Source organism: uncultured Sphaerochaeta sp., assembly GCF_963676625.2.
In the GTDB taxonomy this organism is placed as follows: domain Bacteria; phylum Spirochaetota; class Spirochaetia; order Sphaerochaetales; family Sphaerochaetaceae; genus Sphaerochaeta.
Window position 1 is genome coordinate 865,072 of the sequence record NZ_CAXXYB010000004.1, and the last position, 57,671, is coordinate 922,742.

General features: G+C 45.2%; 57 protein-coding genes (2 of these 57 only partly in view). 16 read left to right on the plus strand and 41 right to left on the minus strand.

Features of this window, described 5'->3' with window-relative positions:
• The 3 genes in view from ACHZBG_RS07075 to ACHZBG_RS07085 are tightly spaced (at most 9 nt apart) and all read right to left on the minus strand, a layout consistent with a single transcriptional unit that may run on beyond the window.
• A protein-coding gene (locus ACHZBG_RS07075; RefSeq protein WP_320128746.1) for a sugar transferase crosses the window boundary here: on the minus strand, window positions 1-149 show its start. It extends 469 nt beyond the left edge of the window; 149 of the gene's 618 nt are visible here — the first part of the coding sequence; the start codon lies at window positions 147-149; its stop codon lies beyond the left edge, outside the window.
• Between the two features lie 9 nt (window positions 150-158).
• A complete protein-coding gene (locus ACHZBG_RS07080; RefSeq protein ID WP_320128747.1) occupies window positions 159-1,166 on the minus strand; it encodes an NAD(P)-dependent oxidoreductase in 1,008 nt (335 codons plus the stop codon).
• Window positions 1,163-2,365, minus strand: coding sequence for a DegT/DnrJ/EryC1/StrS aminotransferase family protein (locus ACHZBG_RS07085; RefSeq protein ID WP_320128748.1), 1,203 nt, complete (start codon window positions 2,363-2,365; stop codon window positions 1,163-1,165). The genes ACHZBG_RS07080 and ACHZBG_RS07085 overlap by 4 nt, the downstream gene beginning before the upstream one ends.
• 105 nt (window positions 2,366-2,470) lie before the next feature.
• On the opposite strand from ACHZBG_RS07085, the gene ACHZBG_RS07090 reads away from it, so the two are divergent.
• The 3 genes from ACHZBG_RS07090 to ACHZBG_RS07100 are packed head-to-tail and all read left to right on the plus strand — an operon-like array spanning window position 2,471 to window position 3,315.
• On the plus strand, window positions 2,471-2,782 hold the full coding sequence (locus tag ACHZBG_RS07090; RefSeq protein ID WP_394699346.1) for a helix-turn-helix domain-containing protein: 312 nt from the start codon (window positions 2,471-2,473) through the stop codon (window positions 2,780-2,782).
• A complete protein-coding gene (locus ACHZBG_RS07095) occupies window positions 2,766-3,032 on the plus strand; it encodes a helix-turn-helix transcriptional regulator (protein WP_320128749.1) in 267 nt (88 codons plus the stop codon). The genes ACHZBG_RS07090 and ACHZBG_RS07095 overlap by 17 nt, the downstream gene beginning before the upstream one ends.
• Complete coding sequence (locus ACHZBG_RS07100) at window positions 3,016-3,315, plus strand: hypothetical protein (protein WP_320128750.1); 300 nt, start codon at window positions 3,016-3,018, stop codon at window positions 3,313-3,315. The genes ACHZBG_RS07095 and ACHZBG_RS07100 overlap by 17 nt, the downstream gene beginning before the upstream one ends.
• A 613-nt stretch (window positions 3,316-3,928) precedes the next feature.
• On the opposite strand, the gene ACHZBG_RS07105 is transcribed toward ACHZBG_RS07100, so the two are convergent.
• The 3 genes from ACHZBG_RS07105 to aroE all read right to left on the minus strand — a co-directional run bounded on the left by ACHZBG_RS07105 (window position 3,929) and on the right by aroE (window position 8,131).
• Window positions 3,929-5,743 carry a nucleoside-diphosphate sugar epimerase/dehydratase gene (locus ACHZBG_RS07105; RefSeq protein ID WP_320128751.1) on the minus strand — a complete coding sequence of 605 codons (1,815 nt, stop codon included), beginning with the start codon at window positions 5,741-5,743 and terminating at the stop codon, window positions 3,929-3,931.
• A gap of 941 nt (window positions 5,744-6,684) precedes the next feature.
• Entirely contained in the window at window positions 6,685-7,212 is a 528-nt protein-coding gene (locus ACHZBG_RS07110; RefSeq protein WP_320128752.1) for a transcription termination/antitermination NusG family protein, read from the minus strand.
• A gap of 34 nt (window positions 7,213-7,246) precedes the next feature.
• Window positions 7,247-8,131 carry a shikimate dehydrogenase gene (aroE, locus tag ACHZBG_RS07115; protein ID WP_320128753.1) on the minus strand — a complete coding sequence of 295 codons (885 nt, stop codon included), beginning with the start codon at window positions 8,129-8,131 and terminating at the stop codon, window positions 7,247-7,249.
• 246 nt (window positions 8,132-8,377) lie between these two features.
• On the opposite strand from aroE, the gene ACHZBG_RS07120 reads away from it, so the two are divergent.
• Entirely contained in the window at window positions 8,378-9,109 is a 732-nt protein-coding gene (locus ACHZBG_RS07120; RefSeq protein WP_320128754.1) for a transglutaminase-like domain-containing protein, read from the plus strand.
• 65 nt (window positions 9,110-9,174) lie between these two features.
• On the opposite strand, the gene ACHZBG_RS07125 is transcribed toward ACHZBG_RS07120, so the two are convergent.
• The 12 genes from ACHZBG_RS07125 to ACHZBG_RS07180 all read right to left on the minus strand — a co-directional run bounded on the left by ACHZBG_RS07125 (window position 9,175) and on the right by ACHZBG_RS07180 (window position 22,275).
• Window positions 9,175-10,194 carry a LacI family DNA-binding transcriptional regulator gene (locus ACHZBG_RS07125; protein ID WP_320128755.1) on the minus strand — a complete coding sequence of 340 codons (1,020 nt, stop codon included), beginning with the start codon at window positions 10,192-10,194 and terminating at the stop codon, window positions 9,175-9,177.
• Window positions 10,195-10,334: 140 nt separating this feature from the next.
• A complete protein-coding gene (locus tag ACHZBG_RS07130) occupies window positions 10,335-11,189 on the minus strand; it encodes a sugar phosphate isomerase/epimerase family protein (RefSeq protein WP_320128756.1) in 855 nt (284 codons plus the stop codon).
• Window positions 11,182-12,201, minus strand: a complete 1,020-nt coding sequence (locus ACHZBG_RS07135) for a zinc-binding alcohol dehydrogenase (RefSeq protein ID WP_320128757.1) — start codon at window positions 12,199-12,201, stop codon at window positions 11,182-11,184. The genes ACHZBG_RS07130 and ACHZBG_RS07135 overlap by 8 nt, the downstream gene beginning before the upstream one ends.
• 25 nt (window positions 12,202-12,226) lie before the next feature.
• Window positions 12,227-14,572 carry a TIM-barrel domain-containing protein gene (locus tag ACHZBG_RS07140; protein ID WP_320128758.1) on the minus strand — a complete coding sequence of 782 codons (2,346 nt, stop codon included), beginning with the start codon at window positions 14,570-14,572 and terminating at the stop codon, window positions 12,227-12,229.
• Between the two features lie 6 nt (window positions 14,573-14,578).
• The gene (locus tag ACHZBG_RS07145; protein ID WP_320128759.1) at window positions 14,579-15,400 is read right to left on the minus strand and encodes a carbohydrate ABC transporter permease; all 822 of its coding nucleotides are present in this window, start codon (window positions 15,398-15,400) and stop codon (window positions 14,579-14,581) included.
• Window positions 15,393-16,286, minus strand: a complete 894-nt coding sequence (locus ACHZBG_RS07150; protein WP_320128760.1) for a sugar ABC transporter permease — start codon at window positions 16,284-16,286, stop codon at window positions 15,393-15,395. Before ACHZBG_RS07150 ends, ACHZBG_RS07145 begins: the two co-directional genes overlap by 8 nt.
• 86 nt (window positions 16,287-16,372) lie before the next feature.
• Complete coding sequence (locus ACHZBG_RS07155) at window positions 16,373-17,629, minus strand: sugar ABC transporter substrate-binding protein (protein ID WP_320128761.1); 1,257 nt, start codon at window positions 17,627-17,629, stop codon at window positions 16,373-16,375.
• 103 nt (window positions 17,630-17,732) lie between these two features.
• Entirely contained in the window at window positions 17,733-18,818 is a 1,086-nt protein-coding gene (locus ACHZBG_RS07160) for a Gfo/Idh/MocA family oxidoreductase (protein ID WP_320128762.1), read from the minus strand.
• A 2-nt stretch (window positions 18,819-18,820) separates the two neighbouring features.
• Window positions 18,821-19,981, minus strand: a complete 1,161-nt coding sequence (locus ACHZBG_RS07165) for a Gfo/Idh/MocA family oxidoreductase (protein ID WP_320128763.1) — start codon at window positions 19,979-19,981, stop codon at window positions 18,821-18,823.
• Window positions 19,982-20,355: 374 nt separating this feature from the next.
• Window positions 20,356-21,288, minus strand: coding sequence for a dienelactone hydrolase family protein (locus ACHZBG_RS07170; protein ID WP_320128764.1), 933 nt, complete (start codon window positions 21,286-21,288; stop codon window positions 20,356-20,358).
• Entirely contained in the window at window positions 21,191-21,547 is a 357-nt protein-coding gene (locus ACHZBG_RS07175) for a hypothetical protein (protein WP_320128765.1), read from the minus strand. Before ACHZBG_RS07175 ends, ACHZBG_RS07170 begins: the two co-directional genes overlap by 98 nt.
• A 527-nt stretch (window positions 21,548-22,074) precedes the next feature.
• Window positions 22,075-22,275, minus strand: a complete 201-nt coding sequence (locus tag ACHZBG_RS07180) for a hypothetical protein (protein WP_320128766.1) — start codon at window positions 22,273-22,275, stop codon at window positions 22,075-22,077.
• Window positions 22,276-22,440: 165 nt separating this feature from the next.
• On the opposite strand from ACHZBG_RS07180, the gene ACHZBG_RS07185 reads away from it, so the two are divergent.
• Both ACHZBG_RS07185 and ACHZBG_RS07190 read left to right on the plus strand, forming a co-directional pair.
• On the plus strand, window positions 22,441-22,998 hold the full coding sequence (locus ACHZBG_RS07185; RefSeq protein ID WP_320128767.1) for an AAA family ATPase: 558 nt from the start codon (window positions 22,441-22,443) through the stop codon (window positions 22,996-22,998).
• Window positions 22,940-23,674 carry a DUF4143 domain-containing protein gene (locus tag ACHZBG_RS07190; RefSeq protein ID WP_320128768.1) on the plus strand — a complete coding sequence of 245 codons (735 nt, stop codon included), beginning with the start codon at window positions 22,940-22,942 and terminating at the stop codon, window positions 23,672-23,674. The genes ACHZBG_RS07185 and ACHZBG_RS07190 overlap by 59 nt, the downstream gene beginning before the upstream one ends.
• 64 nt (window positions 23,675-23,738) lie before the next feature.
• Here the strand turns inward: ACHZBG_RS07190 and ACHZBG_RS07195 are convergent, their stop codons facing one another.
• The 10 genes from ACHZBG_RS07195 to ulaG all read right to left on the minus strand — a co-directional run bounded on the left by ACHZBG_RS07195 (window position 23,739) and on the right by ulaG (window position 34,530).
• The gene (locus tag ACHZBG_RS07195) at window positions 23,739-24,425 is read right to left on the minus strand and encodes an L-ribulose-5-phosphate 4-epimerase (RefSeq protein WP_320128769.1); all 687 of its coding nucleotides are present in this window, start codon (window positions 24,423-24,425) and stop codon (window positions 23,739-23,741) included.
• Between the two features lies 1 nt (window position 24,426).
• Entirely contained in the window at window positions 24,427-25,272 is an 846-nt protein-coding gene (locus ACHZBG_RS07200) for an L-ribulose-5-phosphate 3-epimerase (RefSeq protein ID WP_320128770.1), read from the minus strand.
• Window positions 25,273-25,277: 5 nt separating this feature from the next.
• Window positions 25,278-26,315 carry a hypothetical protein gene (locus ACHZBG_RS07205; RefSeq protein ID WP_320128771.1) on the minus strand — a complete coding sequence of 346 codons (1,038 nt, stop codon included), beginning with the start codon at window positions 26,313-26,315 and terminating at the stop codon, window positions 25,278-25,280.
• Between the two features lie 74 nt (window positions 26,316-26,389).
• Complete coding sequence (locus ACHZBG_RS07210) at window positions 26,390-27,859, minus strand: FGGY-family carbohydrate kinase (RefSeq protein WP_320128772.1); 1,470 nt, start codon at window positions 27,857-27,859, stop codon at window positions 26,390-26,392.
• 14 nt (window positions 27,860-27,873) lie between these two features.
• Window positions 27,874-28,533, minus strand: a complete 660-nt coding sequence (pgmB, locus tag ACHZBG_RS07215; protein ID WP_320128773.1) for a beta-phosphoglucomutase — start codon at window positions 28,531-28,533, stop codon at window positions 27,874-27,876.
• 25 nt (window positions 28,534-28,558) lie between these two features.
• On the minus strand, window positions 28,559-30,259 hold the full coding sequence (locus ACHZBG_RS07220; protein WP_320128774.1) for a glycoside hydrolase family 3 N-terminal domain-containing protein: 1,701 nt from the start codon (window positions 30,257-30,259) through the stop codon (window positions 28,559-28,561).
• A gap of 16 nt (window positions 30,260-30,275) precedes the next feature.
• A complete protein-coding gene (locus ACHZBG_RS07225; protein WP_320128775.1) occupies window positions 30,276-31,118 on the minus strand; it encodes a carbohydrate ABC transporter permease in 843 nt (280 codons plus the stop codon).
• A gap of 11 nt (window positions 31,119-31,129) precedes the next feature.
• Window positions 31,130-32,023, minus strand: coding sequence for a sugar ABC transporter permease (locus ACHZBG_RS07230; RefSeq protein ID WP_320128776.1), 894 nt, complete (start codon window positions 32,021-32,023; stop codon window positions 31,130-31,132).
• 72 nt (window positions 32,024-32,095) lie between these two features.
• On the minus strand, window positions 32,096-33,355 hold the full coding sequence (locus tag ACHZBG_RS07235; protein ID WP_320128777.1) for an extracellular solute-binding protein: 1,260 nt from the start codon (window positions 33,353-33,355) through the stop codon (window positions 32,096-32,098).
• Between the two features lie 110 nt (window positions 33,356-33,465).
• A complete protein-coding gene (ulaG, locus tag ACHZBG_RS07240; RefSeq protein WP_320128778.1) occupies window positions 33,466-34,530 on the minus strand; it encodes an L-ascorbate 6-phosphate lactonase in 1,065 nt (354 codons plus the stop codon).
• A 390-nt stretch (window positions 34,531-34,920) separates the two neighbouring features.
• Here ulaG and ACHZBG_RS07245 point away from each other — a divergent pair, with 390 nt between their 5' ends.
• Window positions 34,921-35,709 (plus strand): DeoR/GlpR family DNA-binding transcription regulator, encoded by a 789-nt coding sequence (locus tag ACHZBG_RS07245; RefSeq protein ID WP_320128779.1) that lies wholly within the window; start codon window positions 34,921-34,923, stop codon window positions 35,707-35,709.
• 160 nt (window positions 35,710-35,869) lie between these two features.
• On the opposite strand, the gene ACHZBG_RS07250 is transcribed toward ACHZBG_RS07245, so the two are convergent.
• The gene (locus ACHZBG_RS07250) at window positions 35,870-36,043 is read right to left on the minus strand and encodes a hypothetical protein (RefSeq protein WP_320128780.1); all 174 of its coding nucleotides are present in this window, start codon (window positions 36,041-36,043) and stop codon (window positions 35,870-35,872) included.
• 69 nt (window positions 36,044-36,112) lie between these two features.
• Between ACHZBG_RS07250 and ACHZBG_RS07255 the strand changes: the two genes are divergently transcribed.
• The 4 genes from ACHZBG_RS07255 (at window position 36,113) to ACHZBG_RS07270 (ending at window position 39,784) form a co-directional block, all read left to right on the plus strand.
• Complete coding sequence (locus ACHZBG_RS07255; protein WP_320128781.1) at window positions 36,113-37,261, plus strand: XRE family transcriptional regulator; 1,149 nt, start codon at window positions 36,113-36,115, stop codon at window positions 37,259-37,261.
• The gene (locus tag ACHZBG_RS07260) at window positions 37,254-37,724 is read left to right on the plus strand and encodes a type II toxin-antitoxin system VapC family toxin (protein WP_320128782.1); all 471 of its coding nucleotides are present in this window, start codon (window positions 37,254-37,256) and stop codon (window positions 37,722-37,724) included. The genes ACHZBG_RS07255 and ACHZBG_RS07260 overlap by 8 nt, the downstream gene beginning before the upstream one ends.
• Before the next feature lie 440 nt (window positions 37,725-38,164).
• Window positions 38,165-39,559, plus strand: a complete 1,395-nt coding sequence (locus ACHZBG_RS07265) for an ATP-binding protein (protein WP_320128783.1) — start codon at window positions 38,165-38,167, stop codon at window positions 39,557-39,559.
• A gap of 9 nt (window positions 39,560-39,568) precedes the next feature.
• A complete protein-coding gene (locus tag ACHZBG_RS07270) occupies window positions 39,569-39,784 on the plus strand; it encodes a helix-turn-helix domain-containing protein (RefSeq protein WP_320129234.1) in 216 nt (71 codons plus the stop codon).
• Between the two features lie 36 nt (window positions 39,785-39,820).
• On the opposite strand, the gene ACHZBG_RS07275 is transcribed toward ACHZBG_RS07270, so the two are convergent.
• The gene (locus tag ACHZBG_RS07275; RefSeq protein ID WP_320128784.1) at window positions 39,821-40,030 is read right to left on the minus strand and encodes a hypothetical protein; all 210 of its coding nucleotides are present in this window, start codon (window positions 40,028-40,030) and stop codon (window positions 39,821-39,823) included.
• Window positions 40,031-40,287: 257 nt separating this feature from the next.
• Between ACHZBG_RS07275 and ACHZBG_RS07280 the strand changes: the two genes are divergently transcribed.
• Together ACHZBG_RS07280 and ACHZBG_RS07285 are read left to right on the plus strand one after the other, a co-directional pair.
• Window positions 40,288-41,598 (plus strand): ATP/GTP-binding protein, encoded by a 1,311-nt coding sequence (locus ACHZBG_RS07280; RefSeq protein ID WP_324292077.1) that lies wholly within the window; start codon window positions 40,288-40,290, stop codon window positions 41,596-41,598.
• 44 nt (window positions 41,599-41,642) lie between these two features.
• Entirely contained in the window at window positions 41,643-42,551 is a 909-nt protein-coding gene (locus tag ACHZBG_RS07285; RefSeq protein ID WP_320128785.1) for an RloB domain-containing protein, read from the plus strand.
• Window positions 42,552-42,636: 85 nt separating this feature from the next.
• Here ACHZBG_RS07285 and ACHZBG_RS07290 read toward each other — a convergent pair whose 3' ends face one another.
• The gene (locus tag ACHZBG_RS07290; RefSeq protein WP_320128786.1) at window positions 42,637-43,491 is read right to left on the minus strand and encodes a hypothetical protein; all 855 of its coding nucleotides are present in this window, start codon (window positions 43,489-43,491) and stop codon (window positions 42,637-42,639) included.
• 113 nt (window positions 43,492-43,604) lie between these two features.
• A complete protein-coding gene (locus tag ACHZBG_RS07295) occupies window positions 43,605-44,498 on the minus strand; it encodes a hypothetical protein (RefSeq protein WP_320128787.1) in 894 nt (297 codons plus the stop codon).
• A 181-nt stretch (window positions 44,499-44,679) separates the two neighbouring features.
• Between ACHZBG_RS07295 and ACHZBG_RS07300 the strand changes: the two genes are divergently transcribed.
• From ACHZBG_RS07300 to ACHZBG_RS07310, 3 genes are all read left to right on the plus strand, one after another.
• Complete coding sequence (locus ACHZBG_RS07300; protein WP_320128788.1) at window positions 44,680-45,186, plus strand: nitroreductase family protein; 507 nt, start codon at window positions 44,680-44,682, stop codon at window positions 45,184-45,186.
• Window positions 45,187-45,508: 322 nt separating this feature from the next.
• Window positions 45,509-45,754, plus strand: coding sequence for a helix-turn-helix transcriptional regulator (locus tag ACHZBG_RS07305; protein WP_320128789.1), 246 nt, complete (start codon window positions 45,509-45,511; stop codon window positions 45,752-45,754).
• Window positions 45,755-45,760: 6 nt separating this feature from the next.
• On the plus strand, window positions 45,761-47,071 hold the full coding sequence (locus ACHZBG_RS07310; protein WP_320128790.1) for a type II toxin-antitoxin system HipA family toxin: 1,311 nt from the start codon (window positions 45,761-45,763) through the stop codon (window positions 47,069-47,071).
• A 104-nt stretch (window positions 47,072-47,175) separates the two neighbouring features.
• On the opposite strand, the gene ACHZBG_RS07315 is transcribed toward ACHZBG_RS07310, so the two are convergent.
• The 9 genes from ACHZBG_RS07315 to ACHZBG_RS07355 all read right to left on the minus strand — a co-directional run.
• Window positions 47,176-49,545 (minus strand): EAL domain-containing protein, encoded by a 2,370-nt coding sequence (locus ACHZBG_RS07315; protein ID WP_320128791.1) that lies wholly within the window; start codon window positions 49,543-49,545, stop codon window positions 47,176-47,178.
• Between the two features lie 350 nt (window positions 49,546-49,895).
• On the minus strand, window positions 49,896-51,179 hold the full coding sequence (locus ACHZBG_RS07320) for an L-serine ammonia-lyase, iron-sulfur-dependent, subunit alpha (protein ID WP_320128792.1): 1,284 nt from the start codon (window positions 51,177-51,179) through the stop codon (window positions 49,896-49,898).
• A 9-nt stretch (window positions 51,180-51,188) separates the two neighbouring features.
• The gene (gene dhaK / locus ACHZBG_RS07325) at window positions 51,189-52,931 is read right to left on the minus strand and encodes a dihydroxyacetone kinase subunit DhaK (RefSeq protein WP_320128793.1); all 1,743 of its coding nucleotides are present in this window, start codon (window positions 52,929-52,931) and stop codon (window positions 51,189-51,191) included.
• A gap of 175 nt (window positions 52,932-53,106) precedes the next feature.
• Window positions 53,107-53,604, minus strand: coding sequence for an L-2-amino-thiazoline-4-carboxylic acid hydrolase (locus ACHZBG_RS07330; protein WP_320128794.1), 498 nt, complete (start codon window positions 53,602-53,604; stop codon window positions 53,107-53,109).
• 21 nt (window positions 53,605-53,625) lie between these two features.
• Window positions 53,626-54,333, minus strand: coding sequence for an ABC transporter ATP-binding protein (locus tag ACHZBG_RS07335; protein ID WP_320129236.1), 708 nt, complete (start codon window positions 54,331-54,333; stop codon window positions 53,626-53,628).
• Window positions 54,334-54,337: 4 nt separating this feature from the next.
• Window positions 54,338-55,138 (minus strand): ABC transporter ATP-binding protein, encoded by an 801-nt coding sequence (locus tag ACHZBG_RS07340; protein ID WP_320128795.1) that lies wholly within the window; start codon window positions 55,136-55,138, stop codon window positions 54,338-54,340.
• A complete protein-coding gene (locus ACHZBG_RS07345) occupies window positions 55,128-56,135 on the minus strand; it encodes a branched-chain amino acid ABC transporter permease (RefSeq protein WP_320128796.1) in 1,008 nt (335 codons plus the stop codon). The genes ACHZBG_RS07340 and ACHZBG_RS07345 overlap by 11 nt, the downstream gene beginning before the upstream one ends.
• Window positions 56,132-57,010, minus strand: a complete 879-nt coding sequence (locus tag ACHZBG_RS07350; protein WP_320128797.1) for a branched-chain amino acid ABC transporter permease — start codon at window positions 57,008-57,010, stop codon at window positions 56,132-56,134. Before ACHZBG_RS07350 ends, ACHZBG_RS07345 begins: the two co-directional genes overlap by 4 nt.
• Window positions 57,011-57,083: 73 nt before the next feature.
• Window positions 57,084-57,671, minus strand: partial view of an ABC transporter substrate-binding protein gene (locus ACHZBG_RS07355; RefSeq protein ID WP_320128798.1) — the 3' portion only. The gene runs 558 nt beyond the window's last position; the window shows 588 of its 1,146 coding nt (coding positions 559-1,146); its start codon lies beyond the right edge, outside the window; its stop codon occupies window positions 57,084-57,086.

Sequence of the window (57,671 nt, forward strand, 5' to 3'; positions counted from 1 at the left end):
TTCCGTCCAATTCTTTTAGCATAAAAAATAATAGGACCTTTATCCTCAATCTTTATTGCTATAGCAATAATTAAATACAAAACTATAAAAAAAGGGAAAAGAGCTAATGCAACAAAGAAACTAATGAATCTTTTTACAAAACTATACATATAAAATCCTCAGTATTTAAACAAAGTCTGGAATTTTTTCATTTCTAAATCTTTTTTATAGTCTTTCATCATAACTTCAAAATTTGAATATTGGGGAATAAAACCAAAATCTCTTTTTGCTTTATCCATACTAAATAAATATGATGGGGTGTTATTTTTTGCATTGAGGTCAAATCTGATCTGAGATTTTTTTCCATCCAATGGAGCGAACAATTCAGAAATAACTTCTGCTTGCCTTTTTAGTGTTACACCAACTCCTGAAGTCATATTATAAAGACCATATGTTTTATCACTTTTTATTGCCAGATAAAAAGCATGCGCTACATCTTTGACATATACTACATCACGGCTCAAACTACCATCACCATGAATTATAATATCTTCACCCGCAGAAGCCTTATCTATAAATATTTTCAAACCAGATTTGACCAATGCCCCATTTACATATAGTGAATCATGGGGACCAACACCGTAAACTGGAGGAAGCCTAAACCAAGCATTTTTCATGTTGTGTTGTTGATTATAGTATTCCATTGTATCACAGGCAGCATTCTTAGATAATACATAAGCCGCATGATCACCTACAAGCTTATATCCCCTGGGCTCATCTTCAATTATAGCCTTATCAGCATTCCAAGAATTGAAAACATCAGCATATGAAGATGTTGAAATTATACGATTGATTTTATTTAATCGACAATACTCTAGAATATTAATCGTTCCAATAGTATTTACCATGAAATAATCAGCTATATTCTCATCTTCATCCAAATTTACTGCTGCATTAGCAGGAAGTAAACCAGCCAACAAGATTACACCCTCGATATTCCGAGTAGGTAACTTGTTAAAATCTGATTTAATCATAAGATCTAGATTGATATACTTAACCCCAAGGTTATCATAATGTTCTTTAAATTTATTATTTCTTCCAGTAACAATAACTTCGCACTTCTGTTTCAACAATTCTTCAACGACATAAATCCCAATAAAACTTGAAGCACCAATGACAATAATCATTTTTTACTCCTTTGAAAAACATCAGCAAAAAAATTTACAATCAAATTGATATCTTTATTTGAAAGCAACGTATGTAATGGCAAAGTAATTTCATTCTCAAACTGATTATAGGCATTTGGAAAGTCTTTTATATCAAAACCTAATTTCTTATATGCAGTATGCATGGGAAGAGGTTTATAATGCACATTGGTCGCAATACCAACTTCAGCCATTTTTATAATAAAATCATTCCTTTGCTGCACGGAATATCCATTAAGCCTAAGCAAATACAGGTGACCACTTGATTGATAGATTTCGGTGAAATGTTGCAATACGGATACTGGCAAATCCTTGAATGCAGTATCATACATTCCAATTATTTCCCTGCGTCTTTCCAATAATTGAGGATACCGTTTCAATTGGGCAAGACCAATTGATGCCATAATATCTGTCATATTGCATTTATAGGCAGGGTATACAATGTCATATTCCCAAGAACCTAAGGTTGTCTTGGCCAAAGCATCTTTACTTTGTCCATGCAATGACAACAATTGTATTTCATGGTACAGAAATTCATTGTCCAGTCCATCACGATCTTTCCAAGTCAACGCGCCACCTTCAGCAGTGGTAAGGTTCTTGACCGCATGAAAAGAAAATGCCGTAAAATCTGCAACAGAACCTGCAATTTGGTCTTTATAAAAGGCCCCTAGAGCGTGAGCTGCATCAGCGAGTACGACTACTCGGTTAAAAGCTTCTTGGATTGCATTGCTAGGAGAAAACAAACTCTTTTTCTCATCCAGAATAGAGAAAATTCTTTCATAGTCGCACATAACCCCTGCCAAATCAACAGGAATAATGACTTTTGTCTTGTTTGTAATTGCTTGGCTAACTTTTTCATAATCGAGATGGAACGAACCAGGTGCAACGTCGACCAATATCGGAGTAGCCCCAACATGGATAATTGGACTACAAGAAGCTGTGTACGTATAAGCACTTGTAATGACTTCATCACCAGGACCAACTCCTAAAAGATACAAAGCCAATTCCAATGCTGCTGTTGCAGAGTTCAAACAACAGACTTTACTTGTATGACAGAATTGAGCAAGTTGCTTTTCAAAGAGTTTTGTCTTAGGTCCCGTGGTAATCCACCCTGATTTTAAGGTATCAACAACTTCATCAATTTCTGCTTGAGTTATATCGGGAGGAGAAAAAGAAATCATAATTTCATCTCCAATTTAAGAAAATTTGAAAATCGTAGAAATCTCATCACTTTTTTGAAGCAATCCCTCCACTTTTTCTTCTTCTCTTGCTTGGAGGCATTACTTATGAATTATCAATTGGCTCTTATTACATTTCTTCAGGAACAAAACAAAACTGTTTCAGATCTTTCCCTAGCTACAGGCTTTTCGGAACGCTGGCTTCATTCTGTTTGCTGCAATAGCTCGTGGACTCCCCGTCTCGATACCCTGCTCACTATTTGCAAGGCTTTGTGTATCGACATTGCAGATTTTCTCAGCCTAGCAGGCGATACAAAATCAGAGGCAATGAGCGAAGGGGTCACACACACACACACACACACACACACACACACACACACACACACACACACACACACACACAGTGGTACAAGGAATTAGCCCATATCAAGTAACACATGCCCTACGAGCAATTCGCCTCGAGAAAAATCTTTCCGAGTCAAGACTCTCTTCCATAACCCAATTCCAAATCAGCTCGATCAGCTTTCGTGAAAGTAATCGTTACCAGAGCTACCCTACCTTGAGTACCCTGGAAATCTATTGCAACGCCTATACAATCAGCATAGCCGAATTTCTGCAACGTGCAGCGCAGTTCCAGACAGAAGGAGAGCAATATGCAGTATCTTTCTAGAAAGCAAATAAACCTCATAGTGCAAAAAAAAGTCTTTCAACCATATCTGAGCGGAAATCTACCCCATCGTCTGGAACATGACAAGTTTTACTACCTGACCCTAACCGAAGCTGCCTTGTTCCTTGGCTTCAACCCCCCGGATTTCAAGGACTTCTTTGAAACCTACCTGGAGAAAATCCCCCATACAGTCCTTGGTAACTGCATCGTCTTCGAACGAAACACCCTGGCAGTATGGTATGCACATACAGTACTGCCAGTACTCAATGAAGCCTCGAATACGTAAAGAACAGGTTTTTCTTTATTTTGAATATTGCTCAGCATTTCTTATATAACTTCCAGAAAGAGAAACGCAAAAGCATACGCAATCCATCGAGTTTGGGATTGGCAAGGATAGCACCACGCAGCTTCACAAAGTAGTACATCCCAGGTTGCTACCCTTGCCAATCAATAACCAAAATTCAAAATAATTTCTCTTAAATAAAACGAATGAATACAAAGCAGGGGGAGCGCAAGCTGGCAAAAGATCCAATTGGCGCACTGAATACGACTAACACAATCAATAATTGATGTAAAACATTTCATCATCTTCATAGGCACCTCACTTTTTGGGGAAATACTTGATTTACTTTTTCTTGTTGCAAAAATCTGCCAACCTATCAAAAGGAAAATCAGCACACCAAGTGAGAATCCAACCAAACCAGCAATCCCTCTGGAAGCAGGTGATACCCCTGCTTTCTATTCATTAATAAAAACAAATAATTCATTTTTTATATTTATATAGCTGTCAAAACTTACTCTTTAAGTAAACCTTTTTTCAAATCTTAATACATTCGTACAACAAACTTGCATTGCCACATGAATTCATTACCTATTTCTTACAGTCTTTTGTTCTAGTCCTAGAACATAGCCTTGCATTTCTCGTATGTGAATTCAGGGACCAGTTGTTGCAACTCTTCCAGAAGTGTTTCAGTTGAATCGTCATACAAAGCATCATAAATAGGCTGGAATGCTTCCGGAGTCAATACATGGTTTTCCAGCTTCGCCTTGAAGACCAACTTGTCCTCAGTGGGAATGGTAGTGTCCTTGCTTGCCATAAGCTCCTCAAAGAGCTTCTCGCCAGGTCTGAGACCCGTGACAATTACCTGACTCCTGCCATCTCCATAGTATTTTATCAGCTTCTGGGCAAAGTCATAAATCTTGACTGGCTGGCCCATATCCAGGACCATGACCTCTCCGCCCTTGGCCATGGAAGCGGCCTTGAAGACCAAGCCTACGGCTTCGGGAATAGCCATGAAGTACCGAATGATATCTTTATGCGTCACAGTAAGGGGAACCCCGGCCTTTATCTGGTCCATGAAGAGAGGAAGCATGCTTCCCCGACTCCCTATGACATTGCCAAACCGGACACAGACCATCGGAGTCTCGTCAGTTGTCAACATACTGGCAATCTTCTCCACCACACGCTTTGTAGCACCCATGACATTGGTAGGATTGACCGCCTTGTCAGTGGAAATGACCACCACCTTCTCCACCTTATGGTCGCGGGCACTCTTGAGTACATTGTAGGAACCACCCAGGTTGGTCGTAATGGCTTCCTCAGGATAGAGCTCCTGCAAGGGAACATGTTTATAGGCAGCAGCATGGAAAACCAGCTGAGGCTGGAATTTCGTATAGACCATATCAATCTTTTTTGCATTCTTGATGTCACAAATAACAGGGACTATCAAGTCGCTCCATTCCTTTTGGTAGTTATGGAGACTCAAGGACAAATTATGCAAGTCTGTCTCGTCTATATCGAGCAGTATCAACTGCTCAGGGCCATAACCCAGAAGCTGTCGGCAAATCTCGCTTCCTATGCTTCCCCCGGCCCCGGTAACCAAGACCTTCTTGCCCTTTACCATAGCCGCAATAGGTTCACGGTCAATATAGGTAAGAGGCCTTCCAAGCAAGTCAGCATAGTCAAGGGTACGCAAGTCAAATTCCTTCGCTCCCTGCTGAACTTCAAACAAATTCGGAATGACCTTTATCTCGCAACCACATTCCTTGGCCGCATCCACGGCCTTGAACATATGCTCCCGGTCAATTTGGGATATGGCAATGATCAGGACCTCTGCCCTCTGTTCCTGCAAAATCGTATTGAGGTTATCAGAAGAACCCAAGACCTTCGTACCGACAATATAGGAACCTTGCAACGCAGGGTCATCATCCACGAACCCCGTAATGTAGTGGAGCCCCTTCCCTTTTCTGAATTGACGTACTATCGTAGACCCCAATTCCCCGGCACCATAAATAACGGCTCGAGGCAATCCATGGGACCAGTGCATATTTCTCCTATAGAGAAACGTCCGATAGGCAACCCTGCTTCCCATCATGAACAAGAAAGCAGAACCATCCATGACCAGCAGGAACGGAATCCATACAGAAGCGAAAGAATAGAAAATGGCCACCAAAAAAATGCCGATAATACATACCGGCACAAACCCAAGAAGTCCCCTGGAAAGCAAATCCAAGGAACTCTCAGAGATACGAATCCTGTAAAAACGTACAGCAAAAAGAACCAAGAGCATGGAAAACCCATTGGCCAGGACAATTTTCAAGAAAGGATCAGATAAAGAATGCAGCACGATCCAGGAAGAGAGAAGACCACATGCAAATAATATAAGAGCATCGAAGACCATAAGCAAAGCTTGCCGAATCCTGCGATTAACCATTATTTTCCACCCACTTTCTTGTGATTTTGATAGACCTTCCCCAACCCAGATACTGGTAGCTCGGTCATCCTTAAACGCTTCTCTGTCAGGACGAACCTACAAGAGAGAAGACTATGCGAAACATATGACATAAAAGGTAACAATTTAAGCTGTATTGCACTCATACAGAAAGTAGCAACAGAATAACATCCTTTCTACTCTCTGTAAACAACTGGCAAAAGAAATGGATACACTATTACTGCTTCCCCCGTTCTTGAATAGAACCCGTCCGAAAAAATGAATGGCTCTTTTTCTGCATAATAAAGACAGACTTACTGACGATTTGGCCAAGGTCCACCTCTCTTGAGAATTTTCGATTGCTGACTCCATAGTTCTTTGTTTCGGATTAAATACAATAGTATTATTCGATATTTCGAATACAATGTCAACTTTTTTGTCAATATTATATAAAATATTCTCTTAGTTACGAAAATTCGTCTAAAAAGTACTAGCTTTACGCATTATCATTTTTTTTTGAAACAACCGACAAATACCAGGATATATAACACACTTCAAAACACCTCCTAGAGAAAGGCATTCAATCCTGTGGAAAAGAACATCAGGTCCAAGGGAAAAAGACAAACAAGCCTGAATTGACCATGGCTAGAATCATTCAAGAATCAAGATCATGAAAGAACTATAGGCAAGAACATAACACATGCAATATATATCCAAATATTGCCCTAAATCCACTAGCATGAACTGACATACCTTTTCAGGGAACTTAGTACATATCTTATATTTTTATAGGCAAAAAAACACCGTAGGTACGAATCAATCAACTCAGCAACTGCAGGATTGCAGTACCTGTCTTTATTGCTCACCTTACGAATTTCATTCTTGCAACCAAACATACTCTTGCACTCAGCTGCTCCTGAAGCCCATAGCTTCCCATCAGTTGTCTACTCTGCTCCTATGAACTCGACTGGCATGCTCACCCTTCGTACCACCCCTGCAAAGTCGAACTCCACCATGACTCGGGAACCCCTGCGGTCGACACGGACGATGGTGCCGTGCAAATTCATCAAAGGACCTTCCAGTACCTTGATGGGCTCGCCTTCGGTGAAGCTGATCTTCGAAGGCTTGATCACCCCATCGTTGCCCATGATCCAGGCAGCATACTCCTTGTCAGAGGCTCTCAGGCAAATGGTATTGTCCATGTTACGCAAAAAACCATAGGAACCAGGAAGACGCTCCACATCGAGCATACGGGTATCGAGCACCTGCTCGGTAGAAACCATCAGATACCCGGGAAGAATCGGTTGGTCGGTTACCAACTGCCTACCCATCCGACGCTCGAACATCTTGCGCACGGGAAAAAATACCCGTACATCGTTCAGGTCGCCGAATTCCCGGGAAAAATACTTATTGAGGTGGGCGCGGACTTTCACCTCTCCCCCCGTTCTGCAGGCAATACAGTAGTAATTCATAATTTGCCAATACTACCGTAGTTTTTCATGCTTGTCATCCAAGGGAAAAAGCCTTTACCAAAGCCTTGTGCATGACATTCCTGTCAGGTTCCAAACCTATCCATTTCTTGAAGGCAATGGCCCCTTGCTCAACCAACATACCCAGACCATCGATGCAGAGGCAATTATGTTGCTTTGCCCTCTTGAGAAAGAGCGTATCAACCGGGTTGAACACTACATCGCAGGCAATCAACTGTTTCTCGCAAATGGGAAATTGCACATCCACGCAATGCGTTGACGCGAACAGCCCAACAGAAGTTGCCTGGACTACGACATCTGTCGTGGAAGGTATGCTATAGGTTCCTTCCCACTCCTCATAAAACAGCTGCGTAGATGTAATCTTGTCAAGCCGTTTCACCAAGGCAACTGCCCGTTCGGCAGTCCTGTTTACAATCCTGACCTCCCTGGCCTTGGCCAAAACCAATTCAGTGGCGATGGCCCCGGCGGCTCCGCCAGCACCAAGAATGACAACGTCCTTGCCCTCCACACTCCCGCTTTTCTCAACCAAGGAAGATAAGAAACCCTTTCCGTCGGTATTGTCCCCGCTATAGGTGCCATCAGCTTCACGGGTAATGCAATTTACCGCATGGCTGAGAATGGCAGTCTCACTCAGATTATCAAGATATTCCATTACACCTTGCTTATGAGGTGTCGTAACATTCCCGCCTGCAAATTGCAGGGAACGAAGCCCCCACATCGCGCTTGCAAGTTCTTTTTTCTCCACCGTACAGGTAAGATACCTATGTGGCAGATCCAGAGCAAGAAAAGCTTGCTCCATCATATATTGCGTAGGGTTTCCCACAACCGGGGAACCAATGCAAAAGTAAAGGGAAGGAAGGGGCCCTTGCATCAGAGCTCGTAACTCAGTAGTACCTGACATATACTAGCCTCCTCGAAATAGACATGAGTAATTCTACACCAATTTCCCGAAAAAGTACAAAATGACTGAAGACATGACGCAAGTCTTCGAAATACTCTTGCATTTTGTATCTTTTAGCTACTATATTGGTTTGGTGCTAACGGGGGATTTTCAATTCTCTGTTTGGACATATTTTACCAGTATACTCATTCACTATCTGACAACTTGCACATACTGATGGATATGAATTGAGAGGTGTAACGAACAATGGAAATTAGCACGGAAAACGAGCAACAGCAAGCTACGTATCTCGACCCAACCACTTTACTTGATTTTGAATCGTTGCCGATCCAGAAACTTGTACATAAGAGAGAATGGTTGTCGATCACTTCCAAGTCAGAACTCATAGAGGCAGTATATAATTTCGTACGAGATGAAATACCCTACGGCTTCAACAACAAACTCAACCTTACTGCTTCCCAGATATTGGCAGAGGGCTATGGACAATGCATAACCAAGACAACCCTACTCATGGCGCTTTTCAGAGCCGTCTCCATTCCCTGCAGATTCCATGGCTTTACCATAGACAAAGTAGTTCAACGAGGAATACTCAAGGGCATCGGCTACAAGCTGACCCCTGGGCAAATCTACCATAGCTGGGTGGAAATACAGTTCAACAATAGCTGGATAAAACTCGAGGGACATATCGTGGACCGCCCCTACCTGGACAAGCTTAGGGGAATGTTTCCCAATTATATGGGAAGCTTCTATGCCTATGGCATTGCAGTTCTCAATTTCAAGAACCCCCCGATACACTGGATGGAAGAACATACCTACATACAGAAACAGGCAATAGAAAGAGACCTCGGTATCTTCGACAGCCCTGATTCTTTCTTCACAAAATATCCAGGAGCCACTGCCAGGGAGAAGTCCTTGGTTTACCGGCAATTCGTACAGACAAGCATCAACAAGAACATACAGAAGATCAGGGAAACCTGACAATAGAATACGTACCTTGCACAAAAAACCCAGATTCCTGGGTTTTCTGTTTATTGGGACAGCACTTATTTCTGTGAAAGATCCACTTCCGTACTCTTTCTGGGAAGTATCTTGGGTTGCAAGGTAACCACCTCGGTATTCGCTTCCTTCTTGGTCTCGATCATTTCCTTGAGCTTGTACATACCAAGCAAACCCATGTCGTGCAAAGGAATTTCAAACGTAGAGATGGGAGGTGCCCAAAACACGGAGAAATCCCTATTGTCAAATCCAAGAATCTTTATATCCTCTGGAACAGAATAACCCAGATCCTTGATCGCGTTTATCGCACCAGCGGCCAAAAAGTCATTCTCACAGAATATTCCGTCGATCGCCGCATCATTTTCCAACAAACGCTTCGCAGAAACATAGCCATGCTCCGCCTGATAATCCCCAAAAAGGATATTTTCGGCCTTGAGAGCAAGCCCGAATTGTTGTATTCGCCTGGAAAAACCCGTCAACCTGTCAATAGCGGAAACCCTGGTTTCCTGGCCACAGATGATGGCAGGATGCTTTACCCCGCAACTTACCAGATGCTCGGCAGCCTGCAACCCCCCGGCCACATTATCCAGCACAATGGAAGGCATACCAGGAAAAGCCATGTTCACCGAGACCATCGGACAGAAAGGAACAATATCGCTCAAGACCGAAGTATCACCATTGGGAATATGATAACACAACAAGGTACCATCGACATTATGCCCCTTGAGAAAATTATACGCCCGCTTCAAATCCCCATCGAACTCCACGGCAGAGACAAACAACAAAGAATATTGTCCGCTCCCCAACCCTGATTCCATTCCCTTTACGATCCTGCTCACGAAGGACTCTGTTATATCGACAGCCAAACACCCAATGATACCGGAGGATCCTGACTTGAGCCGGGAAGCATTCCAGGAAGGAACATACCCCAGTTCAGCAATGGCAGAGAGGACCTTGGCCCTGGTCTGTTCACCTACCGGTCGCTTCCCGTTCAGGGCATGGGTAACCGTAGCAGGGGAGACCCCTGCCCGTTTTGCGACATCCAGGATAGTAACAGTATCTTTCATAGCCCTTTCCGCCCAAAACTTATCATATACTCCCCTCAAACCAAATTTCCTGATCATCCATTATAGCAGATTTTACCAAGAACCGACACAGTAACGAACCTGATCAATAAAAAACAGGAATACACCGTAACAACACCTTTTCAGGAACAGGAATCCAAAAGATCCTCGGCAAGTTTTCCATACTTTACATACATATTGTACGTATCGGCAAGAGCCACGCCCGTAGCCTCTGCCAACTCCCCTGCCTTCATATGCGGCTCGATGGAAAAAAGACCTGAATACCCCCTGGCAAGCAAATCCTTGACAATGGCAGCGACTTCACTATCACCTTGTCCCGGAAACTGATGAATAGGCTTTCCTTCCACCAATTTGCAATCCTTGATATGGACATGAACGATATGGGGCAGGCAAACCCGGTAGAATTCCCAGGTATCGGCCTTGGTTCCCAAATGACTGATTGGATTGCCCATATCGAAGATGATACCCAGCGAGGGAGAAGGAATCTCTTCAAACAATCTTGTCATATTATCAGGCTTCTCGACGGCCCAGCCATCACAGTTCTCCAAGGCCAGGACCATGCCCTCACCTTGGGCAATGCGGACCAATTCAGTGAGCCTTCGCAGCACTTCTTGCTTCCAAGATTCTTGATCAAGTCCTGCATTCGGATAACTCATGATGCGAATGAGCTTGGTCCCCAGCTCTCTCATACGCGGAATAGATCGCCTCAGATCATCTACATCCTTCTCAAAGGGCGTCGAGATGGGCCTTGCCCAGTTGGCAATCGCAGAGCCAAGACACGAGGCCGTCATGCCCTTCTCCCTCAGCAAATCCCTTGCGCGCAAATAGGAAGGCTCATCCATTTCACAGATATTGACCCCATCGAGGTTACGCAGTTCGATCGAATTCCAGCCAAGGGCCTCATGGGCCTGGATCTGCCCTGCCAGACCGGGGGCAGCCTCATCGGCAAACCCTGTCATCCTTCCCCTGTCAAACATTGCCAGCCTCCTTCCATTGGATGATTATCCCCAAATGGTGGTCACGGTCATCAATAAGCCAATGGTAGGCTTGCTGTATCTGCGAGGGCTGGATATGGTCGGTTATAAACCTATCCGTCTGCAAGGTCCCCTCCTGCAATTCCTGGATGACCTCCCTGGCAAAAGACTCCTGGCTATCAGGTTTTCCGAACATCGGGTACCGATTCTCATGGGCTCCATAGACATCAAGGAACTTTCGGTGGATATGCTTGTACACATCGATTTCCACCAACCCCCTGGTCGATCCCAGAAAGACAACCTCCCCATGTTCATTGACTGTCTTGAGAGCCTCATTGGCCAAGGCAGGAATCCCTGTAGCTTCCACTACCGTATCGACTCCCTTGCCCCCGGTAAGTCTCTCAAGTTCCCCTATCTTGTCAGAGCTCCCATTGTCGAGCACTTCCAAATTGCAACTACGGGCAAAATCCAGCCTTGACTGGGAAACATCGGCAAGGATTACCTGGCGATGGGTCGTATTCTTGTACAACTGCCCACACAAATTCCCGATCATCCCGCCACCATAGACCAAAACGGCCCCTTCTTTCCTTTTCGATACAGCAACCCCTGTATAGGCTATCTGACCAAACCTGGTAAACAAAGCCTGTTCCACGGCTTTTTCGTTGTCCACGAGAAAACACATATCCTTTTTTGTATCGACAAGGGCGATATCGGCATGGGGTCTATAATGCATGACCATATCGCCGATTTCGAATTTCATGACTGCATTTCCCTTCTCGACAACCCTTCCCACACTTGCATAGCCTGCAGCAAGCGGATACCGGGCCCAAGCAATCTCAGGATCGGAAAACCCGATATGAGTCCCCATGAAAAGAGCCAATTCAGTTCCCGGGCTTATCATGGAAACCACGTTCTCGACAATAATCGAAGATTCCTTGAGTTCACCAATCGGGACACTGACCAATTCGGCCTTATATTTTTCCACAAACTGAACTTCCCTTCTGCTACGTTTCATATCCAGACTCCTTCAGTAAAAAACCTTAGAATTCAATCAGTAGTTCCTTGCCAACAGTCAAGCTATCAGGATCGAAGGAATACAGCTCCCTTTCTTTGCAATCAGTGACCGTGCATACCCTATTCGTCCCGCTTACACCTGATCGGGTCTTTCGGATTACCACACAGTTGCTGCCAACCTCAAATTCATAGAGGTTATATTTCCCTTCCTCGAGCCTCGTAATCCCGTCATCCTCGAAATAGAGCGATTTTTTGGTTCCGTTTCGCTTAGGATAGACCCGCAGTTCAAGATCAAGGAACAACGCAGTGTCAAGTTTACCTACCTTCCTGGACAAGGGAATGACACTCCCCTCCTGGACGAACCAGCAAAAATTTCCCAGCTCATTTTCCACGACCAAGTCGGTTCCCCCTTCGTACAGATTTCCCTCGGTCCCTGAGTACCAAGCCACGGTTCCGGGAAGATGAATCGTCCTGCTCTTCACCCCTTTCTCAACAAACAATACTTTCAGGATATCGTTGCCAAAGAGGGTATTGATCTCCCCTTCCTCAATCTCTTCATCAAAGGGAAATTCCAGAGCCAGATTCCTATCCATCGGGAATCCTTGCATGACCGCATTATAGGCACTGGTATAGATATAGGGCATGAAACGATAATGTTCCTTGATAGTCTTCTGTATCAAAGGCAAGGCAGAGTCATACGTCCAAGGCTCCGTAGGTATCCCATCCTCCCGCCAGGAATGAATGACAAACCTAGGTTGCAAGACTGCACTCTCGCAACTTCTTACCAACAGTTCCTCCTCCGGTCTCTCCCCAAAAAATCCTCCGAGGTCATGTCCGTAGAAGGGAATTCCAGAAAGCCCCATACTTACACCCATATGCTGGTTGTATCTAAGGGTTTTCCAGTCACTGCAATTGTCCCCCGACCAAGTCATCGCATACTTCTGCATCCCCGCATATCCGCTTCGCGAACAGATCCAAGGACGTTTGGTCCCCTCTTTTGCCAAAAAAGCCTCATAGGAAGCCTCGCACATCAAAATAGGCAGAAGCGACTTCACCGGATAAGCTTCGACTTCAATATCTTCCATCTCAAATTCGTTGTTATCATTCCAGATACCACTGCAACCAAGGTCCAGATACTGTGTTTCCAGCTCCTTCTGCCACCAACGCTTCGCCTCGGGATTGGAAAAATCGATGAGGGACGCTTCTCCCCCCCAGTAAAATTCCACATAGGGTTTTCCATCCTTGCCCTTGATGAAATATCCCTTGCGTGCAAGTTGCCCGTACCAGGGATGGGTTTTCAATATTCCGGGCTTCAGGTTCATGCAAAGCCGGAAGCCCCGTTGGGCAAGGTCCCCGATGAATTTCTTGGGCTCGGGGAATTTCTCTTTATTCCATAAAAAGGCATACCGTTTTCCATCCGAAGCTTTCAGATACCCAGAAGAAACATACATACCCTCACAGGGTATATCATTGGTAACCACCCGATCGAAAAATTCCTCGATCCTTGCCTTGGCATCATCCCCTTCCACATAGTTCATGCTGGAACCCAAAAACCCGAACGTGAACAAGGGAGGAAACAAAGGCCTTCCGGTCACCTCGTAATAACTATTGATGATTTGCTTGTAGTCATCCCCGTCAAAATAGAAATAGGAGTAGGGACCTTCCTCACAGACAACCGAAAAATAGAACTGGCTTTCCCGTCCAAAATCCATGGAATTGACAAGCGGTTGGTCAAACAGCAAACCACAGAGCGTGGATTTCTTCACGTTCCGCTTGATGAAAAAAGGAATCGACTTATAGAGAGGGTCGCTATTGGAGGCATCATAACCAAGGGAATCCCTGTTAAAGAAACGAAAAAATCGTCCTTTGCGGTCACACAGGCCGCTCTTGTCCCCAAGTCCATAGAAGGCATCCTCATCTTCCAGGGGAAAATTGAACCTTCCTGTCGTACTGCAAGCACCTTCCCTGCCAAGGACCCTGAGCTGATAATCCGGCACCACCGTATCAGCACTGCCGAGCATACCGCCATGTTGGAGAACCTGATTCTTGAAAATCGAGACCAGGACCCGTTTCTTTTCCACGACAATGGAGAGATCTCCACATACAACCTCGAAGGCATCATCCTTTTCCAATAGAAAAGTATCCCTTTCAAAGTCAAAGGTCGTTTTCATTTTATTGGCGGGCCCGCTTATAAGGAGACTCCCCTCTTTTTGACTTTCAGGAATTTCAACTCCCTCGAATTCATAGAGGAATCGCAGTATCTTGGGTGTATATATCTTCAATACAAGCTGGCCTTCACGACAGGCGAAGACATACTCCTTGCCAAGGGAATTTACTTGGCAACAAGTAATGTCAGTAAGGTATTTCTTCATAACATATTATCCTTTTACGGCCCCACTGGTAATCCCGGTCATGAAATAACGCTGGAACAAGAGGAAAACCAGTATCACCGGTACGATCGAGATGGTTGTCATGGCAAGCAAGTCTGACCAGTTGATCTGCAATTGTCCGACAAAACTTGCAAGGGCCTGTTGTATTGTCTGCTTCCTGTTATCTGTTATTACGATCAAGGGCCAGAGATAATCATTCCACCTCCACATGAAGGAAAAAATGGCAATCGTCGCTATGATCGGCTGGCTGAGCGGGACAATGATGCGTACAAAGATATACGACTCCCCGGCCCCATCGATTCTTGCGGACTCGATCATGGAATTGGGAAGGTTGATGATATACTGGCGAGCAAGAAAAATACCCGTGGGAGTCGCAGCAGGGGGTATGATGATTCCCCATAGACTATTGAGCATCCCAAGGTTCTTCAACTGCAAAAATATCGGAATCATTATGACCTGCAAGGGAATCATCAAGGTAGCAATCATTCCATAAAAAATTGCATCCCTTCCCTTGAAGACGTATTTGGCAAGCGCATACCCTGCCATAATATTTACCGTTACGGCAAGCATCGTGGAGACGACGGAGACCAGTACAGTATTGCTGAAGTAAAGCAGAAAATTACCCTGTCGCACGGCACTCGCATAGTTTTGGAAGGTCCAATGCTCAGGCAAAAGTTTCATGGGGATCGTAAAAAGCTCACTTTGGGGCTTGAAGGACGACAACAAGACCCAAAAGATGGGAAAGAGAAAAAACAGCGCAAGCAAGATTACCAGTACATACTGGAACCAAAGTGACTTTTTCCTACTCATAATCCTGTTCCTTTCCGGTCAACTTGAACTGCACCAGGGTAAAGAGACCTATTACCACCATCAGGATGATGGACATGGAGGAGGCATACCCAAGACGGTCCTCGATGAAGGCAACCTCATAGACTTGCTGTACGACAAACTTAGTCGCATACCCAGGTCCCCCCTTGGTCATGGTCACGATCAATTCATACGCCTTGAAGGACTGGATGGTGGCAAGCACCATGACTACCAGCAGGGTGCTGCGAAGCATGGGAAGCGTAATTTTCGAAAACGCCTGCCATTTTTTTGCCCCGTCGATCTCGGCAGCCTCATAGAGTTCCCGGGGAATGGCCTGCAACCCTGCGATATACATAACCATGTAGTAGCCTGACTGCGCCCATACGGTTACGAAAATAACACTTGCCATGGCGAGTCTTCCGTCCGTAAGCCAAGGTACGGGAGCATTCCCGGCAGCCTTTATCAGGTAGTTCACCAGCCCCATCTCATCGCCAAGGATGAATCTCCAGGAAATACCGACGGCTATCATACTGATCAGCGCCGGTATATAGAACACTGCCCGCAACCCCTTTTCCCCCTTCAATACATTTCTGCTTAGAAGCAGGGCCAGGGCCAGGGAAGTGATCATCAGGAAAATAACCGTAAAAATAGAAAACACCAGGGTATTCCCAAAGGTTATCCAATAAACCCCATCATGGGCCAATTCCTTGAAGTTTGCCAAACCCACGAATTTTGTTTCGGAGAAAACTCCGCTGTGGGTAAAAGACAATCGCAACCCCTGCAAGGCAGGATAGATTATGAATACCAGAAAGATAACCAAGTTGGGGAGCAAGAACAGCATCGGAGCCAAGGTTTGGTTGAAATTCCCGTTGAATTTTGCTTTTTTCATGTATGTTCCATACTTTGGGTGTCGGAAACCCAACACCCAAATTCAAAGACCCATTACCAAATATTCTCTATGGCAATACACAAGTACTAAAAATAGGTTGCCCCTTTTACATCAACAGCCTTTGCAGCTGCCTCTGGCGTAAGGTTACCCATAAAGACTTGTACGATCTGGTCCCTTATAAAGGCAGAAACCTTGCTGAACGGCGCGCTCTTCCATTCGTTTGCGGTAAAGGCAGGAGTAACGCTCAGATCATGCTGGAAAACAGCAAAGTCTTCCGTATTTGAGGGATAGGCGATCGCTGCATCGACTCTAGCCGAAAGATTGAAGGTATCGCGGCAATACTGTTCGTTATGGGCCTTGTCGGAGAAAGCTGCCATAAGTTTCATGGCTTCCACCTTGTTCGCGCTATCCTTGAAGGCAGCGACGAATTTCCCGCCAGGAACGGAAGAGTTGATTTCACCCTTCGGAGTCGAGACAGCACACCACTTGAAGTTCTTGACGTTCTTGTTGTAGGTGTTGATGTTCCAACTTCCACCGATATGACAGGCAACGAGACCAGCCTGGAACAACTCAGCCGGATTTTCCGAACCAAGCCATACGCTCTTGGGCATCAGACCTTCGTCCTGGAATTTCTTGAGCATAGTAAGGGTTGCAAGAGTACCTGGATTGTTGAAATCCATACCTGTCTGGTCCTTGTTCAGGAAATGACCACCCATCTCATACATGATCGTAGAGAATCTATGTGGGGTAAAATCGAGGGCAAGTCCATATTTTACCGTATCATTGGCACTGACGACCTTCTTGACAGCCTCTTCCCATTGATCCCAGGTCCAGGTCTTGCTCAATTTTCGTACATCGATCCCGGCTTTGTCCCAGGCATCAAGATTGACCAGCATTCCATTTGCGGTAGCCTCGGTCGGATAGGCACACAATTGCCCCTGGCCATTCTCGGCAAACGCAATCGAAGTGGGCATGAAGTTGGCTTTCACCGCCTTGATATCCGATACATACCCATCGATGGGTTCCAGGGCCGTAATCATGGTTGCCAGATGATTGTTGGTAACCCGGGCCAGATCCGGTGGATTCCCTCCGCTGATCATCAACTTCAGTTTTTGGTCATACTCACTGAAGGCGACCACTTGCATGTCAACCTTTACATTCGGATTGGCTGCAAGATAATCCTTGATGGTATCCAGGAACACATCCGATTCATTGGCGTCATTGAACCACAAGACTTTGAGCGTCACCTCGTTGGCACTCCCGGATTTCTCTGCTGTTCCATTTGCAAACATTGGCATAAGCAAGATCGATAGCAGACTAAACAAGACTAATCCTCTCTTCATATATTTCTCCTTTTGAAAGTAATCAGACTGGAAACAATTCATTTTGACAATACTATGCAAAACGTTTTGCTATTTATCATTAAAAAGGCAGTTCACCCATTTGTCAAGCAAAACCTCTGATCACAGTGGCTTTGGCCTCAGCCTCCATTGCAAGTTCAATGGATCGAAACGTCATTTCTTGGTCCATCGCAGTCTCACTTCTATCCAGGCAATCCCGAATCAACTGGCCAAAGAAAGGATACCCGACCTTACCATGGACCTGGTAATGATATTCTCCATTTTCATCGACCACCAATACATGGTCGGGTTCCTTGCTGGAGGCTATATCCACATACTTGCGCAGCTCGATATACCCCTTGTCCCCGATGATGATCATCCGGCCATCGCCCCAGGTGCATAAGCCCTCCGGGGTGAACCAATCGACACTGAGATAACAAGGAATACCATTATCGGTCTCGAACATGGCTTCCCCGTAATCCTCCAGTCCGGGATACTGCGGATGCCTCAGGTTCCCTACATGACTAGCGATAAGCCGGGCATCCTTCGCCCCTGAATATACCAGGATTTGTTCCAGTTGATGAGAACCGATATCAGTAAGAATTCCCCCATACTTTTCCTTTTCGAAAAACCAGTCGGGACGCGAGAAAAGCCCAAGCCGATGGGGTCCCCATCCCTTGATGGCGACAATATGGCCGATCCTGCCCTCCTCGATGAGTTTTTGGGCATAGATTGCCGCCTCAACATGAATTCTCTCACTATAATAGACGAACCACTTGCGACCTGTTTCCTTCACTTTTTGCCTGGCTCCAAGGAGCTGTTCCTGGGTAGTGAAAGGAGGTTTGTCAGAGAAAAAATCCTTTCCTTTTTCCAGGGCCTTCAAGCCCACTTCAACTCTGTCACAAGCAATGGCCGAAGTGGCGACAAGCTTGATATCCTGTCGATCCAACAAGGCCTCTTCACTTTCCAGTACTGTCACGTGCGGGAATTTCTCCTTGAATGCAGTTACTTTGGCGCTATCCTGGTCATATACATACCCAATCGTTGCACCTGCTTGTTCAAGACCAGTACACATTCCATAGATATGTCCATGGTCAAGGCGAAGAGCCCCGACGATGAATTCGCCTTTCTTGCACACGGAGTCCGACTTTCCTTCCGGTACATAATCCTGTCCACGCTTGCTATCTGCCATGATCATTTCACCTCGCTGGTACCAAGGGAGATTTTCCCCTGGAAATTCTCGACCGACTTGGTCTTTTTATAGAACCGAGGCATCGAGGAAAGCATCGTTTCCTTGCGGTAGAAGGCATCATCCATTCCAATGGGGAACTGTACGGGTTTACCCTGACAGGCACTCTTGTAGATACCCGTGATGACCTCCAGGGCCTTGTAGCCATCCAGACCACTCACCAACAACTCTTCCAATCCCTGGATCGCATGCAGGAAATTTCCTATCTGTCCTGCATGTCCCTCATATTCCAAGGGAGGAATCGCTTCATACAGTGCGTTGAAACGCTTTTCACCGGCTAGGTCCACAAGAGGGAATCCGTTTTCCGTCTGCGCTGCACAATGGATGCTCCAGGGAAGGGAGATGGTCGCTTCTTTGCACTGGATGAAAAATCCCTGTTTTTCGTCATGGTCATTCAACGAGACGGCAAGCGTGGCAACACTGGTGCCATAATCAAAAATGGAAGCAGACGTATCCTCTACTTCAGAATTTTCATGCCCAAGATTCTTTATGAGAGCATAGACACTTTCAGGACTGCCCAAAAGCCAATTCATGAGATCTATCTGATGAACACTATGGTTTAGCGTACATCCACCTCCTTCCTTGTCCCAGGTTCCCCTCCACCAAAGGTCATAATAATTGAGCCCACGATACCACATCGAAATTACACGGCTCATGAGCACCTTTCCGAAATCGCCCCGGTCCAACAGGGTCTTCACCCGCATGATAGGGGTATAGAATCTGTTCTGGGAGACTATGGAAAGGAGTTTTCCACTCTGCTCCATGGCAGAAATCATATGTCTCGCCTCTTGCAAGGAAGATGCCATCGGCTTCTCGCACAGGACATGCTTGCCAGACAGCAGACAGTCACAAGTCACTTTCTCATGCACCGAGGGGGGAAGGCAAATCGAGACAATATCGATGTCATCCATGGAAAGGATCTGATGGTAATCCGTAAGGATCAGTGCATCGACTATTCCATTTTTTGCGGCAAATTCTTTTGCCTTGTCTTCATACATATCGCAAAGAACCTTGATTTTGCAATCCTTGGGAAAAGCTTGGTATCCCTTGACGTGTTCGATCGCAATGTTTCCGATTCCAATGATTGCTACACCTAATGTCTTCATCATTTCCTCCTGACAAGTAAGAAGTATATACCCCATTCTGCAAATTTAGCAAAACAATTTGTCAAATAATTTGCTAAACAGGTCACATACGCTTCCACATTGATTTATAAGCAAATGCACAAACCAATAAAGAAAAGTATCATTCCTTTACTCGCCATCTTCTACTCACCTTTTCCTGTAACAAATCATTTCCGCACCCGCATAGCAGGTGGTTTATTGTTTCGCACGCATTGCGTGCTCAACTGTCTAAGGACCTAGAACAGAAAACCCGACCCTTTGATACAGGTCGGGCAAAAACTAGCTTCAATCTGGCATCGCAGGAAAATACATATTTTCCGTAGAACCAGACAAAGCAAGATGGTCGCGATCAAACACTACTTGGCACCTTTGTGTTCCAATGTAAGACCCACTGCCGTTTGGTCATAAAATCCGGGCCAATAACTATTTTTATCGGTAAATTTTCCATCCGATCCCACTGAATAGACAGCATCACTGCCCTTGGGCACTTTCACATCAAGATAGGATAGCTTGCTAATATCTCCTTTCAACTTTGCCCCAAAGAATGCTGTGACAAAGTGGCAATTAATGCTATCCAGACGCCAAGTATCCCAGACAGGATCGACCCAACGCTTTGCAATGTCCCAGGTGCTATCAAAAGCTTCTTTCGGCTCCGGATTGGGTGCCACGTTGTGGCCACAACCATCATAGCTCAACAAATACCGATCGGAATTCTCTGAGTTGTTCCATAAATCGACAACATTCTTATATCCAACCGTCTTATCCGCAGTACCAACGACCCACAAGGTAGGTGCGGTGATATTCTCTAATGACTCAGGCGTGAACCAGCCGGCCGGTGCAAAGAGAACGGCAGCCTTCACCCGTTTATCTCCCTGATATCCAGCCTTTTCTTGCAAAAGCTTGCTGTTGGCGCCCTGGCTGGCAATTATCTCGTCGGTCATCAAGGCCCCCATGGTACGGAGCCCCCCATACCCTCCCATACTGTATCCAATCAGACCAAGTTTATCGGTATCCATCAGGCCTTTAAGCCATCCATCTTCCTTGTTGAGACGTTCCAATTCATCAAATATAAACCGTTGATCGAGGGAGCGGTATACAAATGCGCTCTTCCATGCGTTGGCATCAAAATCAGAATACGTTGCATCTGTGTGTGCAATGGAAACAACGACATACCCTTTTGTCGCCAAATTTTCACCAAGGTAACTCATCAACATACGTGAACCGGGATAGCCATGGGACACGACCACGACAGGATACGGACCATAGGGAAACATCAGGTTTGCTGTCACGAACAGCACGTCCAAGATAGTCAAAAGGCACAAGATTCCCGAGGTCTTTTCGGCCCATATAGTCCGTATAAGAGCAAAGCTGTTCGGTACCAGCCTCCAGAGAAGCAGGATACCATATTTCTAGGGTAAGCGGTCTATCATACATTGGATACGGATCCTTGTCCGTGGCAGCTATCACATTTACTTGATCCTTGACCTTCATTTGTATGGTCCTGACCCCGATAGGCAAATCCCCGTCTAACTGCCAGTTCTGGTGCACCGGAGACAGGATCTCCAACTATAGATCCCATAGGATACTTCTCCTCATATGATTGTTCTGCCACAGGCTGTGCAAAAACCGTTACACAGCTCAGCGCAAACAAAGCAATCAGTAAAAAAAATTTCTTTCCCTGCATAGTTTACCTCCATTAAAACAAATTTTAGCAAAACGTTTTGCTATAATTACAAGGATAACACGCTTTTTAATTCTGTCAAATTGAACCTGCATTTTTCTTTCCAAAAGAGTAGATGCCAAAGCCTATATTTCCTTTAGTGTTCCCATTGCAAAAAAACTGCGCAAATGAAGGAATAAAGGCAATTTAGGAATGAATGCCCATTCGTGAGAAAACGAAAAAGGATTGCCTCCCTTTGGAAGACTGGTAAAAAGAAAGGCAAATTTCATGAAAACTTGAACCCGTAGCCCTTCGTATCAAAAAAAATCATCGACCGATCCCCTTGATGGCAGTAAGCACTCCTCACAGTCATATCCACTGCCAAGACAGATCGAGAAGACTTCGAACTCGATGCTCAGGCCACCGTCCCGCTTGCATCGCGTTCGTCCCACCCAACCCAAAAAGGTCGAGTCGTTAATCCCGCGTTTCCTGACAAAAGAGGTGAGGCAACAGTTGGTCTGCCGGTACTCCTGCAGAAATTCTCCCACCAAAGGCTTCTTTTGCTCAACCGCACATCTCGTGGGTTGTATCGTCTATAGCAACTTGAAGCTGCCATTTTCTGGCACCAGGAACCTAAACGAGTTCCAGGGCATTCCCCTAGAGCATTTCACCTAAATACTTGCTCCCGAGATGCACATCAGCGTCAGAAGCTTTGACATTGTCCATATTTTCGGCTAATATTTGAATGAGCCAAATATTAGCTGAAATATTAGGAGATTATATGAACTATATCCAGAGGGCAATGGAAAGATTGATTTCAAAGATCACCAAGGAATATCCTGTCATTTTATTGACAGGGCCACGGCAGTGCGGAAAAACTACAATGCTTCAGAAACTTATGGAAGATTCAAAGAACGAAAGAGAGTATGTTTCCTTGGACGACCTGACCTTGCGAGCCTTGGCCAAAAATGATCCAGCTACGTTCTTCCAGCTACATAAACCACCTCTCATGATTGATGAAGTGCAATATGCCCCGGAACTTTTTCCCTATATAAAAATGATCGTGGACAAGAATCACGAACCAGGACTCTTCTATCTTACAGGTTCCCAGCTCTTCAAGCTTATGGAAGGTGTAAAGGAATCTCTTGCAGGCAGGGTTGCTCTGTTGCATTTGTCTCCACTTGCCAATGGCGAAATACTTGGACGACAGGATATACGTCCTTTTGAAGCCAACCTCGAGATGTTATCTGACAGGCAGCAACAAACCAAGAGTGTGACAGTTGCCGACATTTTCTCTTCCATTCACCGAGGAAGCATGCCCTGCCTTGGTCAGCGGTAAGTATTCCGACCTGGATTTATTCTATTCAAGTTATATCGGTACCTATCTCGACCGTGACGTAAAAGAACTGTCGGGAACGATTGATTCCTTGAAGTTCACACGATTTCTCACTGCCTGTGCTGCCAGAAGCAGCCAATTGTTGAATTACAAAGGTATTGGTGAAGATGCCGACATCGACCAAAGCACAGCAAAAAGCTGGCTGAGGATATTGGAAACCCTGGGTATCATCTTCTATCTTCATCCCTACTCAAACAATACCCTAAAGAGAGTTGTCAAGACACCAAAGCTCTATTTTTACGATACGGGCTTGATCTGCTACCTGACACGATGGACAAGTGCAGAGACTGCGATGAACGGTGCAATGAACGGGGCACTCCTGGAAAACTATGTAATTTCGGAAGTGATGAAAAGCTACCAGAATGAAGGCCTGAACCCTCCCCTGTATTATTACAGGGACAAAGATAACAAGGAGATTGACCTTGTCATCGATAAGGATGGCAAACTGTATCCCCTCGAGATCAAGAAAACTGCTATGCCTGACAAGAACTGGGTAAAGGTCTTTTCTGTCCTTAAAAGTCAAGAGTGTATCCTTGGCACTGGTGCCATATTGTGCACTGTCGAGACTTTGGGAGCATTTGACAAGGACAACCTCATCATTCCCATCGGGTTGCTGTAACAAAGGGATATTTCACCCAGTGTCGAAACATAAAATGAACAAAAAAAGCCTGCCTCACAAACCCTTATTGCCCATAATAGGCAGTGGGACCATGCTTGCGATAGTAATGCTTCTCCTGCAAGTGTTGGGGAGCTGGTTGCAAACCAGGTTGCAAAGGCTCACAAAGATAGCCCATTTTCGCTACTTCTTCCAGAACTACAGCAGTATGTACCGCTTTCAGTCCATCGGAACCCCAACAAAAAGGCCCATGATTGGCACATAGCACCGCAGGGGTCGCCAGGACATCACGGTTTTCAAACGCCTCGACGATTACCCTACCGGTATTGAGTTCATACGCCTCGTCAATCTCCCCTTTGGTCAAGGACCGGGTGCAAGGAACCTCCCCGAACAGATAATCGGCATGCGTGGTACCATAGCAAGGAAGAGACCTTCCAGCCTGGGCCCAGGAAGTTGCCCACGTAGAATGGGTATGGACAATTCCCCCGAGCGAGGAAAAATTTCTATAGAGTACCAGATGGGTAGGCGTATCGCTTGAAGGAGCATACCTTCCCTCCACCTTATTTCCTTCCAGATCCATGACAACCATATCCTCGGGACCAAGCTCATCGTAGGCCACCCCGGTGGGCTTGATGACAAAGAGACCCTTCTCCCTGTCGATACCACTGACATTGCCCCACGTGAACGTAACCAAACCATATCTGGACAACAGTATATTCGCTTCATAGACCTGTTTCTTCAAGCCTTCTAGCATTTCAACACTCCTTATCCAGGTAGGCGGAGACAAAATCATGGGCAAACAGGACATCAGCTTCCCATTCAGGATTTCCCTGATACCAGAACTCCGTGACATACCGCCTGACACCCAATTCCCAGGCTTCCCGAATCCCTGAGGGAAAATCAACACCCCCCTCCCCGAACAACAGGTTCCTGAATTGACCTTCCACGGTCTCCTTCAGATGCATTCCCGCAATATGCCCCTTGCCCGATTGCAAGTCAGAGAGGACAGTTCCCCCTATTGAACGTACTGCATTGGTAATGTTGCCAAGGTCAGGGTAGATTTGCAGATACGGAGAGTCGATTTGTCTCACCACAGCCATTGCCTTTCCAACCGTATTGAGAAACGGGGTCTCCATAGTCTCAAACGCCAAGATCACCCCTTGTTTCGCAGCCCAAGATACACATATCTGAAGATTCTGCATAAACCGCTTCCGGGTTTGCTCATCAGACTCCTCGTAATAGACGTCATACCCTGCCAATTGGATAATGCGAATCCCCAGATCCCCGGCAAGGGCAATTGCCTTTGCCATGATCTGCAAAGACCTTTTTTCCGTGGCCGGATCCCTGCTGCCCAAAGGATATTTCCTGTGGCCACTGAGGCACATCGAACCAATGGGAAAGCCCATGACCAAAACAGTATTGGCCAGTAAAGACCTTTCCCCCTGGCTCATATCCAGACGGGCCAACTTCTCATCCGTCTCATCGATGCTGATCTCCAAGAAGTCAAAATGACAGCGCTTGGCAACTTCCATTTTTTCTTTCCAGGACAGTTCTGGGGGAAGCGCTTTCTCATACAGACCCAAGCTATACGGTTTTTCCATGACGTTCAGGCCTCAAACTCATAGAAGGCAATTTCATTGATTTCACGGTTGGTAGAGACAAGACACTCCTTGCCCTCCCTGGTATAGCGAAGCACGTTGGTGGATCCAACATCCTTGGCCAGTACCTCCACGCGATACTCCCCCTCTTCATAGCAAATACCCAGCAAATCCCTGCTCTCACCCTTGCGATGACCTACCACCGCATACGGCTTGCCAAACAGGAAACCAGCCCAAAGGGCATGGGCAAATTCAGCCGGCCTGGGATATTTGTATTCCATTTCATACACTTCATCTTTTTTCTTGAATAGGGAAATGGTGTCGCCATGGAAAGGAGAGAGAACCAGCATCTCCTTCTCTCCGTCTCCATCGAAATCGACAAAGGCGATATCACTCACAGGCTGGGAAACAAGCTGCTCAACAGTCCATTCCCGTTCTCCCTCCAGTGGAGGATAGATGGCAAAGACGCCGTTCTCACAAGAGACCACCGCATAGTCCCCCTTAGCATCCTGCTGTCGGATATACCCATGGTTTTTCAACAGACCTTCAACGATTACGGTGCCCTCAAGGTTACTCCACAAAGCAGTATCCCCAGGAAGGTCAAAGACGATGACCTGCCCTGGAGAAGACCAGTCATCCTTATATTGATGTCCGCTTTTAATGGTAGAAGCAAGCAAATATTGTTTTGAACCGCGTTGTAGGATATCAAAACGATGTACAAACGGAATTTTCATCAGTGAACGCACTGACCATCCCACTGTCTTGTCAGGTGCTACCAGAACAATTTCGGCATCGGCAGAATCATTGGGGGAGTACATCTTCTGCGAGGCTAAAAACACTCCATTGGAGAGTGGCACCTGGACAAGGGACATCGTCCCTCCCGGTTTTTCCCAGATGGTAGATTCCAAGTTACCTTCCAGATCAAACAACAGACACCTATCAATCTTCTCTGCGGCAACTACTATATGGTCGCGTCCTTCATAGGATAAGGACGTAATTGCATAACACTTCTCAAGTGGATACGAATTTTTCTTTATAAGTTTCATCTCATTCCTTTTTCGACTTGCACTATCGTTGGGATTCTCTATTCAGAGTTCACCATCTTCATCTCTTTATTTACTCAGGTATTTTCATATTCCAGGATCTGGAAACAAACCTCTTCATACAAACTGACAAATTCCTCTCGGGGCAAAAAATGCTTTACCGCATATGTCTTTTTGACTGCCTCATAGGCCGCTGCCATTGAGTCGTACATTCCCAGGGTAAAGGCCGCACTCATCCAAGCACCCAAGGCAGTAGCCTCAAAACCGAGGGAGGAAGAGACCTTCAAGCCAAAGACATCGGCCTGGATTTGGGAAAAGAGCTCATCCTTGGACAACCCACCGGAAAGCTTCACCTCTGGATAGGAAGTCCCGGTCACAGCAACCAGACAGTCAAGACCTTCAGCCAGGGAACAGGCGATCCCTTCCAGGACACCCCGAGCCAAGTCTTCTTTCTTGGTTCCCAAGGAAAGATTGAAAATTGCCCCTTTTACCTTGGCATCCCAGACAGGAGTTCCCTTTCCTGCCAGATGAACGGAAAACCGCAAACCCCGGGAACCAGGAGGGGAAGCCAAACTAGCCTCGGTAAAGTGCTCATACGGATGCATTTCGTCAGTTGCCTTGAAAAAGGTATCATTCACCCAATCGAGGGTCTTGCCCGTACTCAAGACAGAGCCTTCGATGAACCAAAGTCCAGGAATTGAGGAAACATTGCAATTGATGCGCATTCGGTCATCCAAGATCGGAAAAGGTGACAAGGTAGCCAAGAAAGAACCCGTGCCACAATTGGCCATCACCGAATGCTCGTCTATGCACCCCAGACCGAGGGCGGCACATTGTTGGTCCCCACCGGCTGAGACTACCGGGACAGGCTTCTTGAGTTTGAGCAAGGAAGAGACGCTTTCTGTCGTTTCCCCTACTACCGAACCGACCGGCACCAGAGGACAGAGCTTTTCTTTCTCCAAGCCAAAAAGATCCAGCAACCGTTCGGACCAGACAAGATTCGAGACATCAAACAAGCAGGTCCTGCTTGCTATGGAAGTATCGGTGGCAAACCGATGGGTAAGGAAAAACAATACATATTCACAGAACCCAAGAATCTTGTGACTTTTATCATACAAGGTAGGTTCCGTTCTTTTGAGAAACGCAATTTTCGGTGCAGAAAAGACCGGGGAAGGACGCATACCACAAATGGAATGGATCTCGTGCTCCCATTCTCGTACCCGTTCACAATCCTGCTCAGATCGTGTGTCTTGCCACATAATCGCCGCATGGAGAGCCTTTCCATTCTCGTCAACGGGAATGACCGAGGATCTTTGGCTGGTCACGCTCAATGATGTCACCTCATAACCGCTCTCTTGCAGGAATTGCCCGACAGAGGAAAGCAAGGTGACCAGGGAAGCTTCGAACGCCTCCATTTCCATCTCCACGAATCCCTGCTCCCGGTAGGAAAGGACGCTGTTGCATTTGCGTACGAATACCATTCTCCCTGCATCATCAAAGACAATTGCACGTACATTAGTCGTACCGACATCAATTACTGCTATCATAGTACTCCTACCATCTACCGTGCAGTCTTTGAAAACAAGGCATAGACCCGTTCGTCATCCAAGGTATCGACAACAAAGTCGGCAGAACATAAGGTATCCTGATTCCCGATTCCCACGGCAATCATGCCACCAAGCTTTGCAGCCTGGATACCGGCCACAGAATCCTCAAAGACCACACATCGGAAAGGCTCGATTCCACAAGCCTTGGCTCCGGCCAAAAATACCTCAGGGTCGGGTTTCGCCTTCGTTACGTTCGTGCCATCGATGATGGCAGTAAAGAAAGGAATAAGCCCAAGCCGTTGGAGAATTCCCCTGGCATTCTTGCTTGCAGAACCAAGAACGATGGGAATCTGCAAATCCTGCAAGTAATGCAGGACAGGAAGCACTCCCTTTAGGATATCCGACGGGGCAAGGTGCTCGATCAGCTGCAGGTACAGATTATTCTTCTTTTCCAGGATGGCAGGCTTTTTTTCAGGGAGCACGGTAAGGTTTCCCAAGTCCAGGAGAATATCCAGGGCCGCAGACCTGCTGACACCCTTGAGCAATTCATTCTGCTCCTCGGTAAAATCGAATCCATATTCTTTGGCAATCTCTTTCCAAGCCTGGTAGTGATACCTGGCGGTATCGACCAAGACTCCATCCAAATCAAACAACGCGGCTAAACATCTTTTCATGGCGTACCTTTCATCAATCATAACTTCAGAGCCTGGCATCGAACAGCCCGCAAAAAGGATCAACAGGAGACACTCCGACAAAAGGACTCCTTCCCATTAGCTTCTCCACGATTGCCTCAATGACATAAATATTGGGGGTATACCCGTTTATGCAGGTCTTGATCCGAGGAACATCCAACAACATATAGGGACTGTCCACCGAAACCAGCATAGTCGGGATTTCATTGATATACCGTGGGGTACTGCAGCCGCCGGGAGCTGCCCAGGTAATCCTGGATACCGTGTCGCTTCCCGAAGTCTTGACACTTGCATAGTAAATGACCAGGTCGAACCGAGCTGTCATCGATTCCACGCTGTTGCCGATAGGCAAAAGGGAGGCATCTCTTGCATCAAAAACTGTGACGACAAAACCCTCCTTCTCCAACAAGTGTCGAAAATGGACAGAAGTATTCGTTATAGGGTCATGGTACCCCCCCTTGTCTCCCAATACATGCAAGAGCACTCGCTTGTGCTTGCAGGGACTGAGAGGAAGAAGAAACTGGGTATCCTTAACCAAGGTTATCGCTTGGTCGGCACATTTACGCGCTTGCTTTTCATGTTCTTCCAAATGCAAGGGATCAAGGGAAAATTTCTTTGCAGGCAAAGGTTTCTCATGCACCTTGAGATGAGCCTTCAAGGCCAGGATATGGGTAACCGCATCGTCAAGGCGTTCCCTGCTGACCATACCATTTTTCACTCCATCCAGGACAGATTGGAAGTCTTCTTGCAAATCCACCGTGAAAAGCAGCATGTCGCACCCACTCGCTATTGCCTTGATCAAGGCTTCTTTTCTTGGCATCGCCTGCATGAAACCAGCCATGGTCGTTGCATCGGTAACGACCAGACCATTGAAGCCCAGTCTTTTTCTGAGTAACGTATACGTCAGTTCATAGGAGAGGGAACCAGGAAGGATAGCCTCATCCTTGATGAGCGGGCAAAGCTCTCTCGAATACTCGGGAACCATAATATGCGCGGCCATGATGGACTGCGCCCCATCCTCGATGAGAGTCTTGTATATCTTGCCGTAGGTGGCATCCCATTGCTCGACCGAACAATCGTTTATCGTCGCTACCATATGCTGGTCGCGTTCATCACGACCATCCCCAGGCCAATGTTTCAGGCACACGGCCATCCCTGCATCCATCAATCCCTTGGAAAAAGCACGGGAAAAAGAGAGAACCTTCTCAGGATCGGAACCGAAGGTCCTTGTATTGGTTATGGGATTATGGAAATTGGTATCGATATCGAGCACTGGCCCAAAATTCCAGTTCGAACCCAAGGCCAGACCTTCCTCACCACAGACTCTTCCAAGTTCATAGCCCCATTGGGTATCATTGGTGGCAGCTACTTGCATCTGGGTCCCGAAGAGCGTCCCCTCAGAGCAGATGCCATCACCACCACGTTCAAGGTTGCAGGCAAACAAGAGAGGAATGCGGGCACGCTCTTCCAGCTTTCTGAAATTACTTGCAACGTCCTTGGATGAAAGAGGGCTGGTCATGAAACTGCCCGGCCAAAAATCCAAGGCTTCCATCTTCTGCATCATCGATGCAACCGGTTCGTCTTTTATCAACACACAAAAGAGTTGGGAAACCTTTTGTGAAACAGTCATACCCGCAAGGGTTTTCTCAACCCACTGGCAATCCTTGTCCTGCAAGAAGAAGGGTTTAGCCTTAAGATCAATACCCATAGTACACTCCCACATGTCAGCCTTTCACACCTGAAGAGGTGATGCTTTGTTCAAAGAACTTTTGGAATCGCAAGAATATGATCAAGATAGGAATAATGGAAATAACGGAAGCCGCCATGATAGGGCCATACTCGGCTGAGAATTCACTGATCATATTGCGCAAGCCCAACTGTATCGTAAATAATTTTTCCGAATTGAGGTAAATCAAGGGCGCCAGGAAATCATTCCAGACCTTGACGGAACTGAGGATGATAAGCGTCCCGATTACTGACTTCGAAAGAGGCATGATGACTCGAAGGTACGTCCCGAATTCAGACAACCCGTCAATCTTGGCCGCTTCATTCAATTCCTTCGGTATGCGATCAAAGAACTGCTTCATCAAGAAGACGCCCATGGGGTCGAAGGCCTGGATGACGATCAACGCCATATGGGTGTTCGACAATCCCATCAGCCTGATGATGGAGAACTGGGGAATCATCACCACCTGGTAGGGAATCATCAGCGTTGCCAGATATAACAGGAAAAGCTTGTTCCGCTCGGGAAATTCAAGTTTGCTGAAGGCATAGCCTGCCAGACTTCCGGTGACCAACTGCAATACGGTAATGATGACCGTCAACTTTGCCGTATTGAGGAACAGACGAAGGTAATTTGCCTTCTGCCAGATATAACTGTAGTTCTCAAATTTCGGAACCTTGGGAATCCATTTGAAGGGAGAGGCAAATACTTCCAGACTATCCTTGAAGGAAGCACTGAGCATCCAAAGGAAAGGAATGATCATTGAAAGGGACATTGCAATGACAAAAAGATATTTCAGTACCCTTAATACCCTGGAGGTAGTTATATTATTTGTTTTTATCATGATTTGGTTACCTATATATCCTTTTGGCCTTTGAATTGAATGAGCGTAACCACCAGGATGCACAAAAACAAGACCATTGCCTCGGCAGAAGCAATGCCAAACTTGAAATTCTCGAATGCATCGGTAAATATCTGCAAGACCAATACGGTAGTGGCCCTTCCCGGCCCTCCCTTGGTCATGATGTACACAGGCGTAAAGACCTGGAAGGAATTGATGATGCACATGACCGATATGTAAAACGTAACCGGTCTCAACTGGGGAACCGTAATATGGATGAAACTACGGAAACCATTGCAACCATCAAGGGTTGCCGCTTCATACAAGGAGTGATCGATACTCCTAAGACCTGCAAGGTAGATGATCATATAGTATCCGATACCCTTCCAGATAATCATGATCATGACAGAGGGCAAAGCCCAATGCGCATCAGAAAGCCACGCAGGAACATTCACAAAACCAAGTGCGCGGAGAAAATCATTCAAGACACCATTCTTTGCATACAAGAATTGCCAGACAACGGAGATTGCTACGATAGAGGAAATATGCGGAAAGAAAAAAGCCGCTCTCAAAGGAGAGGAGAATTTTATGCCACTATCCAGGACAACAGCCATGACCAGGGAAAAGAGTATGATCAAGGGTACTGTCCCAATTGTATAAACAACGGTATTCCAGAAGGCAATCGTAAAACTCGAATACTGGAACAAGTGTATATAGTTTCTCAAACCTACGAATATAGGGGCGCTGGAACCATCCCATTTCGTGAAACTGAGACCAATTGCCCAGACCACCGGAACCAGGGTAAATATTGCAAACCCAAGGAAATTCGGCAAAAGAAAAAAGAAAGCTGTCTTTCTATTCCTGTTGATTACCCGGTTTGACTGGACTTGTTTTGCAGAACTTCTCATAGACCCACTATCTCCATTGTGAAAAAATCCGGTAAATATACGGGGTTTCCCCCGTATATCTTCCGGAAAAACTTAATACTGTTCGAGAATCTCGGCACGTCTTTTGTTCAGGTTGCTGGCCATTTGTTCGGCGGATTGGTTATCGGTGATAAACAATTCGAATTCCTGGTTCATTGCACCGGAAATAAGACCAAGGTAGGCATTCGCCTTTCCCAGACCATACGCATTGTTATTGGTCAAAGCTTCCTGGGAAGACTGATCCAGACCAGTGCTATTCTTGAAGGCTTCCATTACCGAGTCATCCATATAGCCAGGGACCAACATGGACTTGGCGACCGTAGTTGCCCCTTCCTCACCACAGAGGAACGTAAGCAATTTCCAGGAGGCTTCCAGGTTTTTGGTTTTTGCGTTGATCAAGACGGGAGTCGAGGTCGCAAAACCCTTTTTCGTCGTTCCTGCCCAATAGGGGGATTTGACAATTCCATAGCTGAAACCAAGATCCTGGGATTCAAGCAATTGGGTCAACCAGGAACCGTCATAGAACATACCCCATTTCCCTTGGTAGAAATAGGTCTGGTCCTTGGAAAGTGATACGGATTCAGCAAAATTTTCCCAACTGCCATTATCCATGGCGGCCTTGATCTGCTCTGCGGCAGGAATCAATTCGGAAAAATCACTTGTGGTGATGTCAAACCCGTCAACGGATCCTACGAGACAAGGAATGATGAACCCTGCCTTGGGAAAGAATGCACATCCATAAGTATCGTCATGGCTCAAGCCCTTTCCGATCGTGAAAAACTGCTCCCAGGTCATGTCGTTGGTAGGATACGAGACACCTGCTGCATCGAACATATCCTTATTGTAGTAGATGACCCAATCGTTGGTCCTGAACGGCAAGGCATACAAACCGTCATCAATGATGTAATGCTGGGCAAGTACCGACCCATAGGGGGCAAGGTCATAGTCATGGCTCTTGGCCACGGCATTCAGGTCCAAGGCGAAGTGCTTCTGTACCAACGTCGGGTAGGAAGTGTTGGATTTTGCAAAGAACACATCCACACCATCGCCTGAAGCCAACATGGTGGTCAGTTTCGTCTCATAGTCATTTGCCGAGGCATTGATGACCTCAACCTTGATATCAGGATATTTTGCCTGGAACTGGGAGATGACCTCTGGATAGACCGAGCCCTCCACATCATAGTCCCACAAGGCCAACTTGATGGAAGTCTCGCCTGACTGGGCCTTCGTCTTTTCACTGGACCCGTTCGCAAACACCATGATGCTTGCAGAACAAAGCATCATGACAAGAATAAACAAACCTTTTTTCTTCACTTTCTTTCCTCCGAACCTTTTATTTTTCATTCAGATACTGACTGGCAAAACCCTGTACGATTTTTTCAGCACTCTTTTTTGCTATACGGACAGATGCAAGCATCCTTGCATCACAATATTGACCTGAACGGGGTGTTTGGTTCCTGTTCAAAACAATCGCTGAATCCCCGATCATGATGGTATTGCCTTCTCTCCTTATCCCGGGGATAGACATATTTACCACCGACTTCCCAGATGAAGGGATGGAAACCATAGTCCAGACGATATTTCTTCATATCATAGAGCACTTCGATTTCATGGGGGTCGGCCATGAAATTCGTCCAGATATCGTAGTGGACGGGAATGACCACCTTGCACCTGAGTGCCTCGGCCATCCTGAGAATATCGCAACTGGTCATCTTATCGGCAATTCCCACCGGATTTTCGCCATAGGAACCGAAAGCTACATCAATATCGTTGTCCTTGCCATGCTTGGCAAAGTAGATTGAATAGTGGCTGTCCCCACTATGATAGATATTTCCCCCGGGGGTCTTGATAAGATAATTGACCGCCTTGTCATCCATATCGTTGGGACAGGTATCACGGATATCGACATAGCCGGGAGTGGTGACCAGACAGGTACGGTCAAAAGAATCCAGGGCATGGATTTCCATATCCTTGATCTTTATGACATCGCCGGGTCTTACGGTAATACAACGATCGGCAGGGACGCCCCATTCGATCCAGGTGCGTACCGATTCCTTGGGACCTATGAACGGAACCTTTTCCTCGATGTTATGCAAAACTGCGGAAGCATAGTTGGGATCCATATGATCCGCATGATAATGGGTAGCCAACACGGCATCAACATGCCGTACTTCGAAAGGGTCCAGTACAAACGGAATGGCACGTCGGTTCGGTTGCAACAACCTACCCCCGCACATATTGGCCATTTGATGCCCGGCAACCATATCCTTTGCCTTCTTGGTCCGTTTGCCATTGCCACACCAGAAATCAATGCTGATATTGCAATTTTCGGGAGTCTTGACCCATAGGCCGGTACAACCCAGCCACCACATGGCGACATTGCCTGCAGGAACTATCTCATTATCAATCTCTTCATTGAGCCAGGTGCCCCATTCAGGACAACTATTCCTGATCCAACTTTCCTTGGTTATTTCATCAACCTTACTCATCAAGTATCCTCCTTCGATCCAAACGCACGGAACATCAAATACTATTTCTTGTTACAAATACGTTCAAAAAGAAATTGTTTTTATACGATTTCTGAATATTATCCTAATTACGTTCAGAACGCAAGAAATATTTTTATTAATTTTTATGCATTTGTTTTCATATAAAAATGTTTATATTTCAATTTATTATAATAATTTATATATATTTAACATTAGAACAAGCAAATATTTTTGTAGCTTTCCATATATTACAAACAACCAAAACGAACATTTATATAATTCAAATAAAACATTATTTAGTCAAAATAATAGGAAAAAAACCGATTATTCTTTTCTATTGCCCCAGAAAAATGCTAGAATTGCAAAGAGAACAAAGAGGAAAATGAAACTATGGAAACATCCTTCAGTGAAAAACGCAAAGCCACGATATTGGATATGCTCGAAAAAAATGAAAACCTTTCAGTCATTGAGCTGTCCCGGACTTTCCAGGTTTCCCCTGTGACAATCAGGCGTGACCTTGAACTGTTGGAACAACAAGGAATCATAGAACGTTTTTACGGCGGAGCCAAAATAAAGGGTGCTTCAGGCGAAGACTCCTTATCCAACAACAAGTTGATCCTGCAAAAGGAAGCCATTGCACAAAATGCAGCCAAAATGGTTTCCGATGGCGATACCCTCTTCATCAATACCAGTTCCACGGCCATCAGGATACTCAACTATATAACGGCAAGCCATGTCACGGTAATCACCAACAATGCAAAGGCCCTGCAGGCAAAGCTCATCGCCAATGACCTGTCCATAGTCCTTACCGGAGGGGAGTTGCGCTTTCCCAAAAACTCGATGACCGGGGAGTTTGCCTTGAACAACCTCAACAAGGTCACCGTCGACAAATGCTTTTTGGGCTGCGCTGGCATTACCGTGGAGGAAGGCCTTACGACGAATATTTTGCAGGAAGCTTCCATAAACGAGACGATGCTCCGAAGGACGAACGGAACCCGGGTAATCGTTGCCGATCATACAAAGATCGGATTGCACCAGAATTTCATCTCCGGGAATCCTGATTTATTCGACTATCTCATTACCGATACCGGAGTGGATGACAAGGAAATCGCAAAGTTCCAGGCCAGGGGCATTACCTGTGTCCAGGTACCCGTAGGAAAAGCAAACCTGCAGAAATGATTTTGATTGGTAAGAAAAACATTGCTGCACTCGAGGTAGTTGCCAGCTTTCCTCCTGGGAAAAGCAAGAAAAAATTTAGCGAATCTCCTGAAAACAAGCCAAAGTAGCCTAAATTCTCGCAGGTAACGATAAAACCTATTTCGATTCCAAGCTTTGGCCACTACCTATCTTCTAATAAATATTCATCAATTTTCTTTACCTTGATGACCTCATCATCCTTTGCATCCTCAACCCCGTGAAAATTCACGAAAAGATTCTTTTCCAGGTCATACAGCCCGATATCAATATACCTGTACCCACCTATACTATTCGATGCAGATATGCTATTACTCATAATTACTTTATTAAAATTGTAAATTCATTTTTTAATATAGTTGTGGTATACTGAGCATGGAGGCTCAAAATGAATGTTGAATATATAGGAAAGAACCTTCGCAGGCAAATAAAACAGAAAGGCAAGACCATCCAGGAAGTTGCCCTGGCTGCAGGAATATCCAAAGTAGCCTTGTCAAACATACTGACCGGAAAAAGTACTCCAAAATCAGGGACCGTCATCAAGCTGGCCTCATGCCTGAATATTTCCATCGATACATTACTTGTCATCCCTGTCAGCTTGCATGCAATTCGGTTCAGAACTGCAAAAGTTTTAAGTCCAAGAGAGAAAGCATCGAAAGAACAAATACTATTGGATATACCCGTCTGGCTAGGAAACTACAGACAGCTTGAAAACTTGCTCGGAAAATCCTCAGGACTCTTTTTACCGGATGTGAAGGATCTTGATGAAATTGAAGCGGCACATTTGGTGAGGGATATTGCACAAATCAAGGCAGAAGCCCCTCTGTGTGACCTGGTGGGCCTTGTCTCACAGTTAGGAATCAAACTTTGGCTTCATGACTTCAAAATGAAACGAATATTTGGACTGTCAGTGGGGATTCCTGATGGAGGCCCTGCAATCATTGTCAACGACAACCCTGATATTTCCATTGAAAGGAAAATATTTACCATTGCCCATGAACTTGGGCACCTGCTTTTCCATCTCGCTTCCTACATTGCTCCCCTGGAGCACCTTGAAGAGAATGATGAGGAAGAGACGCAGGCAAATATCTTTGCAGGTGAATTATTGTTACCTGCTGCCGGACTGAAAAAACAATGGGAGCAATACAAGGGAATCGCATTCATCGACAGGGTATTGGCTATCAAGCACCTGTATAAGGTAAGTTACAAAACCGTACTATATGGGCTCATCAGGGATGGCCTCTACAAAGGCACCAGTAGTCAGCTTTACATAGACTTCTCACAAGGATATAGGGATAAATACGGTCATGACCTGAAAAACCACTATGAACCAAGCGAAGGCCAATCGTTTGTAGCAAAGATTGACATGGAACCATTACAGAAGTGGGATCTTCTCTCAACCGAATACCAGGGGCTTGTTCGCGATGCATATAGAAACGGATATATATCCATCACCAAAGCAGCTGAAATGCTTTCCCTTGATCTTTCTGCAATGAGAAAACTTCAGGCATCCTGGGAATACGAAGCAGATGAATAAACCTCTTCTGTGTGATGCAAACATACTCATTGATTATGTAAATGCTTCTCCAACGCTATTACTCAGAATTTCGCAATTCTATAGGGGTATCTTCGTACCTGATATCGTATATGCCGAGGTTACACCTATCAAAGAAATTGATCCTTCCGACTTAGGAATCATTCTGCTCGAGACACCTTTTGAAGAATTGGAAACAGTTGCAGGGTTATCCATTCAGGATTGTTGCTGTCTGTATTATGCCCAAAACGGTTATTATTGCGTAACAAATGATATCAGACTGAGAAAAACCTGCATATCCAAGGAATGCACGGTAATCTGGGGATTGGAATTGTTGTTGCAGTTCAACAAAGAAGGAAAAATATCCAAGCAAGAGGCCATGATACTTGCAACTAACATGCAAAAAGAAAATCCAACCCTGACGACCAGTATTCTCCGTGACTTTGAAACCAAACTCATTCCATAATAAAAAACCCTTCCTTTTCAATAAATCAAGATCCCTTGAGGACCTCCTTTTCTATCAAACTTGAAATCATTGAAGGCTTCATCGAAAACCCTAAAAAAGTGTACATGGCCATCCTTTTCAAGTCATACAGCTTGATACTTAAATAACGGTACATATTTAACTAAAGTCGTTGCAAACCACATAGGCAAGCTTGTCCGACTCTTCTTGATTCCCAAACAGCATCCATCCACTCCTACCCTTTAAATGTCGTAATTATCTCGACAACTATCTATTGTGAGGGCATCAAAGCAAAAAGGCACAGAGGCTTCTTTTCACTTGCTTCAACCTTGAAGTACCTACCTAAATTCAGACATTGAATTGTCCAATAGCAAATCTTAATTTGTCAAATTATAATTTGACAAATTAAAGTTTAACTAATACACTATTGCTATGAGGGTACTATGTTAATAAAACGAACAAAAGAACTTGAAATACTGAATACCGCCTATAAATCTGACAAATTGGAACTGATAATGGTCTATGGTAAACGAAGAGTCGGAAAAACAACCTTGCTGATGCAGTTCTGCGAAGACAAGAAAGTTATTTTCCATGTTACAACCAGTACGAACCCTCACCGTATACTTCAAGATCTTGCCAGGGATATCAATAGCGAAACAGAAACTGGGAAGCTTCAATTTGACACCTTTCAAGATGCCTTGGATACCATTGACACCCTATCAAAACACCAACGCCTTATAGTGGTCCTGGACGAATTTCCTATCATGGCAAAATCCTTGGAATCATGTATGGGTGACCTCCAACGCTACATTGATTTCCACAAAGAAAACAAAAACCTGACCATTGTGCTGTGCGGGTCCTCCCTCAGTTTCATGAAACAACAGATCGAGGACTATCAAAGCCCTTTATATGGAAGGAAAACAGCAAAATTATTCATACAACCCTTCACATTGTATCAGAGCAGGGAATTGCTTCCCAACCTTTCCTTGGAAGAACTTCTGCAAGTCTATTCAGTGTGCGGGGGAATAGCACAGTACCTACTTGCATTCTCATCAAACGAACCCATCAAAAAACAAATCAAGTCACTGTTTCTGCAACCACAGGGTGTTTTATCAAACGAAGCCATCCAACTGCTACAGATGGAAGTAAAAGATGTGGGCACCTATAGGGAAATTCTGGAACAAGTGGCAAGTGGGGTCAACCAAAGCAATAAAATTGGTGATAAAATACATAGGAGTCCAGCTGTAGTATCAATGGCCTTGGCCAATCTGGAAATTTTGGAGTTAGTAAAAAAGGAAAACCCCATAGGCAAAACCACCCGACGTGGACACTGGGTGATAACAGATTCCCTATTCGCTTTTTATTTCCGTTTTGTCTCGCCTTTTATTGGACTTCTGGACAGAGGGGCAACAGTTGGTCCTTATGCCTATTTCGAAAAGAATTACAACCAATATTTAGGCTTTGCCTTTGAAAAGGTATGTGCAAACCATCTCTTCACCCAATCCTACCCGTTTATAAAGATAGGAAAATGGTGGGGCCCAAATCCAGTGAAAAAGCAAGAAGAAGAAATTGATATCATGGCAGTGGAATTAAACGGAACAGTCCATTTTGGAGAATGCAAATGGACCAAGGAATACCTGGATTCAGCAGGCCTCGATACATTGATAGCCCGGTCGTATCTTGCAGAGCCAAACGGACCTCGCGAATATTGGCTCTATGCAAAATCGGGATTCTCCAAGGCTCTGCTGGATAAATCAAGACAGGACAAGACCATCCATCTTATTAGCTTGGGTGATCTATTCGTACCCATTTTGCCTCTTCCCCTATCATCAGACTGAGGACGTGCAATAAGGGACAAGAGAATGCAACTGGCAACCACCTTGCTGGAAAGCCATACTATTCCCATCAAGGAAATTGCTGAACGTACAGGCTACAGGACCCAGCATTATTTCTCATTCAGCTTCAAGGAGTATTTTGGCGTACCCCCTTCTTCCTGGAAAGAAAACAATATGCTTTCCAAGGAAGAATCAATCGAGAAAAGGCAAGGAAACCTCTGCAAATAAATTCAGGAACTTTGGCCTTCCCTTGTCCCTGTTCTTCTACTTGGATATTTTCCGTATACAGACAGTATCCAAATTCCTGTCATCAAGATTAGGAAAATAGGTAACTGAGTAACTAGCTCCATCAAGAGCTTGTTCAATGGTCTTGACAGAGGGACTATAGATGAAACAACCACCCTGAAACAACGAGTTCAATATTTCTTGGTACTTCTCTGTATAAAGCGTCAGTGTAGCATCCTGGTTGATCAAGCTCCCCCAGGTAGCCGGCAGGAAATGGTAGCCAAACCTGTTGTAGCAGGCTATTCGCGTATCATCGCTTACATACTGGTTGTTCTGAATATTTTATTTCGATTTTTTCGATAATATTTAAATATTTATTGCATTTTTCGCAACAAAAGGCTATAAATAGAATATATATTCGATTTTTTCGTAAAAGGATACCGGTTATGCTAATTCAATTCATAATTGAAAATTTCCTGTCATTTTCCCAAAGGCAGGAACTAAATTTGTTTGCAGGCAAATCAAGAGCGCATCAAGAGCGTGTTAAAGACATTGGCGACAAGAGTATTCTAAAAATGGCTGCTTTATTCGGGGCCAATGCCTCAGGAAAGTCAAATTTTATAAAAGCCCTCTCTTTCATGGACGAGACAGTAGAGAATGGGCACTTGCAACCAAACAACTCCAGACAGTATTGCCGAATTGATGCTACAAACAAGGTAAAAAAAAGTTATTTTGAAGTAGTTTTGTTGCTGGATGGATCATACTACAGTTACGGATTTGAAGCAGTCCTAAACCTTGGACATTTCACTTCTGAATGGCTAATGGAATTGGATGGAAAAGGCAAAGAAACAATACTATTTACGAGAAATCTTGAAACTGGAAAAACCCAGTTCTCACCTAATTTCCAGAAAGCATCAAAGGAAAGATTACAGGTATACGCTGATGACATGAAAGCCAATGCCGATGCTCTGTTTCTTACTGCAATGAATACCAACAAGGTTTCTTTATATAAGGATTTCGAGAATCTGCGTATATTCAAAAAAATCTATGAATGGTTTCTTCACGGTTTCCTAGCCAGCGAAGCAGGAGCCCCTGTTACCTCTGGGCCTCATTACCTAATTGAAGAAAAATTGAAACAAGTATCAGCTCTGCTTCAACATTTTGACACCGATGTCACCAAGATTGACAGCGAATACATCAACTTTTCAGATCTCTCCACCGATGGATTGTCAGGATTTCTAAAAAGGGAACTAGCTTTCTTTGAAGAAAAAGCAAAAAAAATGCTGGCAGTGGATAAATCGGCACAGGGATTTGCAACTTTATTGAGAACCAATAATGAATTTTTATGCCTTTCTATCGAAGTGGGCGATGAGAATCCAAAATTAAAAAAAGTGTTTTTTAGGCATTCAGCAGGAGAAGTGTTCAATTTAAGTGAAGAATCTGACGGTACCATCAGGATTATGGATTTGGCAGAAATCTTATTGACAGAAGAAGAAAAAGTATTTGTTGTTGATGAATTGGATCGCTGCCTACATCCCCAGCTCTCCTATGAGTTTATAAGGCTTTTTTTGGAACAAGCAGCAAAATATGATATACAACTGATTTTCACAACTCATGAATCATATCTGATGGACTTTGATTTATTGAGACGCGATGAAATCTGGTTTACCGAAAAAAAAGAGGGAATTTCCCATTTATATTCATTGGAAGAATTCAATGAAAGGATAGACCGAAAAATTGACAAGGCATACTTAGAGGGGCGCTATGGTGGGGTACCCCTTTTCTCTACTCTCTTTCCAATGGGAAAACTAAAATAAGAGTACAATCAAGAATACCTTTTGGAGACAGGACCTCAGGAACCGTGCAGAAAAGAAAGAAATTTTTCTTTGCATTCGAGGGGACAAATACTGAACCCATATATTTTAACGGATTATTTCGAAGTCTCCAAGAGTCAAGCACGCAACCATCCATTTTTGAAATACTGTTGTTTTCCAGAAAAAAGACCAGCAAAGGGAAAAGCAATCCCAAAGTGATCTTTGAAGAGATGGAACGCCATCTTAAGCAAAGAGTTCTTGTACAGGATATTACGTATCGGGAAATCGTCGATTATTACTTTGCTATACGACAACCTCAAATAAAGGGAAAAATAAAAGCTATTGCATTTAGGGCTGCACAAAAGATTCTATCCGAGAGGAACCTCAAAGAATCGTCCATCATTGAACATTCAGTTGCCGAATCCATCATAGCTGACCTAGAAGAATATTGCGAAACCCAACTATCACTTACAGGAAATATTGATACTATCGCAAAGGTATTTGAAAATTTCAATTGCGAAAACCTAACTTATGAACCAGAAATCGATGAGGTCTGTTTAATCGTTGATAGGGATTGCCATAGTTTTACAGAAAATCAATTTGACTTAGTTGTCGCAGGTTGCGAAAAAGCAAAATTCCACTTCTTTGTTACCAACCCTAACTTTGAGTTTTGGCTATTGTTACACAAATCAGATTGCAAGCAATTCCTTGAAAAGGATTTACTGGAAAACAAGAAAATTGGAAAATATACATTTACCGAAAGAATGTTATCAAAAATCCTTTCAGGATATGATAAAAGCAACTATTCCTTTGATACGTTCAAAGATGGAGTAGAAATAGCACAAACACATGCCAGACTCTATGAAACGACGCTAAAAGGACTCAAGTTCAAAATTGGGACGAACCTACCGGCTTTGTTTGATCTGATTAAGACAGAAGCAAACAATACAGCCTAGGCCTATCACGCCCCTTTTTGTCTTGACCATTGGACAAGCATTATTTCTGATACATAAATTCAATCAGTTCCTTGTTCCTGCCTGACTACCTGGACTTTTTTTGGATACAGACAGTATCCAAATTCCTGTCCTCAAGATTAGGAAAATAGGTAACTGAGTAGCTAGCTTCATCAAGAGTTTGTTCAATGGTCTTGACAGAGGGACTATAGATGAAACAACCACCAGGAAGCAACGAGTTAAGTATTTCTTGGTACTTCTCTGTATAAAGCGTCAGTGTAGCATCCTGGTTGATCAAGCTCCTGCGAAAATGGTTGGAAAAAGACATATGGGCGATGATGGTACCCCAGGTAGTCGGCAGGAAATGGTAGTCAAACCAGTTGCAGCAGGATATTCGCGTATCATCGCTTACATACTGATCGATTCCATAAAGATTTGCATGACCCTTCTCTTGCAGGAAGGTAAGCAATTGATGCTTTTTCCCACAACCGACATCAAGTATCGGTTCCTTCAGTACCAGCTCATCCAACCTGAGCAACTGGGATTGAAAACTCCCCGAGTATTCTGAACAGGGAATGAATATCTGCTCCTGATTCTCGGTATAAGTGTTGTGCTGAAGCGCTGCAATGAGTCTCTTCCTATGGTTTTGTACAATTATTTCCAGATTATCCATTGAAGTGCTGCTACTGACAGCAACCCCTCTCAAGTTCTTGATAAGATTCCGGTAGATGCTGTTGACTGCATCGATCGTCTCGTTTGACAAAGAGACATACTGGTTGTTCTGAACGCATTCCAGGACAAAATAATTATACAAGGATCCCGTCAGGCTCTGGATTTTCTCCTCAGTGTCGATTCCCTGGTAAAGGGACAGATTCTCACCAATGAGGTGCATAATGGCATTCTTGGTTTCTTCGCTGCTAAGATAGGTAATGATATTGTTCACTGTTCTTCAGACCCTTTTACCTTTGTATGTCGTTCTGCACAGGATCTTATAATTACTGGCAAGTGCGTATATTTCATTTAGATAGCGTAATTGCATCAAGCTTGCCAAGTATTCTACTCTTTTTTCCCTTCTTCTTCTGTCCCTGATTCTTCTGTTTCGTTCTTTGTTTTCTCTGTTCCTGCTTCTTCTTCTCCTGCTTCCTTTTCCCCTTCCCCCTCTTCCACTACCGTCGGGATGAAATGGGAAACAAAGGCATTGAGATTCCGTTTCTTGGCAAAGCTATAACCAAAAAGTGAAAAGACAAAAGCCCCGAGGAAATTAACGAAAAGATCCTTCATCGTGTCATACAACCCGATATCCAGATATCCGCCCAGTCCAAGCTCCTTCCCATTGACCACAACAGAATCAATCGGACTCAGGGTAATGACTTTCTGGGTGTTCGCGGGATCGAGGGTAACCGAATGGATGGCATGCAACACTACATCTTTTTGCATATCCGTATGAAACACCATATCCATGAAACATTCAAAGAATTCCCAGATGACCCCAATGGTCATAGAGAAGCAAAAAGCCACGATGACGACAAACAAAGGAGATAGCTTGAAGGTAAATCGTTCACTTTGGTTGAGGATATCCACCAAGGAAAATCCTATGGCCGCTGCCAAAAAACCATTTGCCGTATGAAGCATGGTATCCCATAACGGGACTGCCACATAATATGACTGCATCTCTCCCAGTATCTCAGCGGCAAAAACGAAAATCAACATGAGATTTTCCAGGGTATCGGGAATATCGATATCGGAATTGGTCTCTATCAGACTTGGAATGGCAAATAACATCAAGGTCAGCAAACAGAGAAACACATTCTCGTAGTTTTGGTTGAAAATCTGGGCAACAAGAATTACCAGGACCAAGGCCCTCAATACATAATGAACGATCATGGCAGAATTCCGTTCCTTGATCATCTGCTTGAACGGAAGGTTCCGAGGGCGTTTTAACTTCTTCATGACAATACCTTTCCTACTACTAAGTAACAGTAACCTATAGCATATACCATAACCTGGCCGTTTGTACCAGTTTAGTGGTATTTGGCATACTTTTATATGTTACCCTAAAAATATTTTCTTTATCCAAGACTGGTTCAAAACCAAAAAATATGTATATTCTTACCCAAGACGAGGTAAAAAAATGGAAACAATCAATAACAGAAGAAGCATTCGAGCCTACGAGGACAAACCGGTGGAACAAGAAAAAATCGAGAAGTTACTCAGGGCCGGTATGCAAGCTCCCTCGGCAAGAAACCAACAAGCCTGGGAATTCTTGGTCATCCAGAACAAGGAAACCCTACATATACTCTCCCTTACCAGTACCTATTCCCGCCTTGTTGAAAAAGCACCTCTGGTAATCATAACGCTGGGAAATGAAGAACGATTCACATCCCCTGAGAACTGGCAACAAGGTATGGGAGCAACCACCCAGAACATCCTTCTGGAAGCAGTTGAACAAGGTTTGGGGGCAGTATGGATCGGAGTTGCCCCTGACGAGGAACGAATGGACTATATACGCAACTGTTTTGGGTTACCCCAAACGCTCAGACCCTTCAACCTCATAGCCATCGGATATCCCATCAAGGGAACAGGGAACAAATTCGTGGATAGGTACGATGAGAAAAAAGTCCATTACGAAAAGTACTGAGAAGGCATCCGAGCAACCAAATCCGTAGGTGTTTTATCATATTTCTCATTGTGCACTTTTATAAAAAGTATTGTTTTTTTATAAAAGACACCTTCATCATGCATATAAACAGGCTCTTTTCCATAAAAGACGGAAAAGCTTTACGGCAATCCCTTCATTACCTCATCCAAACAAAAAGAATCCTGTCAAAAAAAGACAGACCCATGATTCTTGCCGGAAGAATATTTACCCTTTAAGGTATATTTCTTATATATACCCTAGAGGGTGTATTGACAATAAATACCTTGGAGGGTATATTCTTTATATATACCTTGGAGGGGATATGAACTATACCATAAACCTCATACAACAATTGGGACCAGTCTTGAAAGGAATTCGAAAAAAATCCGGGATGACCCAAAAGCAAGTAGCCGAAAAAGTAGGATTGCTTCCCAAAACCATCTCAGCTTTGGAAACAGGATCGCCCAGAAGCACACTCGACAGTCTCATGACCCTTCTGGGAGCCTATAACTACACCCTTGGACTTGTTCAAAAAGTTGAAGATTCTTCTTCAGCTTTTGATTGGTGACAAGGTATGGATAAAAAACTCTTTGTCTACATGAATGGTCTATTCGTAGGAACCTGGGAACAAGCACCTTCCTTGTTACAGTCCTTCACCTATGACCAGACATGGTTGAATAATCCCAAGGGCAGGGCAATCTCCTTATCCCTTCCGCTATCGGAAATAACCTATAAAGGGATATACGTCTCATCTTTTTTCGAGAATCTTCTCCCGGAATCCGAAACAGTGAAGAAAAAACTCCAAATTCGATTCAAGACATCCTCTACCCGCTCTTTCGAGCTACTGGAACACATTGGAAGGGATTGTGTAGGAGCTCTTCAAATTCTCCCACAACCAATCAAGACCTCTTCTGTACCGCCTGAAATCGGGGGAACCATCGTCAATGAACAAGAAATAGCCAATATATTGCGGGATATACGGGGTTTGGAACTAAAAGGAGAAACTGTCTCTTTGCGTGATTTTCGAATCTCTGTGGCAGGCGCACAAGAGAAAACCGCTTTTCTAAAGTACCAGGGACAATGGATGATACCCAAGGGAACTACTCCAACAACCCATATTTTCAAGTTGCCTATCGGGAAAATATACGACTTCATCGACTTTTCCGATTCAATTGAAAACGAATGGCTCTCTTGCCAAATCATGCATCACTTTGGAATTCCTGTATGCAAATCAGATATTTATAATTTCGAGGAACAAAAGGTCCTTGTAGTCGAACGCTTTGACCGACAATGGAGCCAAGATCAAAAACAGTTGATTCGTCTCCCACAAGAGGATCTCTGTCAGGCCTTGGGATATCCCTCGGATCAAAAGTATCAATCGGATGGAGGCCCCGGGATTCTGGAAATCATGAAGCTATTGCAGGGGTCAAACAGGGCCGAAGAAGACAGGATTTTATTCTTCAAGACACAGGTACTGTTTTATCTGATGGCTGCCCCTGATGGCCATGCAAAAAATTTCAGTCTCACCCTAGGGCCAAAAGGATCATTTCACTTGACTCCTTTATATGACATCATGTCAGTCTATCCACTATTCAAGAAGACCTCTTCTTCACTGAATCCTAAAAGACTAAAAATCGCGATGGGAGTCTATGGAAAGAATATCCATTATACCTGGAATAGCATTGCAAGAAGGCACTGGATTGAAACAGGTCATAAAGCTGGATTGTCCCAGCAAAAAGTTGAAGATATCCTTCAAGAAATCATCAGCCAAGTTCCTTCGGTAATTGAAGCAACCTATAAGAGCATCCCTCCTTCATTTCCAATTTCAATTGTAGATGCAATCTGCAGGGGAATGGAAAAGACAGCCAAGAAACTTGCCAACTGAAACCCTGGCGATATATATAACACCCTCTCCTTTTTCCCAAATATTCTTGGTCTTTATAAATCGCAGGGAAAATCCTTTTGAATATCTTTGTCTACATGAATGATCTATCCTGCTGAACTGATACTCTGTTTCTGCAACAAGAGGGCAAACTCTTCCGGTACGACGGGCTTGCTGAAATAGAATCCCTGCATCTCATCACAAGCCTGACCCTTGAGGTAGTTCATCTGCTCTAGGGTTTCGACACCCTCGGCCACGACCGCAAACCCAAGCGTCTCCCCCATGGCAATGATGGCATGGGTTATCGCCTTGTCCTCACTGTTATCAGGGACGTTGCGGATAAACGAACGGTCAATCTTGAGCGTATCGATGGGGAAATGCTTGAGTTGGGCAAGAGAGGAATAGCCTGTCCCGAAATCGTCAATGGCCAGCCGCACCCCCATACTTTTGATCCTGACCAACACATCCCTCATCTTCTTGGGATTGCTCATTATCATGCTTTCGGTAATCTCCAGTTCCAGCAGATTCGGGGCCATGCCGGAATCATCCAAGGCAGCTTCTATGTAATGTACCAGCTCAGTATCCGTCAGTTGCTTCAATGACAGATTCACTGCCATACAGACTGCAGGAAGCCCCTGTTTTTGCCAGGCAACGTTTTGGAGGCAGGCCTGCTTCAACACCCACCTTCCAATTGACAGTATCATTCCCGTCTCTTCAGCGACTGGGATGAATTGCGTGGGGGTAATAGAACCAAGCTGAGGACTTTGCCAGCGAAGGAGGGCCTCCACGCCAGTAATGGCACCTGTCTTCAAGTTGACCTTTGCCTGGTAATGCAAGGAAAGTTCATTCCGCTCGAGTGCAAACCGCAAATTCTGTTCAATATCCAAACGACCCGTCAATTCTGACAGAATATCCTCAGAATAGAACTGGAAATCGTTCTTGCCCTCTTCCTTGGCATAATACATGGCCATGTCCGCATGTTTCATCAATACCTGCGCGTCCTCGCCATCCTTGGGGTATACGCTTATGCCGATGCTGGCAGTTACCCTGCATTCATCACCCTGCAGGATTACTGGCTTATACGTATTGGCAAGAATATTCCTGGCTATCAGTCTCAAATCACTCGCCTTATGGACATCATCAATCAAGACGATGAACTCATCGCCCCCCTGACGGCTTACGACATCCGCCGCGCGCAATGTTTGCGTATAGCGCTTGGCAATCTCTTGCAGCAACTGGTCCCCGGCATCGTGCCCCTTCGTATCATTGATCATCTTGAAACGGTCAAGGTCAATGAAGAAAATCGCAAATTTCCGATTATACCGTTTAGCGACCTCGATCGTGTGACCAAGGATCTGGAGAAGCATCAATCGGTTGGGCAAGCCTGTCAGGCTATCGTGGGTAGCAAGATACTGGATACTTTCTTCGGCACTTTTATATTCAGTAATGTCCTTTGAGGCGAGGACAAATCCAATCCGGGTATCATACGTATCCTTGCATTCGGAAATGGAAAGAATTATAGGAATCCTTACACCGCTTTTTGAAATCAAGAAGGTTTCCTTGTTCCGCACGGGACTTGCGTCCAGCAATTTAGTAATATAGGTTTTTTTTGATCGATCTTCCTGAAAAAAGAGCTTCTCCAAGGATTCGCCGACCAATTCTGCCTGATCGTAGCCAAGCATGCTTTTCGTTTCGGGATTGATGGTCAGTATCATTCCTTTCGGATCTACAAGAATTACCGAATCGATAATTGTCTGGAACAAATTCTCTGCTATGAAAGAAGGAGTCATAGCCATCAATCTATACTTGACAATGGCATAAAAAATGCCCAGGGCCCAACACACTCCAGTTAGCGGGGTTATATCCGGGATATCTACGCCCAGGATTGAGACAACTACCATAATAACCAGCCCTATAAGCAAGGATATCGTAGCTGTAATATAAATTACCCTTGTCTGCTTCCGTTCCCTTTTTGATATTGACTTCTTCCCCCATACATAGCTCATGCCTATGCAAATGCAAATGAAGACTATGAACTGGACGGTCCAGACCCAGAACCATATTGAATCTGTCCGCGCCGATACTATCCAGCCACTGCTTTTGAGAACATACGCCTTTGCGTAAAAATCCTTGGTAATTTCCAAATAGGAAAACACGATACAGGGAAGATACAGAAAGATATATATCCACCATTTTTTTAAAAGCTCTTGCTTTTGGGTATATTCCAAAAAGAAATGAAGAATTACCCCGATGAAAAGAAAACATCCGATAGAACTTACCTTATACCAAAAAATGCAGGCTTCCAGGGTATATGCAGAAATATATAGGGCAGAAGCAAAGGACCAGATGAAAAGACTCAAGTTAATGATCAGGAAAAGCCTGTTGAGAAGTGACTTTTTATTCATCAGGAAAACATTGATTCCCAGGACAATATAGAGGATGGAGAAACTGGATAGTGCAAGTGAAAACATATTCATAGTACCTCCTGCTAATTAATATAGTATATAGCTGTTTCAGGGTAGCAAGCCTGATTATCGCCAGAAAAAATCCTTGGCAAACACGTTGTTCCCCCAGGGTACGCTTGAGTGGAAATCCTGAAAATAGGGCGTACCGGCAGAGATTGCATCGCTTTTGTCTGGAAGTAAAAAAATACGGTCTTCGTCATTCCTGGAATAAACCGAACAATCACAATACAGTGCAAGTCTATCATGGAATCATCAAAAAAGTATATTTATTTCATATGGGTAAAAAGAATAAACAAAAAAGAATCCGGCATTTCCACCAGATTCCCTTATATAGTCAAATCATGCGAAATATGGAGAAACTATCACTTCTCCAGCATGATCCGCAGTATCTCCGTATCGGTGGAATGCATGCCGACGTTGGCCATCTTGCCCACACTTTTGATCGTACTCTCAATATCCTTCTTCACCATACCTTCCCCTTGCTTGAAGACTCCCCCGTTTCCCTGCAGGCTATAGCCATTCAAGGCAGCCTCCAGTGCTATGGAAATCTTTGCGGCACAGGAGGGTTTGGCTCCATCGCACACCATGCCACCCACCGTACAGATCGAGTTGGTAATGGTATCGGAAATCTCCTCGTAATTGGCACCTTGCATAAAGGCAACCCCGCAGGCACTGCCCGTGGCGGCACAAACCACTCCGCAATAAGCAGAGAGATCACCGATATACTGTTTCTGGTGAATGGCAATCAAATTTGCCAAAGCCAGGGACTTGAGCGTCAACTCCTTTGAGGCCTTGAGCTCCTTGGCATACTCAACAATGGGCATCGTCAAGGTAATTCCCTGGTTTCCGCTCCCGCTATTGATGACCACCGGCAGGGCACAGCCACTCATACGGGCATCGGAACCAGCAGCTGCAGCTGCCCGGGCCTTTATCCGCACATCGGATAATTTTCCGTTCTGACTCAGAAGCGAACGACCGACATTGACTCCCCAGGAATTCTTCAACCCCTCCTGGGAAATCTCGGAATTGAAGGTAATCTGATTCTCCAACACCATACCCAGATCCTCTACCTTGAGCTCATCGGCAAACGCTAGAATGTCCTGGACATTCAAGAGATTGTAGTCCAGATCCTCAGCTTCTTCCTCGGCCAGGGATTCTTGGGTAAAAAGAGCCTTGCCATCCTTTTCGATCCGGGTGATATGGGTATGCTTGTTCTTGATCTCCACCAAGGCAGTATGGCCCTGGCCCTCGACTTCACAGACAATAATCAAATTGTCCTCGCCCTCCACCAAGGAACAACTACAGTAGGAAGGGTCGGCAAGCAACTGCTTGGTCTTCTCTATGTCCTCGTTGGTAACCGAACCCAGGACTTCCAAAAGCTTTGAAGGATCCCCACCAACAATACCCAGGACTGCAGCGACCTCGATGCCCTTCAGCCCCCCGGAATTCGGCACGGTTACTCCCATCACATTCTTGATTATATTCCCACTGCAACCCATCTTCACCTTCTCGGGAAGACAGCCAAGCACTTCCTTGGCCTTCGCGGAGCAATAGGCTATGGCAATCGGCTCGGTGCACCCGAGGGCCGGTACCAATTCATGTTTCAGTATCGCCACATACGTATCATATTTTTTCTTGTCAATCATAAAAATTCCTTACTTGAGTGCGTTTGCAACTTCAGTGAATATCACGCCCAGTCCGTAGGCTCCGGCATCTGGATATCCGATGCTTCGGGCTCCCACGGCCCCGGCGCGACCCATATGGGCTACGATGGACTCAGTAGCTTTCGCTCCCTCTCTGGCAGCTTCGGCACCCTTTGCAAAACATTCTACCAGGGAGAGTTTCAACTGGGCATTCGCTGTCCAACTATCGGCACAGGGAGCTAGGGCATCGATCAAGGTCTTGTCCCCGACCACAGCACCCCGTCCAAACGATCGTTTGCCAGTCAACTGGATTGCCTCTACACACTGGTGCAACAACTCAGCCATATCCTGGGAAGCCAGGACTTTCTTCCCTTGGGCATATTTACCGGCACTTCTGAACGCCGAGCCCCAGATGGGACCACTTGCCCCACCGCAATATTCCATGATGACAATCGAGCATTCATCCAAGAATTCGCTGATATCCGTACTGTTTGCAACAATGGTCTTCCATTCCCGTTTGAGTTGCTTGAATCCCTTGGCAATACTCATGCCAAAGTCCCCATCTCCGGCATGGGAATCCAATTCACAGAAAGGAATCTCGTTTTCAATGATCACTGCAGCCATCTTGTCCACGAGGAACATGAAATTCTGCAAGGAAAGAACTTCATTCTCGATCTTGCCATAGGCTTGAGGAGTCTCGACCGTGAAACAGCCATCCTGCAAGGTTTCCTCTTCCAAAGCGGTATAACAGATATCCCCTTCATTTCCCGTAAGGGTCAAGGCAGGAGTCGTCGCCGCCGCTACCAAATATTTCTTCAATTCCTTATCAAGCTTGACCAACGTCAAGGAAGCTCCTGCCATATCGAGGCTGGTCATGTAGTCACCGACAAATTCCCTGGTGACGCGAACCTTGTTCTCTTTCAGTACCTTGAGCGTTGCATTGTTCAGGGCATAGAGTTCCATCCTGGGTGTCGAACCAAAACCGTTTACCATCAGGGCAACTTCCGAATCTTCGGCATGCAATTCCTTTAAAAGGGTTGGAACCATCTGGAAAACCAACTCATCGATGGTCTTTACTTCCTGTCGGCAAATTCCCGGTTCCCCGTGGATGCCCACACCGTACTCCATCTCGTTGTCTGCAAGTACAAAGGTAGGAGAACCCTTGGCAGGAACCGTACAGGAAGAGAGGGCAAAACCCAGGCTCTTGGTATTCTCGATTGTCTTCTTGGCAATGCGTTTCACTTCAGCCAGGCTAAGCCCTGCCTCAGCGGCTGCCCCGGCGATTTTATGGACAAACACCGTACCGGCAACACCCCGTCTTCCTACCGTATAAAGGCTGTCCATGACGGCTATATCATCATTTACGATAACAAACTCAACATCCAGGCCATCATCAAGAGCCAATTGCCTGGCATTCTTGAAATTCATGTTGTCCCCGCTGTAGTTCTTGATGATCAACAGGGTACCCTTCTTGCTCTGACTTGTCTTGATAGCCTTATACACCTGGATCTGGGAAGGAGAGGCAAATATATCGCCACAGACGGCAACGTCAAGCATGCCCTGTCCGACATAACCGGCATGGGCGGGTTCATGACCGGTGCCACCCCCGGATATGAGGGTTACCTTGTCTTCATTTATCTTCTTTTTCTTGACCAGTTTATACTTTGCATCAAATTCAAGATCGGGATGGGCACTGACCATTCCGTTGCACATCTCTTTAACCAAAGTCTCGGGGCAATTTATCAATTTTTTCATACAATCCTCCTGCTGGGGCTCTCCAGGAAATAAGATGAACCCCGCTCTTTGCAGCAGGACTACCTTATAAAACCAGTACCCAGGCAATACAAAACCTGACCCTTGTCAAAAAGGGCCTGTCTTTCGAAAATATGGCAGGGAGAAAAGGCAGAACCCTTTCTCCCTGGAATTTGTATTATTTCTTCTTTCTAAAGGCTACTTCACAAATATCATACCCATTGGCAATGGTCTTGCCCAACTCATAGTCATAGTCGCATTCAGCGGCAATACCCCTATCCCCATCCATGGCAGCATCACACATGAGCTGGATCTCCTCATCGGTTGCGCCCAATTTCTTCCAGGCACTTACCAAGGGACAGTAATGGAATTCGATGGTGAGTTCATCCTCATCGCAACGAGTTACATCCATCTCAAAGATCTTCTGGGTGTTCTCGGGGATAAAGACTTCAGTGAAAGCAGGAATTCCAGCTTCCTTCTGGAGTTCCTGCATGTTTGCACCATGAAAATGACCGCACTTGGTTATTGCTTCACGGGTAAAGGCCTCAGGATCCAAACCAGCCTTCTTAGCTGATTGCATCATCAAGCACATCCAAGTTGCCCTATGTTCAATCCCACCTCTCAAACCGTTGACTATTTCGTTGTCAGTGAGTGTAGCTTCATTCTTGATTTCCATTTTTTCTTCCTTATCCAATTATTAAATATTTCCGAGATATGCCTTTCTGACATTATCATCTGTAAGCAATTGTTTTCCTGTACCTTCCAGGCTTATCTTGCCGGTTTCCAGTACATACGCCCTATCGGCGGTTTTCAGTGCCATCTTGGCATTCTGCTCGACTAAAAGAATCGTCACCCCAAGCTTTTTTATGTCCTTGATCAAATCGAAGATCAACATGACCAAGTTCGGGGAAAGCCCAAGTGAAGGTTCATCCAGCAACAAGACCTTGGGGTCGCTCATCAAGGCTCTCCCTATGGCGAGCATCTGTTGTTCCCCTCCACTGAGGGTCTTGGCTATCTGGGTCTTTCGTTCAAAAAGCCGAGGAAACAAGGAATAGACCTTCTCGTAGTCCTGGGCTATCTTTACGCGGTCCTTGCGGGTGAAGGCACCCAGCTTGAGATTGTCTTGCACCGATAGATCAGGAAAGACTTCCCTTCCCTCCGGGGAAAGACAAATGCCCATCCTCACGATCTCCGCCGCGGAATTATGCGTTATCTCTTTTCCTTCATAGAAAATCTGGCCTTTCTTGGGTTTCAACAAACCCACGATGGTATTGAGGGTCGTGGATTTACCGGCACCGTTACTGCCGATAAGAGCCACGATCTCACCCTTGCAGATCTCCATGTTGATGCCTTTTATCGCATGGATCATTCCATAATAGGTATTGACGTCCTTGAGCTCGAGAATCGGTTTACTCATTCCCTTCCTCCTCATCCTCATCCTCTTCGCCCAGATAGGCAACGATGACATTCTTATTGGTCGCAATATCCTCTGGAAGGCCCTCGGCAATCTTCTTGCCGTGATCAATTACGTAGATCCTATCCGAGATATTCATGACCAGATTCATATCGTGCTCGATCAGGACAATGGTAAACCCCTTGGTGACCAGACTTCTGATAAAGGCCAGCAGTTCCTCCGATTCCTCGGGGTTCATGCCAGCAGCCGGTTCATCCAACAAGATAAGTTTGGCATCAGTGGCAATTGCACGGGCAATCTCCACCTTTCTCTGATCGCCATAGGGAAGATTCGTAGGATAATCATGGACATACTTGCCCAAATCCAGAAACGTAAGGATATCAACGGCTTTCTGCTGCTTCTCTCTTTCTATCCTTTTGTATTTTGGGGTATGGAGAACCAAATCGAAAAATGAATAGTCCGTATTGGTATGCATCCCCAGCAACACATTCTGTATAATTTTCATATCGCAAAAAAGTCGGATATTCTGGAACGTGCGAGCCATTCCAGCCTTCACGATCTGTTGGGGAGTCTTGCCTTGGATTTCTTCGCCATTGAAGAATATCTGGCCTTGCGTTGGGACATAGATACCGGTAAGCATATTGAAAACCGTCGTCTTTCCAGCCCCGTTGGGACCGATAATGCTGACTATTTCCCCTTTGTTCACATGAAAATTGACGTCATCCACTGCTTTCAGGCCACCAAAATGGATGGATAGGTTCTTAACGTCCAAGATAGGAGTCTCTTTATTTTCCATCGATCTGTACCCCCTTCATCAGTTTGAAGGGTTTGTTGCTATGCCCTCCAAGGATTCCCTCAGGTTTGAACCTCATCATCAAGACCAGGACCAACCCGTAGATGATGAATCGATATTCACTGGCAAATCTCAGGATTTCAGGAAAGGAAATAAGCAAGGCGGCTCCCAAGAAAGAACCTCCGATAGAGCCGGTTCCTCCAAGGATCACGATGCTGATGATGATAATCGAAATGTCAAAATTGAATGTATTGGGATCGAGGAACCTGACGAAGTGGACATAGAAGGCACCACCCAGGCCCGCAATCGCAGCCGAGATGACAAAGCTCTTCATCTTATAGGCCACTACGTTCACTCCCATCAAAGTCGCTGCCAAGGAGTCATCCCGAATGGCCATGAAGGCGCGCCCCATCTTTGAGTTCACCACCCTATAGACAAACAAGGTGACCAAGGCCGTAAGAACAATGGACAGGTAGAAGAAACCACCATTGAACGTGGAAAGGGTAATGCCGAAAAACTCTGGTCGTTCGATATGGTTTACGCCCAAGGGACCGCCGGTCAACGACTGCCAGTTAAGTGCCACCATCTTGACGATTTCTCCGAAACCCAAGGTTGCAATGGTCAGGTAACTGCCTGACAACCGGCTGGTAGGAGCGGCAAGCATCAGCCCTACGATACCTGCCATGATCATTCCGCAAAAGGCGGTGAACAACCAGGGAAGTCCAAAGTACTGCCAGAGCAAAGCCGAGGTATACCCGCCCACTGCACAGAACCCTGCATGTCCGATGGAAACCAATCCTGTGTATCCGGTAAGAAGATTCAAGGATAGAGCGAGCATCGAATAGAGGGAAATCATGGTGAGAATACGGACGATGTAGGGAGACAACAAACCACTTTTGGGAAGATAGATGACCACTGCCACCAAGACAGCAATGGCTGCCAGCCTTTTTGGCAAGGTATCCAAGAGTTTTTTATTTGATGTGTTATGTATAATCTTCATACCTTTTCAATCACCTTTTTACCAAACAAGCCGTTCGGGCGGAAAATCAATACAACAATCAGAATGATGAATGCCACTGCATCACGATAGCCTCCACCGAGGTAGTAAGCCGCAAAACTCTCTGCAAGTCCTACAACTAAGCCACCAAAAACAGCACCATGCAATATTCCGATTCCACCGAGGACCGCTGCGGAGAACGCTTTGAGACCTGCGATGAAACCCATCTGGGGATTTACAATCTGGTAATAGCCGCTGATCAGGCTACCTGCCACGGCGGCCGAGGCTCCGCCGAGAAAGAAGGTAAAGGAGATTACCTTGTTCACTTCTATTCCCATCAAGGAAGCAGCCTTCGCGTTCTGTTGGACAGCGCGCATGGCCAGACCGATCTTGGTCTTCTGTACGATGAAGGTCAGAACCAAGAGCAGGATAACCGAGACGGTGATTATTCCCACCTGGGTTGACTTGACAAGGACACTCCCGACCTTGAAATTCCCGTAATCAAAAATCTTGGGAAACCATTTGGATCTGCTTCCGAATACGATCATCAAGGTGTTCTGTATGATATAGGAACAACCAATGGTCGTAATCAGGGCCGATATCCCCTTGGATTTTTTTACCCTCAAGGGCTTCAAGGCAATCTTGTCCATCAGCATGGTCATCAAGCCCGTTACGGCGACACTGATGACGATTGCCCAGAATAATCCAAAACTGGTCGAGACAACCACAACCATCGCGATATGGGCACCAAAGGCGTAGGTTGCCCCATGGGCAAAGTTGACCAAGCGAAGAACACCGAAGACAAGGGAATACCCAACGGCAATCAGTGCATAGACGACTCCAAGAGTCAGTCCATCAAATATTTGTTGTAGAATCATTAAGAGCTCCCTATTGGTACGAGTCAAAAAGGTGGCGGACTAAAGCCACCACCTTTTCTGGCTTTACTGCAGCTTATAACGTACTCTTGTCAATCAAGGTGAATTTGCCATCCACGACCCGCAACCAGTTGAAGGTCTTGTAAGCATCGCCCTGCTTGTCAAAATATGTCACTCCGGCAACACCGTCGTATTTGATCTTGTACAGTTCGTCCTTTATGGCCGTCCTGTCTGCAGAACCACTTTCATTTATGGCCTGGACAAACATTCCCAAGGAATCATAAGCCTGGGCAGTCAAGGAACTGGGAATCTTGCCATCGTAGTCCTTCATGTAGTCATCAACAAAGGTCCTGACTTTTGCCTCGGGACTCTGGTGGAAGAAAACAGCTGGCAGACAGATTCCGTTGCCGTCTTCCTGGGCCAACTTGATGAGTTGTTCGCTATAGGCATTGGAGAAACCAATCAAATTGATCTGGGGATCGAGGTCCTTGTACTGGTTGGCAAAAGGTCCAAGGATGTTGTACATGGCACAGACAATGATGGTATCGGGTTTATACGATCGTAATTTCGTGATGGTGGACGAGAAATCGGTCAGGCCATCGAGAATTTCCTCATATCCGACAATCTGCAGGTCCTTATGATCCTTGGCAAGTGTATTGATGAG

Bases quoted from the DNA above. Each gene is read 5' to 3' on its own strand.
- ACHZBG_RS07080 (WP_320128747.1), bottom strand. From the start codon at position 1,166: ATGATTATTGTCATTGGTGCTTCAAGTTTTATTGGGATTTATGTCGTT.
- ACHZBG_RS07085 (WP_320128748.1), bottom strand. From the start codon at position 2,365: ATGATTTCTTTTTCTCCTCCCGATATAACTCAAGCAGAAATTGATGAA.
- ACHZBG_RS07090 (WP_394699346.1), top strand. From the start codon at position 2,471: ATGAATTATCAATTGGCTCTTATTACATTTCTTCAGGAACAAAACAAA.
- ACHZBG_RS07100 (WP_320128750.1), top strand. From the start codon at position 3,016: ATGCAGTATCTTTCTAGAAAGCAAATAAACCTCATAGTGCAAAAAAAA.
- ACHZBG_RS07105 (WP_320128751.1), bottom strand. From the start codon at position 5,743: ATGGTTAATCGCAGGATTCGGCAAGCTTTGCTTATGGTCTTCGATGCT.
- ACHZBG_RS07110 (WP_320128752.1), bottom strand. From the start codon at position 7,212: ATGAATTACTACTGTATTGCCTGCAGAACGGGGGGAGAGGTGAAAGTC.
- aroE (WP_320128753.1), bottom strand. From the start codon at position 8,131: ATGTCAGGTACTACTGAGTTACGAGCTCTGATGCAAGGGCCCCTTCCT.
- ACHZBG_RS07120 (WP_320128754.1), top strand. From the start codon at position 8,378: ATGGAAATTAGCACGGAAAACGAGCAACAGCAAGCTACGTATCTCGAC.
- ACHZBG_RS07125 (WP_320128755.1), bottom strand. From the start codon at position 10,194: ATGAAAGATACTGTTACTATCCTGGATGTCGCAAAACGGGCAGGGGTC.
- ACHZBG_RS07130 (WP_320128756.1), bottom strand. From the start codon at position 11,189: ATGTTTGACAGGGGAAGGATGACAGGGTTTGCCGATGAGGCTGCCCCC.
- ACHZBG_RS07135 (WP_320128757.1), bottom strand. From the start codon at position 12,201: ATGAAACGTAGCAGAAGGGAAGTTCAGTTTGTGGAAAAATATAAGGCC.
- ACHZBG_RS07140 (WP_320128758.1), bottom strand. From the start codon at position 14,572: ATGAAGAAATACCTTACTGACATTACTTGTTGCCAAGTAAATTCCCTT.
- ACHZBG_RS07145 (WP_320128759.1), bottom strand. From the start codon at position 15,400: ATGAGTAGGAAAAAGTCACTTTGGTTCCAGTATGTACTGGTAATCTTG.
- ACHZBG_RS07150 (WP_320128760.1), bottom strand. From the start codon at position 16,286: ATGAAAAAAGCAAAATTCAACGGGAATTTCAACCAAACCTTGGCTCCG.
- ACHZBG_RS07155 (WP_320128761.1), bottom strand. From the start codon at position 17,629: ATGAAGAGAGGATTAGTCTTGTTTAGTCTGCTATCGATCTTGCTTATG.
- ACHZBG_RS07160 (WP_320128762.1), bottom strand. From the start codon at position 18,818: ATGGCAGATAGCAAGCGTGGACAGGATTATGTACCGGAAGGAAAGTCG.
- ACHZBG_RS07165 (WP_320128763.1), bottom strand. From the start codon at position 19,981: ATGAAGACATTAGGTGTAGCAATCATTGGAATCGGAAACATTGCGATC.
- ACHZBG_RS07180 (WP_320128766.1), bottom strand. From the start codon at position 22,275: ATGGCAGCTTCAAGTTGCTATAGACGATACAACCCACGAGATGTGCGG.
- ACHZBG_RS07185 (WP_320128767.1), top strand. From the start codon at position 22,441: ATGAACTATATCCAGAGGGCAATGGAAAGATTGATTTCAAAGATCACC.
- ACHZBG_RS07195 (WP_320128769.1), bottom strand. From the start codon at position 24,425: ATGCTAGAAGGCTTGAAGAAACAGGTCTATGAAGCGAATATACTGTTG.
- ACHZBG_RS07200 (WP_320128770.1), bottom strand. From the start codon at position 25,272: ATGGAAAAACCGTATAGCTTGGGTCTGTATGAGAAAGCGCTTCCCCCA.
- ACHZBG_RS07205 (WP_320128771.1), bottom strand. From the start codon at position 26,315: ATGAAACTTATAAAGAAAAATTCGTATCCACTTGAGAAGTGTTATGCA.
- ACHZBG_RS07210 (WP_320128772.1), bottom strand. From the start codon at position 27,859: ATGATAGCAGTAATTGATGTCGGTACGACTAATGTACGTGCAATTGTC.
- pgmB (WP_320128773.1), bottom strand. From the start codon at position 28,533: ATGAAAAGATGTTTAGCCGCGTTGTTTGATTTGGATGGAGTCTTGGTC.
- ACHZBG_RS07220 (WP_320128774.1), bottom strand. From the start codon at position 30,259: ATGGGTATTGATCTTAAGGCTAAACCCTTCTTCTTGCAGGACAAGGAT.
- ACHZBG_RS07225 (WP_320128775.1), bottom strand. From the start codon at position 31,118: ATGATAAAAACAAATAATATAACTACCTCCAGGGTATTAAGGGTACTG.
- ACHZBG_RS07230 (WP_320128776.1), bottom strand. From the start codon at position 32,023: ATGAGAAGTTCTGCAAAACAAGTCCAGTCAAACCGGGTAATCAACAGG.
- ulaG (WP_320128778.1), bottom strand. From the start codon at position 34,530: ATGAGTAAGGTTGATGAAATAACCAAGGAAAGTTGGATCAGGAATAGT.
- ACHZBG_RS07245 (WP_320128779.1), top strand. From the start codon at position 34,921: ATGGAAACATCCTTCAGTGAAAAACGCAAAGCCACGATATTGGATATG.
- ACHZBG_RS07250 (WP_320128780.1), bottom strand. From the start codon at position 36,043: ATGAGTAATAGCATATCTGCATCGAATAGTATAGGTGGGTACAGGTAT.
- ACHZBG_RS07255 (WP_320128781.1), top strand. From the start codon at position 36,113: ATGAATGTTGAATATATAGGAAAGAACCTTCGCAGGCAAATAAAACAG.
- ACHZBG_RS07260 (WP_320128782.1), top strand. From the start codon at position 37,254: ATGAATAAACCTCTTCTGTGTGATGCAAACATACTCATTGATTATGTA.
- ACHZBG_RS07265 (WP_320128783.1), top strand. From the start codon at position 38,165: ATGTTAATAAAACGAACAAAAGAACTTGAAATACTGAATACCGCCTAT.
- ACHZBG_RS07295 (WP_320128787.1), bottom strand. From the start codon at position 44,498: ATGAAGAAGTTAAAACGCCCTCGGAACCTTCCGTTCAAGCAGATGATC.
- ACHZBG_RS07300 (WP_320128788.1), top strand. From the start codon at position 44,680: ATGGAAACAATCAATAACAGAAGAAGCATTCGAGCCTACGAGGACAAA.
- ACHZBG_RS07305 (WP_320128789.1), top strand. From the start codon at position 45,509: ATGAACTATACCATAAACCTCATACAACAATTGGGACCAGTCTTGAAA.
- ACHZBG_RS07310 (WP_320128790.1), top strand. From the start codon at position 45,761: ATGGATAAAAAACTCTTTGTCTACATGAATGGTCTATTCGTAGGAACC.
- ACHZBG_RS07315 (WP_320128791.1), bottom strand. From the start codon at position 49,545: ATGAATATGTTTTCACTTGCACTATCCAGTTTCTCCATCCTCTATATT.
- ACHZBG_RS07320 (WP_320128792.1), bottom strand. From the start codon at position 51,179: ATGATTGACAAGAAAAAATATGATACGTATGTGGCGATACTGAAACAT.
- dhaK (WP_320128793.1), bottom strand. From the start codon at position 52,931: ATGAAAAAATTGATAAATTGCCCCGAGACTTTGGTTAAAGAGATGTGC.
- ACHZBG_RS07330 (WP_320128794.1), bottom strand. From the start codon at position 53,604: ATGGAAATCAAGAATGAAGCTACACTCACTGACAACGAAATAGTCAAC.
- ACHZBG_RS07340 (WP_320128795.1), bottom strand. From the start codon at position 55,138: ATGGAAAATAAAGAGACTCCTATCTTGGACGTTAAGAACCTATCCATC.
- ACHZBG_RS07345 (WP_320128796.1), bottom strand. From the start codon at position 56,135: ATGAAGATTATACATAACACATCAAATAAAAAACTCTTGGATACCTTG.
- ACHZBG_RS07350 (WP_320128797.1), bottom strand. From the start codon at position 57,010: ATGATTCTACAACAAATATTTGATGGACTGACTCTTGGAGTCGTCTAT.